The organism is Nonomuraea sp. NPDC005692 (assembly GCF_040631115.1).
Classification (GTDB): domain Bacteria; phylum Actinomycetota; class Actinomycetes; order Streptosporangiales; family Streptosporangiaceae; genus Nonomuraea.
In genome coordinates this window covers 390,459-446,381 of sequence record NZ_JBEXYU010000005.1, presented here as the reverse complement: position 1 = coordinate 446,381, position 55,923 = coordinate 390,459, and the positions used below count along the sequence as shown (strand labels likewise).

The window sequence follows — 55,923 nt, the reverse complement described above, 5'->3', positions numbered from 1 at the left end:
CCGCCGCTCTCCTTGATCAGGCGGCTGGCGAACGGCTCGGGCACCCAGGCGCCGTCGATGTCGCCGGTGGCGAAGGTCTGGATGGTCTGGGAGTTCTCCTGGGGCACGATCGAGACCTCGCCGCCGCCCTTGGTGTCGGTCTTGATGCCCTTCTCGGTCAGCCAGTAGCGCAGCGCGACGTCCTGGGTGTTGCCGAGCTGCGGGGTGGCGATCTTCTTGCCCTTGAGGTCCTCCACCGTGTTGATCCCGGGCTTGACCACGAGGAACACGCCGCCGGACGCCGCGCCGGCGACGATCTTGATGGCCTGGCCCTTCGACTTCGACCAGGCGTTGATGGCCGGGTTGGGGCCGACGTAGGTGGCGTCGATGGCGCCGGAGAACACGGCCTCGATCGCCGCCGGGCCGGCGTTGAACGTGCTGGTCTTCGGCGCGGTGCCGAGGTGCTTGGCGTAGATGCCCTTCTCCACGCCGACCAGGGCGGTGGCGTGGGTGATGTTGGGGAAGAAGCCCAGACGCACCTGCGTGGCGCCGGCTCCCCCGCTCTTCGCGCCGCTGTCCGCAGGGCTGCCGCTGCCCCCACAGGCGGCCGCCATGGTCGTGAGCGCCAGGGCGGCCAGGGTGGCCACCGTTACGCGAACCCTGCGAGCGTTCATCTCTTCTCCCTATTTCCCACTTATTTAGTGGCTTTAGAGTGTTTATAGGAGGAAGGGAGGGCGCTCGTCAATCCCACGCTGGGTCACAGACTCTTCACGAAAGGCAGCGGGCCGCGTGCCGGGCGGTCGTCCGGGTCGAAGCGCGGGGTGTAGCCGCCGGCCAGGTACAGGGCGACGGCCTCGGGCTGGCGGGGGCCGGTGGTCAGGTGGATGCGCAGGTAGCCGCGGCGGGCGGCCTCGCGTTCCAGCTCCCGTACGACCACCGCGCCCAGGCCGCGCCTGCGGTGGCCGGGATGCGTCCACACCCGCTTCAGCTCGGCCGTGTCGGCGTCGTAGCGGCGGAACGCCCCGCCCGCCACGGTCTCGCCGCCCACCACCAGGACGAGGAAGGCCCCGTCCGGCGGCGTGAACTCCTCGGCCGGGTACCGGTTCAGCTCGTCGTTGGCGCCGTACCGGCTGGTGTACTCCAGCGCGAGGTCCGCCAGCAGCGGCCGGACGGCGGGATCGTCCGGCGCGACCAGGCGGACCTCGAAGGCGGGCGCGCTCAACCGCTCTGCCTCGGCAGGCCCGGCGGGTTGACCCTGGACTCGGGGACCGCCTCGTTGCCCAGCCCCCACCGGTCGAGCACCTGCCGGTACGTCCCGTTCCCGATCACCGTGGCCAGCGCGTCGTGCACCGGCCCCACCAGGCCGTTGCCCTTCTTCGTCATCGCCGCGATGAGGCCCTGCAGGCCCGGCCCGGCGCCCGAGGCGGTGCCCACGATCCTGGAGCCGCCGCTGACCGCGACGTTGTAGGCGATGGTCGGGTTCGGGCCGAAGTACGCCTGCACACGCCCCGACTTCAGGGCGAGCAGCACGTCGCCGTACTTCTGGTAGTAGAGGATCTCGACCGGTTTCAGGCCGGCCCTGCGGTTCCGGGCGTCCCAGTCGAGCAGGATCTTCTCCTGGTTGGTGCCCGAGCCGACCGAGACCCGCAGCCCGGCCACGTCGGCCGGCCCGGAGATCCTCCTGATCGGGCTGGAGCCGGGAACCTGCCAGCCGAGCTGGTCGATCCGGTACGTCGCGAAGTCGTAGACGTCCTTGCGCTCCTCGGTGACGGTGACGTTGTTGAACACGGCCTCGTACTTGCCGGACCTGGCCCCCAGGAACAGGTTCTCCCAGGAGGAGCTCTCCGGCTCCAGCTCCAGGCCGAGCACGTCCGCCACGAGCTGGGCGAGGTCGGTCTCCACGCCGATCAGCGTGACGTCGTCACTGGCCGGGAAGACCAGCGGCGGCGAGCTCTGGACGCTGAAGCCGACGGTGAGCCGGCCGTCCCGCGCGATCTCGGCGGGCACCCGGGCGGCGATGCTCGCCACCTTGCCGGTGCGCACCCGCTTCTGGTCGGGGCCGGTGTCGATGGCGCGGCCGGCGACCGCGCCGTCGGCACCGGCCCCCTCGCCGGCTCTATGGACGAGCGCGGGTTCTGCCGCGCAGGCGGTGACGGTGGCGGACAGGATCAGCAGGAGTGCGGGCACGGCGGTGAGACGCATGGGGGTTCCTTGTGATCAGAGGACCTTGCCGAGGAAAGCGCGGGTGCGCTCGTGGCGCGGGGCGTCGAGGACCTGCGCGGCCGGGCCGCGCTCGACGATGCGGCCCTCGTCCATGAACACGACGGTGTCGGCCACCTCCCGGGCGAAGCCGATCTCGTGCGTGACGACGATCATGGTCGTGCCGCTGCGGGCCAGGTCCTTCATGACCTCCAAGACCTCGCCGACGAGCTCCGGGTCGAGGGCGGAGGTGGGCTCGTCGAACAGCACCACCTTGGGCTCCAGGGCCAGCGCCCTGGCGATGGCGACGCGCTGCTGCTGGCCGCCGGAGAGCGTGCGCGGGTAGGCCGCGGCCTTGCCGGCCAGCCCGACCCGGTCGAGCAGGCGGGCGGTCAGCGCGGCCACCTCGGCGGGCGGCCGGCGCTGGGCCGACAGCGGGGCCTCGGCGATGTTCTGGCTGACGGTGAGGTGCGGGAAGAGGTTGAAGTTCTGGAAGACGAAGCCGATGCTGGTGCGCTGGCGGAGGATCTCGCGCTCGGGCAGCTCGTACAGGTGGTCGCCGGCGCGCCGGTAGCCCAGCAGCTCGCCGTCGACCGTGACCGTCCCGCGTTCCACCTTCTCCAGGTGGTTGATCACGCGGAGCAGGGTGGACTTGCCCGAGCCGGACGGCCCGAGCACCACCGCCACCTCGCCCTGACGTACGCGCAGGTCGATGCCCTTGAGCACGTGCAGCGCGCCGAAGCTCTTGTGCACGCCGGCCAGTTCCACCATCATGAGCGGCCCCTGCCGTAGTGGCGCTCCAGGAAGTGCTGGCCGACCGAGAGCGTGGTCGTCAGGACGAGGTACCAGACGGTCGCGACCAGCAGCAGCGCCATCACCCTGCCGTTACGGTTGTAGATCACCTGCACCTGGTAGAACAGCTCGGGCAGGGCCATGATGTAGACCACCGAGGTGCCCTTGACCAGGCTGACGATCTCGTTGCCGGCGTTCGGCACGATCGTCCGCATGGCCTGCGGCAGGATGATCCGGAAGAACCGGCGGGCCCTCGGCACGCCCAGCGCCGCCGCGGCCAGGCGCTGCCCCGGATCGACCGACAGCAGGCCGCCGCGGACGATCTCGGCGGCGTAGGCCGCCTGGTGCAGCGCGAGCCCGAGCGCGGCGGCGGTGACCGGCCCGATCAGGTCCATCGTGCCGACGTCGAAGAAGTCGGGCCCGAACGGCACCCCGAACGACAACCTCGGGTACAGCAGCGCCAGGTTGTACCAGAACAGCAGTTGCAGGATCAGCGGCACCGAGCGGAACAGCCACACGTACCCCCAGGCCACCGAGGCCAGCAGCCGGTTGGCCGACAGGCGCATGAGGGCGAGCAGGGTGCCGAGCGCGAACCCGAGCCCGATGCCCAGCCCGGTCAGCTCCAGCGTGAGCAGCACCGAGCGCAGGACCGAGGGCGCGAACAGGTACGTGCCGACGACGTCCCACTCCCAGGCGGGGTTGGTGACCAGGGCGTTGGCCGCCATCGCCAGCAGCACCAGCACGGCGAGCGCGGCCACCGTCCGGGACGGGCGGCGGGCGGTCACGACCTTCGGCGCGGGCTCCTCCCGCCCGGCGGCGGGCACGGCCTCGGCCGTGTCATGCAACGCCATGGCCCGCACGCACGTCGTCGTCACGGCCCTGACGCGCGGCCCCCTCGCGGGCGGCGTCGGCGCGGGCGGCGTCGCGCCGGGCCACTTCCGCGCGGACGAGCGGGATGACGTGCCGGCCGAAGTCGACGGCGTCGTCCAGGATCGCGTAGCCGCGCGCCGAGAGGATCTCCACGCCCAGGTCGTAGTAGTCGAGCAGGGCCCGCGCCACCGTCTCCGGGGTGCCGACCAGGGCGGTGGAGTTGCCGGCGGCGCCGGTGGCCGCCGCGGTGGGCGTCCACAGGGCGCGGTCGTGCCGCTCTCCCCTGGCGGCCACCTCCAGCAGCCGCAGCGACCCGGCGTTCTGCGGCGGGCCCCCGGGACGCCGCCGCGGGTTCGCCCCGGCCTGCCGCAGCTCGCCCAGGATCCGGTGCGCCTTCTCCCAGGCCAGCTCCTCGGTGGGCGCGATGATCGGCCGGAAGGCCACCTGGATGCGCGGCACGTCGGCCCGTCCGGCCGCGCGGGCCGCCTCCCTGACCGAGGCGATCTGCTGCGCGGTCTCGGCCAGCGGCTCGCCCCACAGGCAGTAGACGTCGGCCTCGGCCCCGCCGGCCGCGTACGCCGCGGGCGACGAGCCGCCGAAGGAGACCTGGGGCCGCGGCCGCTGGACCGGGAAGACGTCGGAGACGAAGTCCCGGAAGGAGTAGTGGGCGCCCTCGTGGTCGAACGGCTCCCTGGAGGTCCACCCCTTCTTGACGATCCGGATGTACTCCCTGGTCCTGGCGTACCGCTCGTCCTTGGTCAGGACGTCGCCCTCCCTGCCCTGCTCGTGGTCGTTGCCGCCGGTGATGAAGTGCACGGTCAGGCGGCCGTCGCTGATCTGGTCGAGCGTGGCGAAGGTCTTGAGCGCGTACGTCGGGTACGACACGTTCGGCCGGTGGGCCAGCAGGATCCCCAGGCCCTCGACCCGGCCGGCGACGTACGCGGCCACCTGGGCCGGGTCGGGCGAGCCGGAGCCGTAGGCGAACAGCACCCGGTCCCAGCCGTGCTCCTGGTGGGCCCGCGCGAGCCGGAGCGTGTACTGCTTGTCGAAGGAGGGGCCCGAGCGGGGCGAGGTCTCCGAGCCGTCGTTGGTGCCACCGATACCGAGGAACTCCACAGGCATGTCGCGGCCTTTCTGGCGTCGTGAACGCCTTTCACCCCAGCACGGCGATCTTATTCCGTCAAGCCCTACCAATTTAGTTGGTTTTTATTTACGGTGGAGGCGTACGGAAGGAAGGACACCATGCCATCCCTGACCATCACCCCCGTCGCCGGCCGTATAGGAGCCGAGATCACCGGTGTGCGGCTCGCGCCCGACCTGCACCCCGACGTCGTGGCCGAGCTCCGCCAGGCCCTTCTCACCCACAAAGTGATCTTCCTGCGCGGTCAGGAGCACCTCGACGAGCAGAGCCAGGTCGGCTTCGCCCGGCTGCTCGGCGAGCCGACCGCCGCCCACCCCACCGTGCCCGCGCTGCACGGCAACGCCCACATCCTGGACCTCGACTACAGCAACGGCCACAAGGTCGACCGCTGGCACACCGACGTGACCTTCGTGGACCGGCCGCCGCTGGCCTCGGTGCTGCGCGCGGTCATCGTGCCGGAGGCGGGCGGCGACACGTTGTGGGCCAACACCGTCAGCGCGTACGAGAACCTGCCCGCCGAGCTGCGCGACCTGCTCGACCGGCTGCGGGCCGTGCACACCAACCAGTACGACTACGTCCGCACGGCCACGATCGACGAGCGCGCCCGCGAGCACGCCGAGGTGTTCGCCTCCACCCTGTTCGAGACCGAGCACCCGGTCGTGCGCGTGCACCCGGAGACCGGCGAGCGCTCGATCCTGCTCGGCGACTTCGCCAAGCGGCTGAGCGGCCTGTCGGGACACACCTCCGGCTCGATCATCCGGCTGGTCCAGGAGCACGTCACCGAGGTGGAGAACACCGTCCGCTGGCGCTGGTCGCCCGGTGACGTGGCGATCTGGGACAACCGGGCCACCCAGCACCGCGTGGTGCACGACTTCGGCGACCGCCCCCGCCGCCTGCACCGGGTCACGATCGCCGGGGACGTGCCGGTCGGCGTGGACGGCCGGCCCAGCACCGCGCTGAGCGGTGACGCCGCGACCTACTCACCGATCGCCGCCTGACCCTCCCCGGGGCTGCCCCGGCCACGAACGTCGCCGTGGCCGGGGCCTCGCGGATCGGCCGAAGCCAGTGCGGGCGGGGTTGGCTGGGCCCCGCCCGCACCTCCCATCCCCCACCTGAAAGGCACGCCCATGAGCACCGGCGAATCCCCCACCGGACGCGAGAGCCGCGTCGCGATCAACGAGGACTGGGCCGCCACGGCCGTCGGCCTGGTCCTGCTCGTCCTCGTCCTCACCGGCGTCATCCCCGTCGGGCTGGTGCCCTGATGAGCGCCGCGACCGTCACCGCCGACCGCGCGACCTGGCGAGGGGCGGCGCTCGGCGTCCTGGTCGTCCTCGTGCTGGCCGCCGCGACCCGGTTCCTGGAGAAGGGCGTGCCCGGCTGGTTCCCTGACTCCGGGCTCGCCAAGGCCGTCGAGTTCCCGGTCTACGCGATCGCCCTCGGGCTGCTCGGCAACGCGCTGCTCACCGCGACCGGGCTGCGGGAGCGGCTGGCCGGCGGGTTCCGCACCGAGTTCTTCATCAAGACCGGGCTGGTGCTGCTCGGCGCCTCCATCAACCTCAAGGTGATCGTGACCGCCGCCGGGCCGGCCGTGCTCCAGGCGATCGTGCTGATCAGCACGGTGTTCCTGTTCACGTGGTGGCTCGGCGGGCGGCTCGGGCTCGACGACCGGCTGCGCGCGCTGCTGTCGTCGGCCGTGTCGATCTGCGGGGTCAGCGCGGCCATCGCGGCGGCGGGGGCCGTCCAGGCCAGGAAGGAGCAGCTCGCCTACAGCGCGAGCCTGGTGATCGCGTTCGCGCTGCCGTCGATCTTCGTCCTGCCCGCCCTGGCCTCGGCGTTCGGGCTCCCGCCCGAGGTCGCGGGGGCCTGGATCGGCGGCAACATCGACACCACCGCCGCCGTCACCGCCGCCGGCACGATCGCGGGCGAGGACGCCCTGGCCATCGCCACGATCGTCAAGGTCACTCAGAACGCGCTCATCGGTGTCGTCGTGGTCGCGCTGACCGCCTGGTTCGCCTTCCGGGTCGAGCGGCGGCCGGACGCGGAGCGGCCGGGGGCGGCGGAGCTCTGGCGGCGCTTCCCGAAGTTCGTGCTCGGGTTCGTCGCCGCGTCGGTGATCGCCACCTGGTGGCTCACGACGGTCCCCGCGGGCCAGGGCAAGGCGGTCGTCGGGGTCGCCAACGACCTGCGGACCTGGTTCCTGATCCTGGCGTTCGTCAGCATCGGGCTGGAGTTCCGGGTGGCGGCGCTGCGTGCGGCCGGGTGGCGGCCGGTCGCCGTGTTCGCCGCCGCGACGGTGGTGAACGTGGTCGTCGCCCTGGCCCTGGCCCTGGCCCTGTTCTCCGGCTTCACGACCGGCTGAGTGCCCCGCCCTCGGGGGGCGGGGCCGGAGCTCCGCTGGTACCAGGGCGGAGTTCCCCTGCGGACAGGGCCGGTCGGGCGGTGTGGTCACCGCCGGGACAGGGCCTTGCCCGCGTGGGCGCGCACGTCGGCGTCGGTGTCGGCGAGCGCGTCCCGCAGGGCGGCGGCCACGTCCGGCGAAGCCGCCCACGGGGCCAGCGCGAGCACGGCGGCCTTGCGCACGTCGAGGTTGCCGTCCGACAGCGCCGCCACCAGCGGCGGCGCCGCCGTCCGCGGGCCGGCGGCGGCCAGGCAGCGTGCCGCCCCCACCCGCACCTCCCACGCCGGGTCCCGCAGCCCTCGTACGGCCTCCCGCTCCAGCGGCTCCCCCACCGCGCCGGACGCCTCCAGCGCGGCGGCCCGCACCAGCGGGTCGCCGTCCCCGGCCAGCACCGCCAGCGCCGCGGACGGCTTCCCGACCGCCCCGATGCCCTTGGCCACCCACACGCGCACCTCCCGGGAGGCATCGCCCGCCGCCCCGGCCAGCGGGCCGGACTCGTCCAGCGAGACCAGCCCGCGGACGGCCGCGATCCGCACCCGGTGGTCGCCGTCCGCGAGTGCGTCCGCGAACACCGGCGTGCCGCCGAGCCGCAACGCGCGCAGCACGTCCAGGACCGCGGCCCGGACCAGGGCGTCGCCGCCGGTCAGCGCGCCGGTCAGCGCGCGGCCCAGCTCCGGGGTGGCCGGCAGCACCTCGACCAGCTCCACCAGGCCGGTCGCGGCGGCCCTGCGCACGGTGCCGTGCGGGTCGGCGAGCGCGGCGGCCAGGGCGGCGCCCGTCCCGTCCGGCACGGTCTCGGTGAGGGTGGCGATGGCGGCCCTGCGCACCTTGGGGTCGGGGTCGGCCAGGTAGGGGGCGAGGTCTTCGGCGGACGGCTGCTCCTCGGCCAGCCGGTTCAGCTCCAGGATGCGCGGCGAACGGCCGACGGCGGCGCGTCCGCGACGTGCCCGCGGCGCCCGTCGCACGGCGGCGGTGGCCGCGACCTCCAGCGTCACCGGCTCGGCGGCGACGGGCGCGAACTCCTCGACGGGCACCAGGTAGGGCTCGACGGGCCGCTTGACGAACTCCGTCGCGCCGTCCGCGCGTCTGCGCGGGTTGAGGTGGAACAGCCAGCCCGCGTCGTCGCGACCGGGCAGGTCGGCGCGCTCGTGGTAGAGCCCCCACCGGCTCTCGGTACGGGTCAGCGAGGCGCGCGTGGCCAGCTCCGCGCAGTCGCGGATGAAGTCCACCTCGACGCAGCGCATCAGCTCGTGCGGCGTCCGCCCGCCCATGGAGGCGATCTCCGCCCGCATCCGCTCGAACGACTCCAGCGCGATCTCCAGCTTCGCCGCCGTCTTGGGCGGGGCCACGTAGTCGTTGACGAAACGGCGCAGCTTGTACTCCACCTGCTGCTGCGGCGGCCCGTCCGGGTTGCGCAGGGGCCGGTAGACCAGCTCATGGGCGGCGGCCACCTGGTCCTCCGGCAGGGGCGCCCCGGGGGCTCCGTGATGGGCGGCGGCGTGCTCCCCGGCCAGGTCGCCGAAGACGAACGCGCCGATCATGTAATTGTGCGGCACGCAGGCCAGGTCGCCCGCCGCGTACAGGCCGGGGACGGTGGTCGCGCCGTGCTCGTCCACCCACACGCCCGACGCCGAGTGGCCGCCGCACAGACCGATCTCCGAGATGTGCATCTCCACGTCGTGGGTGCGGTAGTCGTGGCCGCGCCCGGCGTGGAAGGTGCCGCGGGTGGGGCGCTCGGTCGAGTGCAGGATGCCCTCGATGGCGCTGACGGTCTCGTCGGGGAGATGGGAGAGCTTGAGGTAGATGGGCCCCCTGGCCGAGGCGATCTCGGCGGAGACCTCGGCCATCATCTGGCCCGACCAGTAGTCGGAGTCGACGAACCGCTCCCCCCGGTTGTTGACCTGGTACCCGCCGAACGGGTTGGCCACGTACGCGCAGGCCGGGCCGTTGTAGTCCTTGATCAGCGGATTGATCTGGAAACATTCGAGGCCGCTCAGCTCGGCCCCGGCGTGGTAGGCCATGGCGTAGCCGTCCCCGGCGTTGGCCGGGTTCTCGTAGGTGCCGTAGAGGTAGCCGCTGGCGGGCAGGCCGAGCCGGCCGCAGGCGCCGGTGGCCAGGATCACCGCTCCCGCGCTCACGGTGACGAACCGCCCGGAACGGGTGTCGAACCCGGCCACGCCGACCGCCCGTCCCTGCGAGGTGAGCACCCTGACCGGCATGACCCGGTTCTCGATGCGCACCTTGTCGCGGATGTGCCGCTGCCGCAGCACCCGGTAGAGCACCTTCTTGACGTCCTTGCCCTCGGGCATCGGCAGGACGTAGCTGCCCGAGCGGTGGACCCGGCGGACGGCGTACTCGCCGTGCTCGTCCTTCTCGAACTTCACGCCGTAGCGTTCCAGGCGGCGGACCATGGCGTGACCCCTGGTCGCGGTCTGGTAGACGGTCTTCTGGTTGACGACGCCGTCGTTCGCCCTGGTGATCTCGGCGACGTAGTCCTCGGGGGTGGCCTTGCCGGGGATGACCGCGTTGTTGACGCCGTCCATGCCCATGGCCAGGGCGCCGCTGTGCCGTACGTGGGCCTTCTCCAGCAGCAGCACCCGCGCGCCGCGCTCGGCGGCGGTGATCGCGGCCATGGTGCCCGCGGTGCCGCCGCCGACGACGAGCACCTCGCACTCCAGGTGCAGGCGGTCCTCGATCGGGGGGATCTCCATTCACAACTCCTTGAGGATCAGGTCACGCAGGGCCGCCCGGTCCGCGCCGGGCTCGCGGGGGCCGGGCACGTCGATCACCGCGCGGACGCCGCCGTGGCCGAGCACCACGACCCGGTCGGCGAGCAGGAGCGCCTCTTCCACGTCGTGGGTGACGAAGACGACCGTGGCGCGGGTGTCGCGCAGCACGTCGAGCAGGAGCGCCTGCATGCCGGCGCGGGTCTGGGCGTCGAGGGCGCCGAACGGCTCGTCCATCAGGACCGCGCGCGGCGTCCCGGCCAGCGCGCGGGCGAGCTGCACGCGCTGGCGCATGCCGCCGGACAGCTCGCGGGGCAGCCGGTCGCCGTGCCCGGCCAGGCCGACGCGGGCCAGCCACTCCTCCGCCGCCGCCCGCCGCTCGCGCCTGGGCAGCCCGCGGATGCGCAGCGGCAGCTCCACGTTGCGCCGGACGGTACGCCAGGGCAGCAGGGCGTCGTCCTGGAAGACCATCGATCGGTCGGGCGAGGTGGCGGCGATCTCCGTCCCGCCGGCCACGATCCGGCCGGCGTACGGGCGCAGCAGCCCGGCCAGCGCCCGCAGCAACGTGGACTTGCCCGACCCGGACGCGCCGACCACGACCAGCACCTCGCCGGGGCGCACGGCCAGGTCGACCTGGCGCAGGACCGGTTCGCGGGCGTACCCGAGCGACAGGGACTCCAGCGTGATGCCGAGCGTCATGACCGGCCTCCTCCGGCGCGCGGCAGCCACCGCGTCGCCCTGCGCCCGGCCAGCTCGACGGCGGCCGAGGTGAGCCAGCCGAGCAGGCCGATGGTGACCATTCCGACGATGACCGCCGGGTAGTCGACGATCGTGTACGACATCCAGGTGCGGTAGCCGACGCCGAACTCGCCGGAGATCATCTCGGCCGAGATCACGCAGATCCACGCGACGCCCATGCCGACGGACAGCCCGCCGAAGACACCGGGGAGCACCCCGGGCAGCACGACGTTCACCAGCACGTGACGGCGCCGGCCGCCGAGCGTCCTGACCGCGTCCTCCCACAGGGTGGGCAGTGCCCGCACGGCGTGGCGGGTGCTCACCATGACCGGGAAGAAGGCGGCGGTGAACGTGATGAACACGATGCCCTGCTCGTCGGCCGGGAACAGCAGGATCGCCATGGGGACCAGCGCGATGGCCGGTATGGGGCGGACGGCTTCGAGCAGCGGGCCGAGCACGTCGCCCGTCCTCGGCGACCTGGCCACCAGCACGCCGACGGCGATCCCGGCCACGGCGGCCAGGCCGAAGCCGGTGAGGATCCTGCTCAGGCTCTGCAGGAGGTCCAGGTAGTAGGTGCGGGTGGCGAGCTGGCGGGCGGCCTGGGCGGCGATCTCGTCCAGGCTGGGGAGCCGGTCGAAGCGCAGCCACAGGCGGGCGTCGGTGACGGTGAGCAGTTGCCACGCCCCCGCGGCCACCGCCACCGAGGCGGCCCTGACCGCCCACCGCGCCCCTCTCCCGCCCCGCGGGCCGGGCCCCTTCCGGGGAACGACGGCGCCCGCTTCAGCAGGCGCGCCCACGGCGGCCGGCAGGGCGGCGGGCGGGGTGGCCGGCGGTGTTTCTGTGCTGGTCATCGGGGGTCGCCGGCCTTTCTGGCGGCCTTCAGGGCGGCCTCGTAGGTGACGGGCCGGGTCCTGGGGTGGGCCTCGCGGTAGGCGTCGGCGCCGTCCTGGGTGGTGAACGGGAGCAGGCGGCCGGTGGGGGCGGCGGCCGGGTCCTCCAGCCACACCGAGCGGTCGGCGAACCACCGGGTGCCGGTCGCCGCGTCCGGGACGTACGCCGCGCGCACCTTCCCCCCGGCCCCGGCGACCTGCCGGAGCAGGCACGTCGGCGTGGCCGCGGGACGGGTGTCCCGCTCGCCGGTCAGCCAGAGCTCGGAGGCCGTCCGCGGATCGCCGGCCGGGATGCCGCAGGCGGCGTCGTTCCCGGTGACGGCGGCCGGGTTGGCGGTCGAGGCCCGGTCGGCGTCGTAGGCCGGCCCGTACGCCCTGCGCAGGTAGGTGTCGTCGACGAAGGAGGCGACGTCCACGCCGGAGAAGTCAGGGCTGATCCGCTTGAGGTAGGTCACGTCGTGCTCGTGCGCCGCCTGGAGCCGCTGCTTCAGCGTGACGTCGAAGGTGGCGATGCCGCCCCGCCCGTTGTAGAGGTAGACCACCTCGGGCGGGAGCCCGGTCGCGGCGGCCACCGACTCGGCCGCCGCCAGCGGGTGTTCGTGCAGGTAGCGGGTGGCGTCGATCTGGGCCTTGAGAAAGGCGTCCACGACCTGCGGATACTTCTTCGCGTACGCCTGCCGCACCACCACGCCGTGGAAGGTCGGCACGTCCAGCGCGGAGCCGTCGTACAGCAGGCGGCCCTTGCCCTGGAAGGCGAGCAGGCCGGGCCAGGCCACGAACTGGGCGTACCCCTGCACGCCGCCCGACTCCAGTTGCGCGGCCCCGACCGCGGGCTGGTGGTTGACCGTCTCCACGTCCGTGACGCCCGCCTTCTCCAGGGCCTGGACCAGCGTCCCGTGCCCGGCGGAGCCGACGCTGGCCGAGACCTTGGCTCCGGCGAGGTCGGCCAGGGTCCTGGCCTTGGACGCGGGCGGCACGAGCACCATGTTCAGCCCGCCGCGCAGGTTGTAGCCGGTGATGGAGACCAGCTCGGTGCGCGCCTCCGGGTCGGCCTGCGTGCGGGCGGCGTTGATGAGCAGCGGATAGTCGCCCATCGAGCCGATGTCGATCTTCCCGGCGACCATCTTGGCGGTGATGGGCGCGCCTGTGTCGTAGTCCTGCCATTCGACCGCGTACCTTGGGCCGAGCCTGTTCTCCAGGTAGCCGAGCGAGCGCAGCAGGGTGCCCGCGGTCACGGTGTTGATGGTCTTGGACTGGTAGCCGACGACGATCCTGATCCGGTCCTCGCCGCCGGTCGCGCCGGAGACCGAGCAGCCGGCCGCCGTCAGCGCGACGGCCGTCAGCGCGGCCGTCGTCAGAGCCTTACGCAGCATCGCGCTTCCTTCATCGCAGCAGGTAGGGGATGTCGATGGTGACCGCGTCCACCGGGCACCTGGCCGCGCACGGCCCGCAGTACCAGCACTCGTCCACGTGCATGTACGCCTTGCCGGTCACCTCGCTGATCGCCAGGGAGTCCAGCGGGCACGCCTCGACGCAGAGGGTGCAGCCGTCGATGCACAGCGCCTCGTCGATCGTCACGGGGACCTCGACGCGCTGGTTGACCAGGGTCATGACCGTTCCTCCTCCGGGGTTCTGCGCAGGTGCCCGCGCATCGTGAGCCGGTCGCCGCGGAAGCGCACGAACTCCAGGTCCACGGGCCTGCCGTCGGCCAGGTGCGTGAGCCGTTCGACCATGAGCAGGGCGGCGCCGCGGGGCGTGCCGAGCGCGGCGGCGGTGTGGGGGTCGGCGTTGACCGCTTCGAGGGTGAGCTCGGCCATGCCGAGGGGCTGCCCGGCGATCCGCTCCAGCAGCACGAAGATGTCGTTGTTGACCAGGTCCGCGGCGAACAGCGGCTCGCCGGCGTCGCGGACGAGGTAGGTGAGGTCGAGCGAGAGCGGCAGGCCGTTCAGGCTGCGCAGCCGTTCGAGGTAGACGACCTGCTCGCCGGGGGCGAGGCCGAGCCGCCGGCTCACCGGGGCGGGCGGCTCGATGAGGGTCATCGTGCGGACCTGGTTGACGACCCGGCCGTGCTCGTGGAGGGTCTCGGCCAGGCCCAGCAGGCGGTGCAGGCCGTGCGGGTACTTCTCGGCCGCGACGGTCGTGCCGACGCCGGGACAGCGCTCGACCAGCCCTTCCGCGCGGAGCAGGTCGAGCGCCTGGCGCACGGTGTTGCGCGAGGCGCCGAACTCGCGGGCGAGCGCCGCCTCCAGCGGGAGCTGTCCCTGGGGGAAGCTGCCCTGGATGATCTGTCTTCTCAGCAGGTCGGCGACCTGGCGGGCACGATCCGCCCGAGGCCGCCGATCGTCGAGCGCCACCGGTTCCATGCCTTCAACCTAGTTCGCAGGTAGGAAAAAGGGGATAACGGTGAGGTTGCGCCACTCACGCCGGGCCGGAACCCGGCGCTGACCTGCTACGCGACGGGCAGCTGCGCGGGATCCGCCACCCGGACGATCGAGCCGCTGATCTGCTGCGGGTTGCGGATCAGGTTGAGGATCGGGCACACCCGCTCGACCTCGGCGTGCAGCCCGGCCAGCTGCTCGTCGGAGGCGGGCGAGCCGATCAGCACCTCGTAGCGGAAGTTGTGCGGGTACACCGGGACGCCCTGGTCGCCCGGGAGCTGGGCCCTCGGGTCGTACTCGGCGCGGACGTCCACCTCCAGGGAGTCGATCGGCACCTCCAGCTCGGCCGCCTTGATCAGAAAGATGTGCGTCACGCAGCTCCCCAGGACGCCGGCCTGCAGCTCGGGCGAGCCGGGGCCGAGGTCGTAGCCGGCGAAGTCGGGGCCGCTGTCGCTGATGATCTGGAAGTCCCTGATCCTGATGCGCCGGATCCCGCTGCGGCCCTCGGCCGTGACGTGGGCGTGCAGCGGCACCGGACCGGCCGCCGGGGCCTCCCGGCGGGCCAGCAGGGCGGCGCGCTTGTGCGACAGGTACTCGCGAAGGGTGCTCATGGGTCTTTCTCTCTCGAACGGGGTTCAGCTCAGGGTCACGTGGCCGAGCGGGGTGTCGATGACGGCCCGCAGGGCGGGCTCGGGCCCCTCGGTGACGTCGAGCGTCACGTCGAGGGCGGCCAGGTCACGGCGGAGCGCGGCGGGGGCGGGATGGACGGCGGCGAAGGAGACCAGGCCGAGCAGCGGCAGGTCCGTGGCGGCCGGGTGGGTGGTCGTCCCCCAGTCGATGAGGAAGGGCACCGGCCGGATCGCCGCCGGGTCCTCGCGCCGGGTGAGCCGCCACTCCAGCAGCTCGCCGGACGGGGTGCGCCGGGACAGCGGTTGCACGTCGCCGGGGTCGTAGCCGCGCTCGCGGGCCAGCTCCACGGTCTTGTCCAGGTCCTGCGGATGCACGGCCCAGGCGGCCAGGCGCGGCTCGGTCAGCGTCGCCAGCCCGAACGCCCTCGGCCGCACCTCCGACTCCGGGTCCGGCCCGATGATCTCCAGGTACGCGGTCGGCCCGAAGCGCACCAGGTAGTTCGCGGTGCCCCCGGGATGGCTGCCGCCCCGGACGGGCCGCACGCCGGTGCGCGCGGCGAAGTCCTCGACCCCCGCGAGCAGGTCGGGAACGGCATAGACAAGGTGGTCGAGGTGACGGTCGGTCATCGGTGGTCCTCCGGTTCGCCGAGTGAGAGCATGAGCCGGTTCGCCCAGTTGAAGAAGGCGGCGGCGTGGATGGTGTCGCTGATCGCCAGGTCGTCCAGCCCGGCCGCGCGCAGCGCCGCGATGTGCTCGGGCCCGAACTCCACTGGCGTGGCGGCCAGCGCGACCGAGGCGTCGACGACCGCCCGCCAGGTGCCGTCCTGCGGCGCGTCCACCCCCTCGTCGAGCAGGCGCTGCACGTCCTGCGGGCGCTTGGAGTGGTGGGCGGCGAAGCGGGCGTGCACCGACGCGCAGAACACGCAGCCGTTGCGCCGCGAGGTCGCGGTCGCGGCCAGCTCGCGCTCGGCGCGCGGCAGCCCGCCGTCGGCGTTGTAGAAGATGTCGTTGTCGGTCTTGGTGCGCGCGTGCAGGATCTCGGGGTCGCGGGCCAGCAACAGGAAGTACGGCGACGACGCCCGCGCCCGGTCCACCAGCGCCTCGTGGTGGGCCTCGGTCAGCTCCTCCGGCGCGAGCGGCGGCAGCCAGGGCCGCCAGCCGAGCTGCTCCTGGGTGAAGCCGGTGCTCACGCCGCCACCTCCGCGTTGAGCAGCCGCAACCCGCCGACCACCCGGACCTGGAAGGCGAGGAAGGCGACGAGCTGCGACAACGTCACCACGCCCGTCGGGCTCCAGCCCGCCGCGGCCAGCGCCTCCAGGGCCTGCCCGCTCGCCTCGCGGGGCCGGAACACCAGCAGGTGCGCGTGCTCGAACGCGGCGGTGAGCCGGACGCCCAGCTGGTCCGGATTGCGTACCCGGTAGCGCAGGCCCTCGTCGCTCTCGGCGGCCAGCGGCGCGGGGTAGACCCCGTACGGGCCGGTGGTGGCGCCCGCCTCGACCTCGGTCTCGACGGCCTTCAGCAGGCCGGGGGCCAGCTCGGCGAGCCGGTCGGCGTAGAAGCCGGCGACGACGGCGTCGCGGTGCAGCCCGGCCACGAAGGCCGCGACGGTGTCGCGTTCGACGAGCGTGACCTCGCCCTCCTCGTCGGGGGTGAAGAGCGCGTCGAAGCCGCGCTGGGCGTGCTCGCGGGCGGCCGGCCGCAGGTCGCGCAGCTTGTCGAGGCGGGAGCCCGGTCTTATCCCGGCCAGGTGGTCGATGACGTCGTTGATCATGTGGAGCTCATTTCGGTGGAGGGGAGCCAGCCGAGCGCGGGTGCGACCTCGGTCGCCAGCAACTCGGTCGAACGCAGGATCAGCGGGTGCGGCGGGTCCACCGAGTGCACCTGGAAGACCAGGTCGGTGACCCGTTCGAGGGTCGGATCGGCGCGCAGGCTGTCGATGACGTCCTGCGGGGTGCCCACGTGCACGTCGAAGGCGGCGATGCGGCTGTCGAGGTCGCCGCCGGGCAGCTCCCACGGCAGCCGGCCGCGCCCGAGCCCCCGCTCGGCCCAGCGCAGCGCCTCGGCGCGGCTGTCGGCCACGAACGCGGTCCGCGAGGCCACGATGCGCGGGACGACGCCCGCGGGCAGGTTCTCGTAGTAGGCGTCCACGATCGGCCGTTGCAGGTCGGCCAGCGTCGCCTGCGGGTCGTCGGCGGGTCGGGGCTGCGTGCGCGAGAGCATGAGCCCGTTGCCCGCCCGTCCGGCGCGCGCTCCTCCGGAGGCCGAGAACGTCGCCTCCCAGATCGCGCCGGGCAGCCGGGGCGCGGGCGGGTAGAGCCGGTTGCCGCCGCCCAGGTCCTCCCCCGACCAGGCCCTGAGCAGGATCGACAGGTGCTCGGCGTACAGGGCGGCGCGGTCGCCGCTGTCGTGCCCGAACGGCCCGAACGACGACGGCGTCCCGCCGCTGCCGACCCCGATCTCCAGCCGCCCGCCGGTGAGCAGGTCGAGCACGGCGGCGTCCTCGGCCACCCGCACCGGGTGCTCCAGCGGCAGCGTGATGATGCCGGTGCCGAGCCGGATGCGGCTGGTACGGGCCGCCACATGGGCGAGGAACACCAGCGGCGCGGGCAGCCCGCCCTCCTCGCCGTCGAAGTGGTGCTGGGCCACCCAGGCGGTGTCGAACCCGAGCGACTCGGCGTGCGCGATCTGCTCGGCGGCCAGCCGGTAGCGCTCCGCCGGGGGCGCCTCGTCCAGGACCCGGGTGAAGAAGCCGAGCCTCATCGCACCGGCTCCGGGATGGCGGCGAGCAGCTCGCGGGTGTAGTCGTCGGCCGGGTCGGTGAAGACCCGCCGGGTGGATCCTGATTCCACGATGCGTCCTTTGTTCATGACCGAGACGGTGTGCGAGATCTGCCGCACCACCGCCAGGTCGTGCGAGATGAAGAGGTAGGTCAGGCCGAGGTCGCGCTGGAGCTGTCCCAGCAGGTCGAGGATCTGCGCCTGGACCGTGACGTCGAGCGCCGAGACGGCCTCGTCGAGCACCAGCACCTCCGGGCCGGCGGCCAGCGCGCGGGCGATGGCCACCCGCTGCCGCTGCCCGCCCGACAGCTCGCGCGGCCTGCGCGACGACACGTCCGCGGGCAGCGCCACCCGGTCGAGGAGCTCCGCGACGCGGGCCCGGCGGGCGGCCCGGTCACCGAGCCGGAAGTTGCGCAACGGCTCCTCCACGATGTCGGCGACCGCCTGCCGGGGGTCCAGCGACCCGTACGGGTTCTGGTGGACGAGCTGGACGTGACGGCGGAAGCCGCGGCCGTCGGGGGCCCCGGCGACGGTGACCGTGCCCGACGTGGGCTCGGCGAAGCGCACCACCATGCGCGCGGTGGTGGTCTTGCCGGACCCCGACTCCCCGACGAGCGCGTGCGTGGTGCCGCGCGGCACCTCGAACGAGACGCCGTCCACGGCCCGGAACGCCCGCCGCCCCGACCGGAACTCCTTGACCAGGTCGCGCACCACGATCGCGGGCTCGGCCGCCACCGGCTCGCGAAAGGGGCGGGCCGACAGCGCGGGGGCGTGGTGCAGCAGCCTGCGGGTGTAGTCCGCGCCGGGCGCCGCCAGGACGCCCCTGGTCGGGCCCTGTTCCTCGACGCGGCCGTCCTTCATGACGACCAGCCGGTCCGAGCGGCTCGCGGCCACGCCGAGGTCGTGGGTGACCAGCAGCACGGCGGTGCCGAACTCGGCGCGCAGGTCGTCGATGAGGTCCAGGATGCGCCGCTGCACGGTGACGTCCAGGGCGCTGGTGGGCTCGTCGGCGATGATCAGCCGGGGTTCGAGCGCGACGGCGATGGCGATCAGCACACGCTGGCGCATGCCGCCGGACAGCTCGTGCGGGTACTGGCGGGCCCGCGTCTCGGGGTCGGGCAGGCCGACGCGGGTGAGCAGTTCGACGACCCGGCGCCGGACGGCGGCCCGGTCGCCGCGCTTGTGGATGCGCAGCACCTCGGCGATCTGCGCCCCGACCGTCTTGACCGGGTCGAGCGAGTTGGACGGGTCCTGCGGGACCAGCCCGATCTGGGCCCCGCGCACGGACTCCATCCGCCGCGGCGACCACGTCGCCAGGTCGTTCTCCCCCAGCAGGACGCTGCCGCGGTCGAGCGAGGCGTTGCGCGGCAGCAGGCCGATGATCGAGTGCGCGGTCGTGGTCTTGCCGGACCCCGACTCGCCGACGACCGCGACCACCTCGCCCGGCTCGACGGTGAAGGAGACGCCGTGGACCGCCGGACGGCCGTCGTAGGAGACCGCGAGGTCGCGGACGTCGAGCAGGCTCACGAGGACTCCTTGGCGATGGACCGGCTGATCCGGCCGGCGGCGAGCACGACCGCGACCACCACGGCCCCGGGCAGCGTGGTCAGCCACCAGGACGTGGCCAGGTAGTTGCGGCCCTCGGCGATGAGCAGGCCCCACTCGGGGGTCGGCGGCTCGGCGCCGTAGCCGAGGAAGCCGAGCGTCGAGATCGCCAGGATGGCCACGCCGAACTGCAGGGCGGCCAGCGCGACGACGGGGCCGAGGGAGTTGGGCAGCACGTGCCGCCACAACACGGCGGTGAACCGGCCGCCGCTGCCGAACGCGGCCTCGACGTAGTCGGTGCGGCGCACCCGGACGACCTCGGAGCGCGACAGCCGGGCGAACGCGGCGACCGAGCCGACGCCGACCGCGACGGCCACGTTCACCGTCCCCGGGCCGAGCAGGATGATCACGACCAGGGCCAGGAGCAGGCCGGGGACCGACAGCAGCACGTCGACGACCCGCATGACGGCGGCGTCGGGCACCCCGCCGAGCGAGCCGGCCAGCAGCCCGAGCAGCGTGCCGAGCAGCAGGCCGACCGCGACGGCGACGAACGCCCCCGACAACGAGTGCACGGACCCGTGCACCACCCGCGCGAACACGTCACGGCCGACGGCGTCGGTGCCGAACAGGTGCTGCCCGCTCGGCGACTGGAGCTTCTCGACCGGCACGCCGGCGATCGGGTCGTACCCGGTGAACAGCCCCGGGACGACCGCCCACAGCAGCGCCACGGCGATCACCGTCCAGGACAGGATCAGGCCCGCCCTCACGACGCCGCCTTCAGCCGCGGGTCGAGCACCGGGAACAACACGTCCACCACCAAGTTGACCAGGACGAACACCGCCGCGGCGAGCACCACGACGGCCAGCATCACCGGCGTGTCCTGGGCGGTCACGGCCTGCTCGGTGAGCCGGCCGATGCCGTTGCGGCCGAAGACAGTCTCCGTCACGACCGAGCCGGCGATCAGTTCGCCGAACGTCAGGCCCGCCACGGTCAGCGTCGGCAGGACGGCGTTGCGCGCCACGTGCCGCCACAGGATCCACCAGCGGGTGGCGCCCTTGGCCGCGATCACCGGCACGAACGGCTGCGCGTACACCTGGTCGATGCCGCGCGCCAGCACCTGCGCGATGGGCGCCGAGATCGGCACGGCCAGCGTCAGCACCGGCAGGACGAGTTGCTGCAGCTCGCCGCCCCCGATGACCGGCACCAGCCGCAGCCGGAAGGAGAAGACCTGGATCAGCAGGATCCCCAGCCAGAACGCCGGGACCGAGATGAACAGCGACGGCACCGACAGCAGCGCCCCGCGCAGCCACGACGTCCTGCTGTAGCTCGCCACGAACGCGATCACCACGGCGAGCAGCACCGCCAGCGCGAACGCCGCCGAGGCCAGCCGGGCCGTCTCGGGCAACGCCTCGCCCAGGCGCTCGACCACCGGGGTGCCGGTGTCGATCGAGTAGCCGAAGCCGCCGGTCAGGAAGCCGGTCAGGGTGCGCAGGTACTCGCCGATCGGCGAGCCGCCGCTGTAGTACGCCCGGATGTCGGCGATCTGCTGCGGCGACAGGCCGAGCTCGGGGTTCTGGAACTTGATCAGGATCGAGTCGCCGGGCAGCAGTTGCAGCAGCACGTAGCTCGCGGTGAAGGCGGCCCAGAGCACGAGCACCGCCTGCCCGGCCCGCGTCAGGAGATACCTGGTCATTGCTGGGACTTCCAGGCCGAGTAGAACCACGGCCGGGCGACCGCCTCGAAGGCCACGCCCTTGACGTACGGCGCGCCGCCGTACACCTGGGGCTCCTCGAAGAGGGGGATGGCGTAGCCCTGCTCGATCACGTACCGCTGGATCTCGGCGACCTTGGCGTTGCGCTTGGCGTTGTCGGGCTCGGCGGACTCCTCCTCCAGCAGGGTGTCGAGCTTCTTGTCCTTGGACAGGATGACGTCGCGGTTCTGGCTGTGGAAGTGGCTCTTGATGACGTCCTGGTCGGCGCGGCCGACCATGCTGTGCGCGACGGCGGTCTTCTCGGCGTCCTTGATGTCCACGGCCTGGGTGCCGGCGTCGGCGGGGCGGATCTCCAGCTGCACGCCGAGCTTGGCCCACTGCTGGCCGACGAGTTCGAGCGTCTGCTTGGACAGCGGCTGCGGGCCGGCGACGAAGACGCCCAGCCGCAGCTTGACGCCGTCCTTCTCGCGCACGCCGTCGGCGCCCTTGGTCCAGCCGGCCTTGTCGAGCAGCTGGTTCGCCCTGGCGGGGTCGTAGGCCAGGTCCTTGGACAGGTCGAGGTAGCCCTGGGCGAGGTGGCTGAGCACGGAGGTCGCCCGCGGGTAGCTCGCGGTGAACAGGGTGTCGACGACCTCCTTGACGTCGGTGCCCGCCTGCAGCGCCTTGCGCACGTCGAGGTCCTTCAGGATGCTGTTGGACGGCCGCAGGTACAGGCCGTTGTTCACGCCCCTGGTCGGCTCGGCGTAGATCTGGAAGCCGGCGTCCTTGACGGTCTTCTCGTCGTACGCCTGGACGTAGCGCACGAAGTCGGCCTGGCCGGAGGTCAGCGCGCCGACCCGGACGTTGTCCTCGGGCGTCACGATGATCTTGATCTCGTCCAGGTACGCCCGCCCCTGGTGCTTCGACGACGGCGGCGCCCAGTCGTAGTCCTTGCGCGCGGCCAGGTCCACCTCCTTGTCGACGATCTGCTTCTTCAGCGTGAAGGGGCCCGAGCCGACGATGTTCTTCAGCTGGCACTGCTGCTCGTACGGCAGCGCGATGGTCTTCTTCGACACCAGCCCGGCCCCGATGACCGAGGTGCCCTGGAGGAAGCCGGGAGAGGGCTTCTTGAAGTGGAACTTCACGGTCAGCGGGTCGACGACCTCGCTGCGCTCGTAGTTGTTGACGAACTCGGCGACCGGCAGCTTGAGCTCGGTGTTCCCGAGGCCGTACACGTCGAAGTTGGCGGCGACGGCGGCGGCGTCGAGCGGGCTGCCGTCGCTGAAGGTCACGCCCTGGCGCAGGTGGAAGGTGTATTCGGTGGCGTCGTCGTTCACCTCCCACTTGGTGGCGATCCAGGGCTCGATCTCCAGGGTCTGCGGGTTCTGCCAGGTCAGCTTGTCGGTGATCTGGTGGAGGATGCCGCCGTTGGGATAGAAGCCGGCGGCCGGCAGGTAGAGGCAGGTGGGCGGCTGGTGCTCCAGATAGGTCAGCGTGCCGCCGTAGACCGGCTGACCGCTGGACGGCGCCGCGCCGGCAGCACCCCCTTGACCACCACAGGCGCCGAGGAGCCCAACGACGGCGAGCATGACGGCTGCGGTGCGCAGGCTGGATGAGGACATGGGGGTACTGCCTTTCAGACAAAACATACCTAAAAAGTAGGAAAAGGCTACAGCATGCGCGCGACCGAAACCACCAGGGGTTTCGGTCCGAGCGTCAGAGGCGTTTCCGGGTCACGGGCGTGCCCAGGCTTCGGCGAGCAGTTCGTAGGAGCGCACACGGTCGGCGGGGTCGTGGGTGATGGTGGTGACCAGCAGCTCGTCGGCCCCGGTGACCCGGCGCAGCACGCGCAGCCGCTCGGCCACGGCCTGCGGCGTGCCGACGAACCGGGTGTCGATCCTGTCCTTGACCAGCTCGCGGTCGGCCTCGGACCAGACGTGCCGGGCCGCCTCCCGCGGCGTCGGGTACGGCATCGCGCCCGCCCCCGTCCTGATGCTGCGCACCCACAACCCGTACGGCGAGGCCAGCTCGCGCGCCCTGGCCTCGTCCTCGGCCACCACCGCGTCGGCCGACACGATCACGTACGGCTCGGCCAGCTCGTCCGACGGCTTGAACGCCTCGCGGTACGCCTCCACGGCCTCCAGCACACTGGAGGGGCTGACGTGGTAGTTCGCCGCGAACGGCAACCCGCGCTCCCCCGCGACCCGGGCGCTCTGCCCGCCGCTGCTGCCCAGGATCCACACCTGCACGTCGGCCCCCTCGCCGGGCGTCACGTGCGCCTCGTGGGTCCCGTCGAGCAGGGCCAGCACCTCGTCGATCTGGTCGGCGAAGTCGGGCGTCACCGCTCCGGGCTGCTGGAGCAGGCCGGCCTGGAAGGCCAGGCGGGGGATCCTGGCCAGCCGCGACCAGTCGAAGGGCGGCGGAATGAGCAGCCCGTCCACCACCCTGGCCTCCTTGCTCGCGGGACGTGCGGGAGCCGGCTCGGCCCCGCGCCGCCCCGAGCGCCCGATCCCCAGATCGAGCCGGCCCGGATGCAGCGCATCGATGATCCCGAACTCCTCGACCACGGACACCGGCGTCCGGTGGCCGAGCTGCACGGCTCCCGAGCCGACCCTGATCGTCGAGGTGGCCGCCGCCACCAGGCCGATCAGCACGGCGGGGGCCGAGCCGGCCACGCCCGGGGCGAAGTGGTGCTCGGCCAGCCAGTAGCGGGCGTAGCCGAGCTGCTCCGCGCGGCGGGCGAGCTCGATCGTGTCGCGTAACGCCTGGCCCGCGGTGCCGCCCGAGCTGATGGGGGCCAGGTCGAGGATGGACAGGCTCATGACGCGCTCCTCGGGAACGGGCGGCTGGGGATCTCCGCGCGCAGCGCCGGCGCGATCTCGGCCTGGAACAGCTCCAGCGTCTCCCGGTGCTGCCCCGGCGTCAGGCCGTCGGCGTCGGCGGGCAGGTGCATGACCTCGTGCCCGAACCGCTTGTGGTAGCGCAGCACCTTGTCGATGATCTGCTGCGGGCTGCCGACCAGGATCGAGCCGCGCTCGATGGCGTCCTCCAGGGTGGGGAAGACCGGCTGCACGCCGGCCCGCCGGAACGTCTCCAGGCGGGCCTGGAAGATCGGCCGGTATTCGGCGAGGGCCCGCTGCGAGGTGCGGGCCGCGTAGTAGCCCGCGCTGCCCGCCCCGACCAGGGCGTCGGCGGGGTCGTGGCCGTGGTGCGCCCAGCGTTCGCGGTAGTGGTCGATCAGCTCGGCGTAGGGCTCGATGGGGTTGGTGACGTTGGCCGAGAACAGCGGGTCGCCGTGCCGGGCGGCCAGCTCGACCGACTCCTTGCTGGTCGCGCTGCCGTGCCAGACCCTGATCGGCCGTTGCAGCGGGCGCGGCCAGGTCTCGGCGCCGGTCAGCGCGGGGCGGAAGCGGCCCTGCCAGGTGACCCGGTCCTCCCGCCACAGGCGGCGGAACAGCTCGTACGACTCGCGGTTGCGCTCCCACTGGTCCGCGGCGGTGACGTGGAAGAGCCTGGCCTGCGCCGCGCCGTTGCCCTTGCCGACGATCAGTTCGAGCCGGCCGCCGGACAGGTGGTCGAGCGTGGCGTAGTCCTCGTAGGCGCGGACCGGGTCGAGCAGGCTCAGCGTGGTGACCGCGGTGAACAGCCTGATCCTGGACGTCCTGGCGGCGATGTGGCTGAGCACGACCGGGGGCGAGGAGGAGATGAAGGGCCGCTCGTGCCGCTCACCCACGCCGTAGCCGTCGAAGCCCAGTTCCTCGAAGAGCACGGCGTTCTCGACGACCTCGCGGAATCGTTCCGTGGGTGACCGGCCGTCGCTGTGGACGATCAATGTGATGCCCAGAAATTTCATGACACCTCCGCGTACCTGCTCGCCGGGCGCGGCAGGCCGAGCAGCCCGCGTAACGTCCGGGCCTCGTACCCGCTCCTGAAGCCCCCGCGCCCGCGCAGCTCGGCCGTCAGCTCCCGGCTGATCCGCTCCAGGTCGTACGGCACCGCCCCCGGCCGCAGCCGGAAGCCCTCGATCCCGGCCCGCCGCCACTCCAGCAGCAGGCCGGCCAGCTCCCCCACGCCGCCGGCGAAGATCGCCGCGTCGGAGGTCAGTTCGGCACCGTCCAGCTCGTCGAGCCGCGCCTTGCGCCGGGCCGCGTCCGGGCCCAGGAAGACGAGCAGGTCGGCGAAGATCCGCAGGTGGCCGGAGAGCCCCCGGAGCTCCTCGACGATCTCCCGCGCGTGCTCGGCCGAGTGCGGCGTGACGAAGACGACGTCGGCGCCGCCCGCCGCGAACTCGTACGGCAGCCGCGCGTGGGCCAGCGCGGCCACCACCGGCTGCCCCTGCGGCGACCTGGGCGTGATGGACGGCCCCCGCACCGAGAAGAAGCCGCCCTCGAAGTCGATGTGGTGGAGTTTGCCGCGGTCGACGAACCGGCCGGTGGCCACGTCCCTGATCTCGGCGTCGTCCTCCCAGCTGTCCCAGAGCCGCCGGGCCACCTCCACGGCGTCGGCGGCCTCGGCGAACAGGGCGCGGACGTGCGGGTCTGCCGACAGGTCCACCCCGCCGGGCCGGTTCAGCACCACGTCGAGCGGGGCGAACCGGCGGCGGCCGAAGTGGGCCGCCTCGCTCGCCCGCGCCGAGACCTGCGGCCGCCAGCCGGCCCGGCCGCCGCTGACGTGGTCGAGGGTGGCGATGCCGATGGCCACGTGGAACGGCTCGGTGTGCGTGGTGGCGGCCGTCGGCACCAGGCCGATCCGGGTGGTCAGCGGCGCCAGCCGGGCCGCCAGCAGCACCGCGTCGAACCGGCCGCGTACCTGGTCGGTGCGGTCGTCGGGGCCGTCGGGCCGGGTGGACTGCAGGCCCAGGGCGTCCTCGATGGTGACGAAGTCGAGCAGCCCGCGCTCGGCCTCGGCGACCAGCCCCGCCCAGTGACCGGCCGAGAAGAGCCGCGGGGCGGGGGCCGCGCGCCAGGCGGCGGGGTGCCAGCCGGCGCCGTCCAGCGCCACGGCCAGGTGCAGCGTCATGACAGCTCCAGGTGCTCGCGCAAGGTGGTCCCGGTGTACTCGGCGCGGAAGACGCCGCGTTCGCGCAGCGCCGGCACCACCCGGTCGACGAACTCGTCCAGCCCGCCGGGGGTCAGGTGCGGGACGAGGATGAAGCCGTCGGCCGCGCCGGCCTGCACGTGCTCGTCCATCTGCCGGGCCACGCCCTCGGGGGTGCCGACGAACGTCTGCCGCCCGGTGACCTCGATCACCAGCTCGCGGATGCTCAGCCCCTTCTCCGCGGCCAGCGCCCGCCATTTGGCCGCCACCTCGGCGCGGTCCTTGATCGGCACCCGTCCCTGGGAGACGCCTCGCGACAGGTCCGGCTCGACGTCGGGGAACGGTCCATCGGGGTCGTGGGCCGACATGTCCCGCCCCCATACCTGCTCCAGGAACGCGATCGCGGTCTGCGGCCCGACCTGCTGCCGCCGGATCCTGGCCGCGTTCTCGGCGGCCTCCTCGTCGGTGTCGCCCAGCGCGAACGTCACGCCGGGCATGATCTTGAGCTGGTGGGGCTCGCGGCCGTACCGGGCCAGGCGCGACTTGACGTCGGCGTAGAAGCGTCTGCCGTCCTCCAGCCCGCCGTGCGGGGTGAAGACCACGTCGGCGTGGGCGGCGGCGAACTCGCGGCCGTCGTCGGAGTCGCCGGCCTGGATGATCACCGGGTGTCCCTGTGGGGAGCGCGGCAGCGTGAACCGGCCCTCGACGGTGAAGTGCCTGCCCCGGTGGCTGACCGTGCCGATCGCGTCCTCCCGCAGGAAGCGGCCCGTGCCCTGGTCGGCGAGCACGGCGTCCGGCTGCCAGGAGTTCCACAACTCGCGCGACAACCGGACGAACTCCTCGGCCCGCCGGTACCGGTCGGCGGGGTCGAGGAAGCCGCCGCGGCGGAAGTTCTCGCCGGTGAAGGCGTCGGAGGTGGTCACCACGTTCCAGGCGGCCCGGCCCTCGCTCAGGTGGTCGAGCGTGGACAGCCGCCTGGCCAGCTCGTACGGCTCGTTGAAGGTGGCGTTGACCGTGCCCGCGAGCCCGAGCCGCGAGGTCACGGCGGCCAGGGCGCTGAGCACGGTCAGCGCCTCGGGCCTGCCGGCCACGTCCAGGTCGTGGATGCGGCCCTTGAGCTCGCGCAGCCGCAACCCCTCGGCCAGGAAGAAGAAGTCGAACGTGCCGCGCTCGGCCGTCCTGGCGAGGTGGACGAACGAGGCGAAGTCGATCTGGCTGCCCGACCGGGGGTCGGACCACACGGTGGTGTTGTTCACGCCGGGGAAGTGCGCGGCGAGGTGCACCTGCCTCCTGCGCGTCACCGGCCCCGCCCGTGCGGCGTGTCCCAGGCGGCGGGCAGGCCCTCGATGGTCTCGCCGAACGCCGGGCGCTGGTAGAGGTCGCGGGCGTAGCCCCAGAGGTGCTCGAAGTCGGGCAGCTCGCGCTCGCTGATGAGGTGCTCGCGGTTGTGCAGCGCGTCGAACCTGGCCAGCGTCACCCACAGCCGCACGTCGGCCTCGGTGATCGTGTCGCCGGTCAGGAAACGGCGCTCGGCCAGGCGTTCGTCCAGGCGTTCCAGGGCCGCGACGACGCGGTGGCACTCGTCCTCGCGGGCGGCCTCGGTGCCGGCGGGGGCCACCCGGGTGACGCCGGTGTTGACGTCGTGGTAGATCCACGCGTTCAGCTTGTCGATCTCGGCGCGCAGGTGCTCGGGGTAGAGGTCGACCGAGGTGTCGGCCCACTTCTCGAACTGGGTGGCCAGGTCGATCGTGATGTCGGGGAAGTTGTTGCTGACGATCCTGCGCCGCGCCCTGTCCCAGAGCACGGGCACCGAGATGTGGCCCGGGTAGCCCTTCTCGGTGGCGTCGTAGGCCTGCTCCAGGAAGGCGAACCCGTTGACCGGGTCGGGGCCCCTGCGCTCCCTGAAGGCCCAGCCCCGGCCGTCGCGCTCGTCGTCCACGTACGACAGCGAGACGACGTCCTCCAGGCGCTTGAGCTTGCGGACGATCGCGACGCGCTGGGCGTAGGGGCAGGTCCAGGCGGCGTAGAGGTGGTAGCGGCCGGGCTCGGCGCGGTAGCCGCTGGTCCCGTCGGCGGTGACGCGGTCCTGGAAGGGGTAGACCGGGCGGTCCCAGCCGGCCGACAGGTGCAGGCGGCCGGGGCCGTAGCGGCCGTAGGCGATCCGGTCGAGCGGGCCGGCGTAGACCGGTGTGCCGGTGGTGGCGGTCACAGGTTCTCCTGGTGGGGTAGGAAGCGGCCGAACCGGCCCTGGTGGTAGAGCAGCGGGCGGCCGGCGCTGTGCGTGGCCGCCTCGGCCACCAGGCCGACGACCAGCACGTGGTCGCCGACCTCGACGGTCTCGTACGGCAGGCAGATCAGGTGGGCGGAGACGTCCTGGAGCAGCGGCGCGCCCAGCGGCCCCGCCCGCCACCGCGTGGGCGCGGCGAACCTGTCCACCCCCTTGCGCGCGAACCGCGCCGCCAGCTCGGCCTGGTCGCTGGCCAGGATGTTGACCGCGAAGTGGTCGGCCCCCTGCAACCACGGCCAGGTGGTGGAGGACTGGTCCACGTAGAAGGAGACGAGCGGCGGGTCGAGGCTGACCGAGGAGAACGAGGTGGCGGTGAGCCCCACGGGGATGCCCTCGCTCTGCGCGGTGATCACCACCACTCCGCTGGCGTGCACGGCGAGCGCCTGGCGGAACACGTCGGCGCCGACGGCCTGCTGGTCGGGCAGGGTGTCGGTCATGCGCCGGCCTCCGCTCGGTACGGGCGGACGGGTCTGATTGCGATCACGGAAAGGCTCCTCACGGGAGAGAGGGCGTGCTCACGCCGCTCCCGGCGGCCGGGCCGGGAGCGCCGGGAGGGGGCACGGAGGGGTTCGTCAGCGGAGGCGTGGACGGCGTCGGCCACGCTGGAGCGCTCAGGGGAAGGCGGGCGGCTGCTGGTCCGTGATCAACGACACTGGGCGCTGGCGACGTGGCCGAAGTCCACGTGCGGGCGCCTGGTCAGGAGAGTGCCCTGGCTCATGCCAACGACGCTAGGCCGCCGCGAGCCTCAAGTCAATATTCCCTACTGGTTTTAAAGGGAATACCTTATTGGGATGAATCGCGAAGTTTGGCGGGCGGCACCGGGATCGCCGGGAAGGGGTTGTCCGGCAGCAGGATGACCCGGCGCGCCTGCCGGGGCTGCATGGCGGCGTCGAGATGGAGCAGGGCGGCCCCGATGCCGGCCGCGCCGACCATGTATCCGGTGTCCGCGCTCACCTCGCCCGGCCGCAGCCGCCGGTACGCCTGGTACCAGCGGAACCCCTGGCCGTCGTGGTTGTCGCCACGCCCGATGAGATGCCCGGCGAGCACCTGGGCCTGCGCGAGGCGGGCTTCGTCGCCGGTCGCCGCCCACAGGCCGACGAACAGTTCGAGCAGCCCGGCCGCGCCGCAACACTGGCAGGCCACGTTCCAGAAGCCGTCGGTCTGCCGGAGGGGGGCGCCGCTCTCGACGACGCCGTGCGCGAGCCGTTCGACCCAGTCGAGGTGGCCGGGGTCGCCGGTGACCCGGTACAGCTCGTAGAACATCCGCGCGACGCCCGCCGAGCCCGAGCAGAAGCCCAGGTAGTGCAGCTCGCGCCCCTGCGGCACGTGGTGCGGGACGACGGCGCACCTGCCCGCCACCGCGCTCACCTCGCGCACGAAGCCCGCGCCGCGGGCGGCCGCCTCCAGGAAACGCCGCTCGCCCGTGACGCCGTAGAGCCTGGCCAGCAGGAAGGCGGTGCCCGCCGTGCCGGACAGGAAGCCCGGGGTGACGGCGTCGAGCGGCAGGTCGGCGCAGTCGCCGAAACGATGACCGGGCACGGCGAGCCCGGCGATGCGCTCGCCCGCCGCCACCGCCGTCTCCTCGTAGCCGCGCACGCCGAGCGCGGCGGCGGCCTGGAGCAGCCCGAGCACGATCCCGCCGTCGCCGCGCTGGGCGGGCTCGCGCGTCCAGCCGGGGCCGCCGTCCAGCGGGCGGGCGGCGCGGACGATCGTGTCGGCCACCGCGACGGCCTCCTCCTCGAAGACGCCGTCGCCGAAGGCCCAGCCGGCCTCGACGAGCGCGACGAGCGTGCCGGTCAGGCCGTGGTAGAGGGTCAGGTCGGCGCGTTCGCGCCAGGTGGTGGCCAGGTAGCGGGCGCCTCTGCGGGCGTCGTCCAGGTACGCCTCGTGGCCGGTGGCGGCGGCCAGTTCCAGGAAGAACAGCACGATGCCGGCCGCGCCCGCGTACAGGGAGGCGGAGTCGCCGGCGGCGGCCGACCTGCCGCGGGGGTCGGGGTTGGCGCGCCAGTGGCGGCCTCTGCCGTCGTCGACGGCGGCGGTGCGGATCCAGCGGCCCGCCATGATCGCGGCGGTCAGCGGAGTCTCGGCGCGCTCACTCGGCGAGCGGGTCCGGTCCAAGCCCATACTCCATTCTCCCACACTTCCGGTAGGAAAATCGGCATTTTCCCAAGGGGTTCGCCTCCATCATCGCGGGTAACGGAACGGTGACGTCGAGTATCGAACGGGGAGGGCGTCGTGAAGCGTCCCATCATCTGTGCCGCGATCCTGGCCCTGGGCGTCACGGGCTGCACGAACGCCGGATACGACACGGGCCAGCACCTGCCGCAGAACGACGGCGGGAACGCCGACGCCAAGGGCGTCCTGCACGTGCGCAACGCCCACCTCCGGGCCGCTGCCGGCCAGGCGGCCACCCCGTCGTCGCCCGCCGCCGAGCAGGCACTCTACGCCGTGCTGATCAACGACGGCCACAAGCCCGACCAGCTCCAGCAGGTCACCGTCGACGGCGGCGGCTCGGTGCAGCTCTCCGGCGCCGCCGCCGACATCCGGCCCGGCCAGCCCGTGGGCGTCAACGACCAGCCGCTCGGCACGGTCACCGGCGTACGCGGCACCTCGGTGCCCATGACCTTCACCTTCCGCGACGCCGGGCCCGTGCGCGTGTTCGTGCCCGTGAAGCAGAACGCGAGCCAGGCCCCCGCCGGTTCGGTCGGCCCCGCGACCACCCCGGCGGCGCCGGGCCACGCGCCGCCCCACGCCCCCCGCCACTCAACCCGCCACTGACGGCCGCAGCGCCGACAGCAGCCGGTCCAGCTCGGCGGCGATCAGCGGCAGGTCGGCGTCCGGGTCGGCGGAGCGGGCCAGCAGCATGCCGCCCTCGCAGACCGCGCCGAACACGAGCTGCGCGCGGGCGGGCACGTTCCCGCCCTCGATCCGCCCGCTCTCGGCGGCCCTGCGCAGGCCGCCGAGCAGGACGCGCAGCAGGTGGTCGTACTCGATCTCGCGGGCGGCCTCCCAGCCCAGCACCGAGGGCGCGTCGAGCAGCACGATCCGCCGGAAGCCCGGGTCGAGGCAGTGCTCCAGGAAGGTGCGCAGGCCCCGGCGCAGCGCCGCCAGCGGGTCGTCCTCCTGGGCGCCGGCGCGCTCCAGGGCCGCCGCGACCTCGGCCAGCTCGCCGGTGAACGCCGCCCGGAACAGCGCCGGCTTGCCCCCGAAGTGGTGGTACGCGGCCCCCTTGGTCACCCCCGCGCGGGCGGCGACGGCGTCGATCGAGGTGTCGGCGTAGCCGTTCTCGCCGAAGAGCCGGCGCGCGGCGCCCACCAGCCGCGCCGTCGTCTCGTCCGTGCGTTCTGCCTGGGTACGGCGGCTCATTGACTTCCATACTCCTAGTACATATGTTCGAATCACGTACCAGAAGTATGGAACATGGAGGCCGATCGTGTCCTCAGAACCCATCGCCGTCTACGGAGCGAGTGGTCATACCGGACGCCTGGTGGCGGCGGAATTACGCGCCCGCGGCCTGGAGGTGATCCTGGCCGGCCGCGACGCCGCCAGGCTCAAGGCCGTCTCCGACGAGCTCGGCGGAGCCCGCGTGCACGAGGCCCCGCTCGACGACACCCACGCCCTGCGGGCCCTCACCGCCGAGGCCGGCGTGCTGGTCCACTGCGCCGGGCCCTTCACCGACACCGGTCAGCCCGTGGCCCGCGCCGCGGCGGCGTCCGGCTGCCATTACGTCGACCACGCCCTTGAGCAGCACCACACCAAATGGATGTTCGACACCATGTCCGCGCCCGCCGCGGCCGCGGGCATCACGATGATCACGGCCATGAGCTTCTACGGCGGCATGGGCGACCTGCTGGCCGCGGCCGTGTCCGCCGGACTGACCGGCATCGACCGGGTGACCAGCGCGTACGCCGTGTCCGGCTGGCGGCTGACCACCGGCGCACGGCAGACCGCCGAGCTGCTGTTCGCCGACACCCGCCGCATCACCTTCAGCGACGGCGCCCAGCACGTCGGGTACGTCGAGCCGCGCAACGCCGTCTTCCCCTTCCCACCGCCGCTCGGCCCGCGCACGATGATCGCGCCGATCCCGTCGTCGGAGGTCGTCACCGTGCCCAGGCACGTGCCGGCCCGCTGGGTCGAGGCGCAGCTCACCGCGCACACCTTCGAGGAGGAGGGCGCGTTCACCGGCGAGGCCGTCGACCCGGAGACCAGGGCGGGCTCGGAGTTCACCGTGGCCGTCCAGGTCGTCACCGCGGACGGCGGCGCGGCCGGCCGGATCACCGGCCGCGACCTGTGGCGGCTCAGCGCGCTGGCCTCGGTCGAGGCCGCCGTGCGGCTGGCCGGCGGGCAGGGGCCGGGGGCCGGCGTCTTCGCCCCGGCCGAGGCATTCCCCGCCGAGCCGTTCCTGCGCGATCTCGAAGCGCTCGGGCTGCTCAGGCTCACCCTGCCGGGAAGGAGCGGACGATGATCCTGGTCACGGGCGCGGCCGGCGGCCCCCAGGGCGGCACCGGCAGGCAGGTCGCCGAGCAGCTTCTCCAGCGCGACCAGGCCGTGCGCGCCTTCGTGCACTCCGACGACGAGCGCGCCGGCGAGCTGCGCAAGCTCGGCGCGGACGTCGTCGTCGGCGACCTGCGCGAGATCAGGGACATGCGGTCCGCGATGCGCGGGGTGCGGCGGGCGTACTTCACGTATCCGGTGACGGCCGGGCTGCTCGACGCGACGAGCGCGTTCGCGGCGGCGGCCAGGGAGGAGGGCGTCGAGCGGGTGGTCGAGGTCTCCCAGCTCGACGCCCAGCCCGAGGCCGGGACGCCGCGCATGCGCCGCCACTGGCTGGCGGAGCAGGTCTTCGACTGGGCGGGGGTGGGCGCGGTGCACCTGCGCGCGGCGGTCTTCTTCGAGAACCTGGCCGTCGTGGCGGACGCCTACGGCGAGCTGGCCCTCCCGCTGGGCCCGCCGGACACGCTGATCCCGCTCGTCGCCGCCTCCGACGTGGCGCGGGTGGGCGCGGGCCTCCTGCTGGACCCCGCGCCGGCCGACCCGGTGTGCCTGGTGACCGGCCAGATGGCGACGGCCGCCGAGGCCGCCGACGCCCTCGGCGTGCGCTACGCGGACCTGCCGCCCGAGGAGTGGGAGCGGCGGGCGCACGACGTGTACCGCGACCCGTACGCCGTCGAGCACCTGACCCACCTGTGGGCGATCTTCCGCTTCATCGGCTCGGGCGACCACCCGCTCTACCGGGTCACCGAGAGCATCGAGCGCGTCGGCGGGCGCCGTCCGGTGACCATCGGGGAGTTCGCGGCCGGCCGGCGCTGATCCCGTCCTCGCGGGCCCGCCTCCACCAGGTCGGTCAGCGCAGGCCCGCGAGCACGCCGCGCGCGACGGCCTCCCGCCCGGCCTCCTCCTCGGCCGCCGCCGCCTGCTCGGCCGCCACCCGTACGTCGTAGGCGGCGCGGGCCGTGGCGATCTCGCCCTGGTGCTCCTCGGTCCAGGTGACCAGGGCGCGGATGGTGGCGTGCAGCGTGCCGCCGAGTGGCGTCAGCGCGTAGTCCACGCGGGGCGGCACGGTCGGGTGGACCGTACGGCTCACCAGGCCGTCGCGCTCCAGGTGACGCAGGGTCCTGGTCAGCATGCGCTGGCTCACGCCCTCGATCATGCGGCGCAGCTCGGTGAAGCGCAGGCTGCGCCGGTCGAGCAGCGCGATCACCTGGAGCGACCACTTGTCGGCGATCCGGTCGAGGATCTGCCTGACCTCGCAGTCCTCCCGCTGGTCCCATTGCAGCACGTCGTAGTCGGTATCCCCGCAGTGACCGAGGGACATCGAAGTTCCGTCTTCCATGGCTCCTCATGGTGACCAAAAATGCTGCTGGTTACAAGAAGGAACCGACCATTATGGAAGGAATGCACCATGTCTCCCTCGTCTCCCTCGAACGACCGCATGGGGGCACGCGCGTGGAGCGCGCTGTTCGTCCTGGCGGGGGCCGTCTTCCTGGAAGGCATCGACGTGGCCATGCTCAACGTGGCGCTGCCGTCGATCCGCGCCGACCTCGGCCTGTCCACCGGCACGCTCAGCGGCGTGGTCAGCGCGTACGTGCTGGGCTACGGCGGGTTCATGCTGCTGGGCGGCCGGGCCGCCGACCTGCTCGGCCACCGCCGCATGTTCCTGACCTGGCTGACGGTGTTCCTGCTCTTCTCCGGCCTGGGCGGGTTCGCGACCGAAGGGTGGATGTTGCTGGTCGCCCGCTTCGTCACCGGGGTCGCCGCCGCGTTCATGGCGCCCGCCGGGCTGGCGCTGGTCACCGGCAACTTCCCCGAGGGCCCGCAGCGCACCAAGGCACTCGGCGTGTACGCCGGGACCGCGGCGGGCGGCTTCTCGCTCGGCCTGGTCGCCGGCGGCCTGCTGGCCTCGATCGGCTGGCGCTGGGTGTTCTTCGCCCCCGTGGTGCTGTCGGCGGTGATCCTGCTGGCCGCCGTCCCGCTGGTCAAGGACTCCGGCGAACGGGCGCGGGGCTCGTTCGACCTGGCCGGGGCGCTGACCATCACCGGCTCGATGTTGCTGCTCGTCTACGGCGTGGTCCGCCTGGAGGCGCCCGCGGACGGCTCCGGCACCACCATCGCTGTGTTCGCCGCCGGGCTGCTGCTGCTCGCCCTGTTCGTGCTGATCGAACGCCGCTCGTCCAACCCGCTGGTCCGGCTGGACATCCTGCGCTCGGGGCCGCTCGTCCGGGCCAACCTGGGCGCGCTGCTGTTCCTGGCCTCGTTCGCCGGGTTCCAGTTCCTGGCCACGCTCTACCTCCAGGAGGTGCGCGGCTGGAGCACCCTGCAGACCGGCCTGGCCATGCTGGTGATCGGCATCGACACCGTCCTGGCCCCCACGCTCACGCCGCGCCTGGTGAACAGGTTCGGCAACGCCCGCGTGCTGTTCGGCGGGATCGTGCTGTCGGCGCTGGCGTACGCGCTGTTCCTGCCGGTCGGCCCCGACTGGACGTACGCCGCCATGCTGCCCACCATGCTCCTGCTCGGCCTGGCCTTCTCGCTGACCTACGGTCCGCTGACCATGGCCGCGACCGAGGGCGTGGAGGAGGACCGGCAGGGCCTGGCCGGCGGCCTGCTCTACACGGCGATGCAGTTCGGCACCGCGCTCGGCCTGTCGGCGGTGACCGCCGTGAACGTGGCCGCGCTCGGCGGGGGCGCCGCGCCGACCCTGGACTCGCTGCGGACCGCCCTGGCCGTCCCGGTGGCCGCCGCGGTGGCGGCCGTGCTGGTGACCGCGTTCGGCCTGCGTGCCCGCGCCGCCGCCGCGCCCGTCGAGAGCCCGGTGCCCGAGGCCGTCGGCTAGGACGGGTCCGGTCCCGGTTCCTTCCGAACCCGGGAGAGCTTGTCGGGGTTCGCGACCGTGTAGATGTCGCGAACCTGCGACCCGTCGGAGGTCAGATCGACGACCATGACGGCGAACGGCGCGTTCTCCACGAACACCACCGCCGAGGGATCCCCGTTGGTCTCCCGGTACTGGATGTCCAGCCCTTCCATCGGCTGCGCGGTGCGCGCGACGAGCAGCCGGGCCACCTTGTCGCGGCCCCGGACCGGACGCGGCCCGCCCACCACGGACTTGCCGCCGCCGTCGGCCCACAGGGTCACCTCCGGCGCCAGCAGCTCCATCAGCGCGTCGAGGTCGCCGCCGAACGCCGCGGCCACGAACCGCTCGGTCACCTCCTGCTGGACGTGCGCGTCCACCCGGTTGCGCGGGCGCCGGGCCTGGACGTGCTCGCGGGCCCGGTGCGCAAGCTGGCGTACGGCGGCGGGGCTGCGGCCGAGCATGCCGGCGATCTCGGTGTGCTGGAAGGCGAACACCTCGTGCAGGATGAACACGGCCCGCTCCAGCGGGGTCAGCGTCTCCAGCACCACCAGCAGGGCCAGCGACACCGACTCGCCCCGTACCACGTCCTCCGCCCCGTCGGCATCGGTGACCAGCGGTTCGGGCAGCCACGGCCCGACGTAGGTCTCGCGGCGGCGGCGCAGCGCGGACTGGTGCGCGAGCGCCTGGTTCACGGCGATGCGCACCAGGTAGGCGCGGGGGTTGCCGATCTCGTCCGGGTTCCTCGACGACCAGGCCAGCCAGGTGTCCTGGAGCACGTCCTCGGTGTCGGAGACGCTGCCGAGCATGTTGTAGACGATGGAGAACAGCAGCTCCCTGTGGCCGCCGAAAACGTCCGTCATTCCAGGCATCATGTCCTTTGAGAGCCTTCGCGGCCCCCGGGTGTGACATGACCTGCGTCACACCAGGTAACGCAGCCACAGGTACGGCGTCGCCAGCGCGACCGTCGTCACCGTGACGATCAGGCCGTACTTCGTGAACTGCCAGAAGCTGATCGGGGTGCCGTTGCGGGCGGCGATGCCGAGGATGACCACGTTCGCCGCCGCGCCCACGGCGGTGGCGTTGCCGCCGAGGTCGGCGCCGAGCGCCAGGGCCCACCACAACACCTGCGCCGGCCCCTCGCCGCCGTTGGCCTGGACGAGGTCGGCGACGATCGGGCTCATGGTGGCCACGTACGGGATGTTGTCCACGATGGCGGAAAGGCCCGCCGAGGCCCAGAGCAGGACCATCGTCGTCAGCCCGAGCTGACCGTGCGTGGCCTGCGCGGCGGCCTGGGAGACCTGGGCGATGACCCCGGTCTCCACCAGCGCCCCGACCATGACGAACAGCCCCGCGAAGAACACCAGCGTGGGCCACTCGACCTCGGCGATCGCCTCCTCGGTGGTCACCTTGGTGAGCGCCACCAGCACGCCCGCGCCGAGCAGCGCCACCACCGACGGCTCGTAGTGCAGCACGGGATGCAGCACGAACGCCGCCATCACCACCGCGAGCACGGTCAGCGACTGCCACAGCAGCCTGCGGTCGGCGATGGCCTCGCGCTCGTCGAGCGTCATGATCTCGGCCGCCAGCTCGGGGTCGTAAATGAACGACCGGCGGAACATCACCCGGCACAGCCCGATGAAGACCACGATCAGCACCACGATCAGCGGGGCCAGGTGCGCGAGGAAGTCGTTGAAGGTCAGCCCGCCGCGGCTGGCGATGATGATGTTGGGCGGGTCGCCGACCAGGGTGGCGGTGCCGCCGATGTTGGACGCCATCGCCTCGGCGATGAGGAACGGCGCCACCGGCAGCGCCAGCCGCTCGCAGACCAGGAACGTCACCGGCGCGATCAGCAGCACGGTGGTCACGTTGTCCAGCAGCGCCGACGCGCCCGCGGTGATCAGGATCAGTAGCACCATGAGCCGGAACGGTCGCCCTCTTGCCCGTTTGGCGGCCCAGATGGCCAGGAACTCGAAGACGCCCGTCTGTTTCAGCACGCCGACGATGACCATCATGCCGAGCAGCAGGAAGATGACGTTCCAGTCGATGCCGGTGTGCTCGTCGAAGAAGGCCGCGCCGCCGTCGGTGGCGTGCAGCACCAGCATGATCCCCGCGCCGCCGAGCGCCGCGGCGACCCGGTGCACCTTCTCGGTGGCGATCAGCGTGTACGAGACGAGGAAGACGGCGACCGCCAGCCACGCGGTGACGGTCACGGCGGGCCACCCGGGAAAGCCTTCAAGGAGAACTCCACGATCGACGACGGAATCGCCGACCAGACTTCCCGGCACACCTCAGGACAACTTACCAAGAGGCGCGGCCGGACGGGACCGGCGCACTGGCCGCCCGTACGGGGCCAGGCACCGGTCGCGCCCGGTGAGGCGGCTGGGTCAGCCGACGTTGAACTGCCCCTTGAAGCCCGCGTGCAGCACGCTGCCGGACGAGCCCGAGGCGCACGTGCCCGAACCGCCGACCAGGCTGGTGTCGAACCGGCCGGTGAACGTCTTGCCCCTGAACGGCCCGGACTGGATCGTCCCCGACACCTTGGCCGTGTCGTGCACGATCTCGACGATACGCGCGGCGGCCTTGCTGGTCTGCCTGGTGCCCCTGATGGTCCAGTCGATGGTGACCGTGCCGGTGCCCGTGGGCGCGGCGGTCCCGGCGGCGGCGGCGCGGTCGCGGATGACGCCGTCGGACTGCCCCCAGCGCTCGCGGTCGTAGACGATGCGGTCGGCCAGGTTGCGCTCGTCCTGGTCGTGGATGATGCGGTCGGCCAGGCTGTGGCCCTCGCGGTTGTAGACGATGCGGTTGGACAGGCTGCGGTTCTCGGCGTCGCGGTTGCCGAACACGCGGTCGAAGGCGTTGCCCTCGCCGGACGGGCGCCCCCTCGTGATGGTGCGTCCGCCGCAGCTCGGGTTCACGCCGTTGAAGCTGGCTCTGAGCCGGGCCGCGGTGACGCCCGTGCCGCTGCGGTCGACGCAGTTCCACGGCTCCCGGCGGCTGACGGAACGGTCAGGGTGCAGCAGCCGCTGCGCCCCGGGAATGTACTGTGCCTGGCCGGACACGGTGCAGGAGATCACGGCCGCGGCGTGCGCGGCCCCCGGGACGACGGCCGGAGCCAGTACGGTCAGCCCGGCGGCGGCCAGGGCGGGCAGTGACGTGGCGAGAATGGGCATGACTGCTCCTTTTCGAGGCAGGACGGGTCGGCGCATCGGGCCGACCTGTCATGACAGGACGGGTCGACGCGAGCCGCCGGCCGGGCCCGCCATCGCTCTCCGGTGAGAGGTCCCGATCTCGGACGCTACGAGGCGAACCGCAAACATCGCCCCAAATGGCCGCACGTGGCGTCCCAGATGTACGGACTCACCCCTGCCTGTCCCGCCATCGGCCGTCCGGCAGCGCGGGCGAGGAAGCCCGGCAGCCTGAGCCGGGGATCAGAGGAGGTCGTGCGCGCGGGCGGCGGCGGCCGCCTGGGTACGGGTGGAGACCTCCAGCTTGCCCAGGATGTTGGAGACGTGCACGCTCACCGTCTTCTGCGCGATGAACAGCCGCCCGGCGATCTCCTTGTTGGTCAGCCCCTCGGCGACCAGCCGCAACACCTCGACCTCGCGCGCGGTGAGCCCGCCCTCGGCCTGCCCGCCGCCGAACCGGGCCCGCCTGCCGAACTCCAGCAGCGCGGCCTCCAGCGGCGCGGCCCGCAGCCGGCCGGCCGCCTCCTTGGCCAGGGCCCACTCCTCCTGCGCCGTCTCCCGCTCACCGGCCGCGAGCAGCGCCTCGGCCAGCCGCCAGCGCGCCCTGGCCACCTCGTAGACGAAGCCGAAGTCGAACGCCGCGACCACCTCACGCCACAGCGCGACGTCGAGCCGCCCGTGGAGGCGATGCCAGTCGGCCTCCACCCGCAGCGCCCACGCCTGCCCCTCGGGGCCGAGGTGGCCGCCGTCGCCGGTCGGCCCCTTCGTCGCGGCGAACCGGGCGCGGGCCAGCAGGTCGTCGGCCCCCTCCGTGGTGCCCAGCTCGGCCATCGCCCACAGGCTGACGGCGGCCAGCCGCAGCGTGCCGGACTCGCCCTCGTCGAGCGTGGCCATGGCCGCGTGGGCGTGGTCGAGCGCGGCGGCCGGGTCGCCGTTCCACAGGGCGTGCTCGGCGGCCATGCCGCGCGACATGTACGTCGCCAGCGGGTCGTGCCAGAACGGGCGCAACCACCCCAGCCGCGCCTCGACCGCGGGCAACCCCCGCCCCACCTCGATGAACAGGGCGAACGACGACAGGATGGCCTCCGACAACGTGCCCACCCGCGCGCCGAACCCGGCCGCCACCGCCTCCGCGGCGTCCCACTCGCCCGCGACGTAGTGGATGAGCAGGCGCAGGAAGCGCAGGTCGGTGCCGTAGGTGCTCCAGTTGAGGCCGGTGTGGACGGCCAGCTTGATGCCGTCGTCGGCGACCTCGGCGGCCTGGGCCAGCAGGCCCTGCTCGTAGTGGATGCGGGCGTGGTGGAAGCGGGCCCGCAGGTCCATCGCCAGATCGCCGGTCTCCCGGGCGGAGGCGCTCTCGACCAGCGAATGGGCGCGGGCGACGTCGCCCCGCTGCTCGACGTAGCTGGCCAGCGTGAGCAGCGCGCCCACCTCGGCGTCGACGGCGCCGCAGGCGCGGGCCGTGTCCAGGGCGCGCGCGGTCAGCGGCTCGACCTCGTGGTGACGCGGCGTCCACAGCAGCGTACGGGCCTGCGTGGCGAGGGCACGGGCGAGGCTCGGCTCGTCTTCGGCGCTCTCGACCGCGCGCTCGGCCGCCGCGATGGCGCCGGGCGGGTCGTTGGTCTCGAAGAGGTAGTACGCCAGCCGCTCCTCGACCTCGGAGGTCGAGGGCAGCGCGCGCAGCCGGTGGACCGCCCGGTGGTTGTCGCCGCTGTCGGCCGCCGCGACGGCGCTGCGGAAGGCCAGCACGACCCGGCTCTCCCCGGCCAGCCCGGCGGCGCCCTCGACGCGGTCCCACAGGCCGAGCGCCTGGTCGTAGTGGTTGTGGGCCTCGGCGGGCGCGCCCAGCCGCTCGGCCTCGCGGCCCGCCTGCGCCGAGGCCGCGAGCGCCCCGGCCAGGTCGTGGCTGGCGAGGTGGTGGTGGGCCAGCTCGGCGGGCGAGGTGAGCAGGCGGGCGAAGTCGGCGTGGAGCCTCGTGCGCTCGCCGGGCAGCAGGTCGGTGTAGACGGCCTCCTGCAGCAGGGCGTGGCGGAAGGCGTAGCCGTGGCCCTGCACCTTGAGCAGGCCGCGCGAGACGATCTCCCTGACCGCCTCCTCGAACTCGGCCAGCGGCAGCCCCGCCACCTCGCGCAGCAGATCGTCCTCCACCCGGCGGCCGGCCACCGCGGCGGCGCGCAGCACCCGCTGCCCCGCCTCGGACAGCACCTCGACCCGCGACAGCAGCAGGCTGGCCAGCCCGTCGGGCAGGCTGTCGCCCTCGGACATGGCCGCGAACAGCTCTTCGGCGTAGAACGGGTTGCCTTCGGCGCGCGAGACGATGAGCCCGAGCTCCTGCGCGTCGACCCGCCCCAAAGTGGTGACATAGTCCGACATTTCGCCGGATTCCAGCGGGCCGAGTTCCACGTTCGTCACCGACGGCAGCCGCTTCAGCTCGGCCAGCACCGCGCGCAGCGGATGGCGGCGGTGGAGGTCGTCGGTGCGGTAGGTGCCGGCCACGCAGACGCGCTCGCTCTGGAGCATGCGGCTGAGGAAGACCAGCAGGTCACGGGTGGAACGGTCGGCCCAGTGGAGGTCTTCGATCACGAACAGCACCGGCTGGACGTCGGCCAGCAGCCCGAGCAGCGACCCGAACAGCCGCTGCTGGGTGAGCCCGGCCGACGGCGCCCCGCTCTCCCGGCCGGGCAGGAGCTGGCCCAGCATGGGATGGGCGGCGACGGCCTCGCGTACGCCGGGCTCTGCCCCGCGCAGCGCGTCGGCCAGCGGCAGGTAGGGCAGCGCGTCGCCCAGCTCGGCGCACTGGCCGACCATGACGTGGAAGCCGCGCTCGCGCGCCTCGGCGACCAGCTCACCGACCAGGCGTGTCTTGCCGATCCCCGCGTCGCCGCCGACGAGCGCGACCCCGGCCGTGCCGTCGGCCGCGGACTCCAGCACACGCACGAGCTTGGACAGCTCGGCCGAGCGCCCGACGAGAAGACCGTTCACGCCAGCAAGTGTGCCACGCGCCTGTGACATTCCATTGGTCCGCCCGACCGCCGCGGAATTGGCCCTCATCGTCATACCGGCCCCACTCTACGCTGCTCTTTCGTGATCTCCTTGACGACTTTCGTGCTCTTCACGGCGGCCTCGCTCACCCTGGTGGTCGTCCCCGGCCCCAACCACCTCTACATCGCCGCGAGGGGCCTGGCCCAGGGCAGGGCCGCCGGGCTGGCCAGCGCGCTCGGCGTGGAGACCGGGACGCTGGTGCACATCGCCGCCGCCGCGGCCGGGCTCTCGTACGTGATCTCGCGGTCGGCCACGCTGTTCGCGGTCGTCAAGTGGGTCGGCGTGGCCTACCTCGTCTACCTGGGCGTGCGCGCCTTCACCGCCAAGGACGCGCAGGCCGGGACGCCGCCCGTGCAGCCGCTGTCCAAGGTGTTCCTCGAAGGGGTCCTGGTCAACGTGCTCAACCCCAAGGTGGCGCTGTTCTTCGTGGCCTTCCTCCCGCAGTTCGTTGACCCCGGCGCCGGCTCGCCGGCGCTGCAGATCGTCGTGTTCGGCCTGACGCTGCTGCTCCTGGGGTTCGTCTCCGACGTCGTGTACGCCCTCACCGCCGGCACCCTCGGCGCCCGCCTGACCAGGGGCGCCAAGGCTCTGCGGTACGTCAGCGGCGTCGTCTACCTGGGGCTCGGCGTGGCCATGGCGTTCGCCGGGAGAAAATGACCTATGGCGCCGAGGAAGCAGCAGGAGATCTTCGACGCGACGCTGTGGATGGTCGCGGAGAAGGGCTACGACGGGCTGACCGTCGAGGGGGTCGCCGAGCGCTCGGGGGTCAACAAGACGACGATCTACCGGTGGTGGCCGTCCAAGGCCGCGCTGCTGGGCGCCGCGCTGGTCGAGTCGGACGTGCTGGCGATCGAGCCGCCGGACACCGGGTCGTTCCGGGGTGACCTGGTGGCGCTGGTCGAGCAGGTCGGGCGGCTGCTCACCGAGCCGCCCGGCAGCGACATCGCGGTCGCGGCACTGGCCGCCGCCGTGCGCCATCCCGAGCTCGACGCCCGCCGGTTCTTCGCCGACCGGTTCGCGCGGGAAGGCGTGGTGTTCGAGCGCGCGGTGCGGCGGGGTGAGCTGAGCGCGTCGGCCGACCCGTTGCTGATCATGGATCTGCTGGCCGGGGCCGTGTGGATGCGCACGGTCTTCCGCGGCCTGCCCCTGCCCGGCGGCTACGCCGAGAAGGCCGTCTCGGCCCTGCTCGACGCCTTCTGAGCGGCTGCGCGTGATGTGGGGCCTGGTGGATCAGCCGGCGGCGGCCAGGGCGGCCGGGATGCGGTCGAGCACCGGGTGCGGCACCAGACCGTAGGCGTAGAAGTCGACCGCCAGCGCGCCCGCCGCCTTCGCGCCCCTGGCCTTGGCCACCAGGCGGTCGGTCGAGTCGCTGTCGGGGTAGCCGGGCCGCAGCACCGCGCGCACCTCGCGGTCCTTGCCCACCGACCGCAGGTACGCGCCCACGTCGTCGGCCACCCGCGCCGCGTCCCGCGCGTACGCCAGCACGCCGAAGGCGGGCACCAGGTCGCCCAGCGCCACCAGGTCCACGCCGAGCTGCCAGGCGTCGTGGGCGGCCAGGCCCGGCGTCGGCAGGCCGTCCCGGTAGCCCTTCACCGCCCCCGTCGAGTCGATGAAGACCAGCTTGGAGCCCTCCTCGGCGACCGCCGAGGACACCTCGGAGACCAGCGTGGTGACGGTCTCGGAGCGCGCCCGCGCGTACGCCACCACCTCGGGCCCGGCGTAGGCGGTGAGCGCCGCCCTGGTCACCTCGCCCTGCGCGGCCGGGTCGCCGTCGAAGACGCCGCCCACGATCCGCGCGCACTCCTCGCGCGCCACCTCGGCGTTCACGCCCAGGTCGGTGGCCCGGCGCATGCAGTAGTCGCAGAAGCAGAGCCCGAACAGGAACGAGTCCATGGGGCCGAGCTGCACGAAGGAGCGCTGCGGCTCGACCGGCGTGAAGTGCAGCGCCTCGGCGACCACGCTCTCGACGCCCAGCCGGGCCACCGCCCTGGCCAGCGCGACGGAGTATTCGCGCACGTCGGGATGGGCCGGGCACAGGTCGATGAGCGAGCCGCGGTCGCCGAAGCAGTCGCGCACGGTCACGTCGGGGTGCTCGTTGCCGAGCGTGGCGTTGCGCAGGAAGACCGTCCAGCCGTGGAGCTTCAGGCCGCGCCCGGCGCACGCCTCGCGCAGCCCGTCGAGGGCGTGGACGTGGCCGGGCACGGGAGCGAGCCGGAGCCCGTCGAACAGCTCGGCCGGCGGGGTGAAGTGCACGCCGTCGTGCCTGACGGTCAGCCGGGACAGTCCGTGCGGGGTGACGTCGCGCGCGGCGTGGTGGACGGCGCCGACCGTGACCCCGCCCACGCCGTACGCGCTGATCCTGTCGAGCACCCGCTCGACGCCCTCACCGTGCAGGTCCTCGGCGAAGACGTATACCGAACTGTCCACGTGCAGACCTTACGCGCTCTTGTGCGCGACGAAGTCGATCTCCACCAGGATGTTCATGAGCTGCGAGCCCACCGTCGTCCGCACCGGGTACGGCTGGGTGAAGTACGACTTGTACACCTCGTTGTACGCGGCGAAGTCCTCCTTCACGTTCTGGAGGTGGACCGTCGACTTCACGACGTCGTCGAAGCCCAGGCCGTGGGCGGCGAGGATGGCCCCGAGGTTCTTCATGACCTGGTGGGTCTGGGCGGCCACGTCGTCGCCGACGATCTCGCCGGTGTGCGGGTCGAGCGGGCCCATGCCGGAGGTGAACACGAAGTCGCCCACCACGAGCCCCTGGGAGTACGCCCCGACCGGCGCGGCGCCCTCGGTGGTCTTGAGCTCTTTCTTCACGGAATCTCCCTAGAAATCGGTGTGAATCGTGCCGACGACACGGTAATCCCGGTCCACCAACGGCAGCACGCGCCACTTGTCGAACGCGGTGCACGGGTGTGAGATCCCGAAGGCCAGCAGGTCGCCCGGTTTGAGCCCGTCGGCCCGGACGACGGTGTGCTGGTCCTGCATCTTCGTGATCGTGACGCCGCTCCGGCGCGGCACCGGCAGGCCCTCGTCGTAGGGCGCGTCGCGCTTGCCCATGCCCACGATCGCGAGGCCCGGCTCGGGCGTGGACAACACGTGCGCCCACACCTCGAGAGCCGGCCGCAGCTCGCCCTCGATCCGGTTGAACGGCGTGCGCTCCCGGTAGTAGCCGTCGTCGTGGGTGACGTACGCGCCGCTGCGCAGCAGGATCCTGGCGTGCGTGGTGACCAGCTCGCGCCCGATCACGTCGAACCACTGGCTGCCGCCGATCGTCAGGATCGGGTTGCGCACGCGGACGTGCTCGACGGCCTCCTGCAGCCCGCCCAGGTAGCGCCGGACCTCGTCGGCGCTCTTCAGCGCCCCTTCGTACCCGGCGACGCCGGCCAGCTCGACGCCGGGCGTCTCCTGCGCGTACGCGGCCACCTTCAGCAGCTCGTCGAGGGTGCGGCAGCCGGCTCGTCCGCCTTCGTGCCCGAGCTCCACCAGCACCCGGAACGGCCGGGTCGAGGCGTGCCGGGCGAGGATGTCCACTCCGGCCTCGGAGTCGACGAAGCTGAGGAAGTCGAAGGCGGGGTCGCGGTCGAGCTCTCCGGCGGCCCAGGTCAGCCCGGCGGTGTCGACGACCTGGTTGGCCACCATGATCCGGTCGCCGCCGTAGCCGCGGGCGATCCTGGCCTGCCGGGTCGTGGCGACCGTCAGCCCCCAGGCGCCCGCTTCGAGCTGCATCGCGGAGATCTCTGGCGACATGTGCGTCTTGACGTGCGGAGCCAGCTCCATGCCGTGGTCGCGGGCGAAGGCCGCCATCGTGGCCACGTTGTGCTCCAGCGCGTCGCGGTGCACGATCATCAGTGGAAAGCCGAGCTCGCCGTCGAGGACGGACTGCCCAAGGATCACCTGCACGACATCCCCCTTTTATCCGCGTCTGACCTTATCCCAGGCGGGATCAGCGTGATCGAAGCGCCCGTCCGGGACGGGCCCCGGTCAGCTCGCCGCCGGTCAGCACCCGTACGCCGGACACGAGCACGTCGTCCACGCCGTGCGCGGGGGTGCGCGGATCGGCGTACGTCGACCGGTCCGACACCGTGAGCGGGTCGAACACCACCAGGTCGGCGACGTACCCGCCGCGTACCAGCCCGCGCCGGTCGAGCCCGAACCGCCGGGCCGGGTGGGAGGCCAGGTGCACGGCCGCCTGCTCCCACGTCCAGTCGCCCAGCTCGCGGACGTGCCGGCCGAGGAACCTGGCGAAGGCCCCGAACCCGCGCGGATGCGGATGACCGCCCACGTAGATGCCGTCGGAGCCGCCGGTGTGGGAGGGATGACGCAGGATCCGGCGTACGGACTCCTCCCCCGCCGGGCCCTCGTCGGGACGGGCCGAGACGCACCCGGCCTCCAGCCGCGTCTCCACCAGCAGGTGGCGGCAGAACGCGGCGGGCGTCATGCCGGCCTGCTCCGCGGCGTCCGGCAGGGCGAGCCCTTCGGCCCACTCCAAGCCGGGCGCGTGGGAGACGGTCAGCCGGGGGTAGACCTCGCCGAGCCCCGCCCACCAGTCGTCCAGCTCGGGCGAGGCGATCATCTCCAGCGCCGCGTCGGTGTCGGCGCCCGGCACGGACGGCGGCAGCACCACCATGGCCAGGATCGTGCTGCCGCGCAGGTAGGGATAGGTGTCGAAGGTGAGGTCGACGCCCTCGTCATGCGCCTTGCCGACCAGCGGCAGCAGCACGTCGGCCGGCCCGTGCAGGTGGGAGACGTGCACGGCCGCGCCCGACCGACCGGCGATGTCCACGACCTCCGCCATGCCGACCCCGGCGTTCGCGCCGTAGGCCCGCATGTGGGTGACGTACGGCAGGCCGCCGAGCGGCGCGCACAGAGCGGCCAGCTCGGCGGCGTCGGCGTAGCGGCCCGGCAGGTACTCCAGCCCGCTGGACAGCCCGACCGCGCCCTCGGACAGGCCGCGCTCGACCCGCTGGACCATCGCGCCCAGCTCCGCCCGCGAGGCCGCCTCCGGCGAGGGCCCGAGGACGTCGTAGCGGATCGTGCCGTGCGGCAGCAGGTAGGCCGTGTTCACCGCCACCGCGCGGTCGTAGCCGTCGAGCAGCTCGGCCACGCTCAGCGGGCCCTCGTGCAGGGCGCCGTTGACGGCGGCGAAGTAGCGGGAGGCGTAGGCGACGGTCTCGGCCGACCCAGGCGCGAAGGACAGACCATCCTGCCCCAGGACGAACGTGGTCACCCCCTGCCGCAACGCCGCGAGCTGCACGGCGGGGTCGAACACGGCGGCGTCGCCGTGGGCGTGGCAGTCGACGAAGCCCGGCGCGACGAACCGGCCGGTCGCGTCGATCACCGTCGCCGCCTGCGCGCCGCCCAGCCTGCCGACCGCCGCGACCTCGTCGCCCGCGATCCCCACATCCGCCCGGTACGGCGGCGCGCCCGTGCCGTCGAGCACCCGGCCGCCGCTGATGACTACGTCGAACCTCACACCAAGATTCAATCAGAGCCGCGTGAGGACGCCGATGGGCACGTGATCGGGCGGGCGACGGGCCGCTCGGCCAGCAGGTCCCTGGCACGGGCGCGGGCGAGGTTCCAGCCGTTCCACGGGTCGGGGCGGTCGAGCCCGTTGGCGCGGACGACGTCGGCCAGCACGCAACTGCGCTGCGGCTCGGGCAGCCGGTCGATCGCGGGCACGGCCTCCGCGCCGAGGTCGCCCAGGTAGTCGGAGTCCATGTTGGTCACGCCGCGCACCTCGACCTGGGTCTGCGCGACCTGGAGATCGGGGTTCACCATCGCGAACGCCCCCAGGCCGAGCCCGGTGACCAGGACGACCGTGCGCGGCAGCCAGCCGGAGCCGCGGCCCGCCAGGCGTACCGCCCCGGCCAGCAGCACCAGCGCGAACAGCGCGCCCAGCCACCACACCGTGGCCTGCACCGAGATCCGCAGCCGCGACAGGCCGTAGGCGTCGGTGTAGAGGCTCATCCGGTGCAGGGCCGAGGCCAGCACCACCATGGTCAGCCCGCACAACACGCCCAGCATGACGGCCAGCAGCCAGCGCTCGCCGCGCTCGGTCCGCAGCAGCCCCCCGGCCACCGCGACGATGCCCAGCACGAACACGCTGACCACCACGAGCTGGAAGAACCCCTGCCTGGCGTACTCGGCGTAGGTCAGGCCCGCCGTCCTCAGCACCCAGCCGTCGCCGCCGAACAGCACCCTGATCTGGACCGCCACGAACGCCGAGAACAGCAGGTTCACCCCGACCAGCGGCACCAGCCACACGCTCCTGCTCACGCCGAACTTGTGCTCCGGGCCGACCGGGTCGATCACCGGCCGCAGCGCGACCAGCACCGTGGCGGCCAGCAGCACGGCGACGAACCCGAAGACGAAGATCCGCGAAGGCACCGAGTCGGCCCAGGCCGGGGTGCTGGTCAGGCGCTCGACGTACGAGGCGAACACCGCGTCGGCCGAGGCGAACAGCAGCCCGAACACCAGCACCAGCACGACCGTGATGCCGAGCCCCGCGAGCACCGGCAGGATCCGCCGCCTGGCGGTCAGCTTCCGCAACGGCCCGGCGAGGAACCACGGCACCGGACCGAGCGCGAGCACCACGGACATGCCGCCCCTGATCACGCCCAGCCATCCCGCCCCCGCCCCGGACACCGCCAGCGCGCCCAGCCCGGCCCCCGCCATGAGCAGGATCGCGACCAGCCAGTCCGCGTCGCGCACGGCCGCCATGGAGATCAGCCAGTACGCCGTCATCCCGAACGCCAGCGTCCAGGGGGTCATCCTGCGCAGCGCGGCCGGCAGCGCCGCCGCGCCGAGCACCATGGCGACGAGCACGATCCCCAGCCCGACCTGCGCGTCGGGCAGCGCCACGGCGGCGAACACGCCCGCGCCGGCGGCGGCGGGCAGCAGCCAGCGCGGCGCGGCGGGCAGCTCGGGCCTGGGGAAGAGCGGCGGCGGCACGTACACCTGGCCACCCCCGGCCCCGCCCCCTGCCTGGGGCCCAGCCGGACCCCCGCCACCGGCCGGGCCCCGGCCCGCCCCCTGGTAGGCACCTTGGTAGGCCGCCGTCCTGCGCGCCGAGCCCGCGCCCAGCGCGATGCCGAGCGCGCCGCCCAGGGCGGTCACCATGACGAGGGTGACGAGCGCGAGGCCGTCGCCGAGGGTCATCGAGACCAGCACGGCCGCGAACAGGCCGCCCAGGAAGCCGACGATCACCCCGAGGATCCCGCCGCCGACCATCCTGGCAAGCCCTCCACTCCCCACCGCCGCCGGAGCCGCACCCGCCGGCGCGGAGTGCACCGGACCGGCCGCCGCCGACCCTCCGGCCCCCACCGGCACCCCGGGCCGCGTCGACGCCCCCGACCCCGCGGGCACCCCGGCCCCTGCGGTGACGCCGGCCCCTACGGGGATGCCGCTGCTTGTGGGCGCCCCAGCCGCTGCAGGGGTGCCAGCCCTTACGGGCACCCCGGGCCCTGCGGCGGCCCCTACGGGCACGCCGGCCCCTACGGGCTCGCCGGACGCTGCGGGGATGGGGGACCCGGTGGGGATGCCGCCTGTGGGGATGCCCACTCCTGAGGAGATGCCACCTGTGAGGGCGCCGGCCCCTGCGGGAGCGCCATCCCCCGCGGGAATGTCGGCCCCTGTGGCTGCTCCAGACCCTGTGGGCGAGCCGGGCCCTGTGGGAGAGCCGGACCCTGTGGGAGAGCCGGACCCTGTGGGCGAGCCGCTCCCTCGCGGTGTGCCGGACGCCGCGAGCGGGCCGGAGCCCGTCGTTGCCGGGGCGGGCTGCGGCGCATCCTCGGCCGTGGCCGGCCGGACCGGTGTTCCCGACGTGGCCACGCCCAGACCCGCCATCGCGGCCTGACCGGCCGTCGTTCCGGGGCCCGCCGTCATGCCGTGGCCCGCCGTCGTTCCGGGGCCCGCCGTCATGCCGGGGCCCGCCGTCGTTCCGGGGCCTGCCGTGATGCCGTTGCCTGCTGTCGTGTCTGGATCCGCCGTCGTGTCCGGGGCCGCCGGGGTGCCGGGGGCCGTCGTGGTGGGCGGGGGCGCCGGGGTTGGGACGGCGGGTGGGGGGTGGCCGTCGCCGGTTGCCAGGGGTGCGTCGGCCGGGGGAAGCGCGTCCCCCAGGCGGTCGTCGCGCCCCCGGTCCGCCCCCATGTGGAACGGTGTGTCCGTCATCGTCGTCCTTCCTGGTAGATCGACGACCATGCGGCACCCCGCGCAGTCCTCGATGCGGATCGACCCCCCGTGCAGCTCCACGACCTCCTTGACGATCGCCAGGCCCAGCCCCGCGCCCCCGGAGTCGGCCGCACGTCCGGCGTCCAGCCGGGAGAACCGTTCGAACACCCGCCCCCTGGCCGTCTCCGGGATGCCCGGCCCCTGGTCGGCCACCACCACCCGGGCCCCGTCCCGCTCCGCGCCGCACGCCACCGTCACCACGCCCCCGGGAGGGCTGTGCCGTACGGCGTTGTCCAGCAGGTTCGCCAGCACCTGCGCCAGCAGGTCGGGATCGGCTCGCACCCCGAGCCCGCCGGGCACCGACGCCTCGATCGTGACGTCCTCGCGGGCCAGCGACGCCTCCCGCACGGCCTGCTCGACCAGCGGCGCCAGCGCGACGGCCTCGGGCTCGATCAGCCGGGTGCCGGAGTCGAGCCTGGACAGGTCGAGCAGCTGGGCGACCAGGCGGCCGAGCCGTTCGGTCTGGGCGAGCGCGGTCCTCATGGTGACCGGGTCGGGCGCGGAGACGCCGTCCACGACGTTCTCCAGCACCGCGCGCAGGCCGGTGATGGGGGTGCGCAGCTCGTGGCTGACGTTCGCGACGAGCTCGCGCCGCTGCCGGTCCACCTCGCCGAGGTCGGCGGCCATCGCGTTGAACGCCCTGGCCAGCTCGCCCACCTCGTCCCGCGAGGTGGCGCTGACCCGCAGGCCGTAGCTGCCCTTGGCGATCGTCTGGGCGGCCCTGGCCATCTGACGAAGCGGCTTGGTCATGCCCATGGCCAGCACCTGGACCATGATCAACGCGAGGATGACCGCGACCACGATCCGGACGTCCCGGGTGAACCCGGCGTTGAGCCCCACCTCGTTCACCACGAACGCGGTGCCCACCGCCAGCACGATGACGATGCCCAGCTTGACCTTGATGCGGCCGAGGAAGTCGAGCGGCCTCATTGCCGGACCAGGGCGTAACCCACGCCGTGGACGGTGCGCACCACGTCGGAGCCGAGCTTGCGGCGCAGCGCGCGGACGTGGCTGTCCACGGTCCTGGTCGCGGCGGCCTCGGAGAAGCCCCACACGTCCGACAGCAGCCGGTCGCGCTCGAAGACCTGCCCGGGCCGCTCGGCCAGCCGCCGGAGAAGGTCGAACTCGGTCCTGGTGAGCTGGGCCTCGATCCCGCCCACGAACACCCGGCGCGCGGCCGTGTCGATCTCCACCTCGCCCACCCTGATCACGGTGTCCTCGACGGCGAGCTGGGCGGCCCGCTCGACCCGGCGCAGCAGCGCGTGGATCCTGGCCACCAGCTCGCGCATGCTGAACGGCTTGGCCAGGTAGTCGTCGGCCCCCACCCCCAGCCCGACCAGCACGTCGGTCTCCTCGCCGAGCGCGGTCAGCATGAGGACGGGCACCGGGCGCAACGCCTGCATCCTGCGGCACACCTCCAGCCCGTCCAGACCGGGCAACAGCCGGTCGAGGATCACCAGGTCGGGCTCCGCCTTCCCGTACTGGACCAGGGCGTCCTGCCCGTCGCCCGCCACCCGGACGTCGAAACCCTCGGCGGCCAGCCTGTTCCGTACGGCCAGGGCGATCGTCACATCGTCCTCGACCACGAGGACGCACCGCTGCTCTGCCACGTACGAAAGCCTAGAAGTGCGCCGTGCAGACGACACTCCATAATTTGTGCACATCTGGTGCAGACTTGCCGCGTGAACACCGCTGGCTACCTCAGCCGTCTGGGCCTGTCCCACCTGATAGGCGCCCCCGCGAGCGCCGAAAGCCTGCGCGCGCTGCACGTCGCGCACGTCGAGAAGGTCGCCTACGAGGCGCTGGAGATCTGGCTCGGCCGCCCCACCTCCCTCGATCCCGTCGAGTCCGCCGAGCGCATCATCAGGGGCCGCGGCGGCTACTGCTACCACCTGAACGGCGCCTTCTCCGAGCTGATCAGGAGCCTCGGCTACGACGTGACCAGGCACGTCGGCGGCGTGCAGAACCCCGGCAGCGAGCCCGGCGTCACCGGCAACCACCTCGTGCTGACCGTGCGCGGCCTGCCGAGCCAGGACAACCCGGGCGGCGAGTGGCTGGCCGACCTCGGCCTCGGGGACGGCGTGCACGAGCCGCTGCCGCTGGTCGCGGGCGCGTACCGGCAGGGGCCGTTCACGTACGTCCTGCGGCCGTCGCAGGTCGCGCCCGGCGGGTGGCGGTTCGACCATGACCCGAGCGGTTCGTTCGTAGGGATGGATTTCGAGCGGACCCCAACGGAGATGTCCGCCTTCGTTGATATGCACAACCATTTGTCGACGTCGCCATCGTCGGGGTTCGTGCGCACCGCCGTCGTGCAGAGGCGGGACGCGTCGGGCGTGGACACGCTGCGCGGGCTCGTCCTGACCCGCGTCGGCGCCGGCAGCCACTCGATCACCCTGGAGACGGCGCGCGACTACTTCGCGGCGCTCGCCGACGTGTTCTCGCTGACCTTCGACGACCTGACCGAGCAGGACGAGGAGCGGCTCTGGAGCAGGCTGCACGACGCCCACGAGGCGTGGCTGACCGGCCGGACCGCGTGATGGCCGGGCGGGCCGGGCGAGCGCTATCGTGCACTCGACATGGCTGAGACCAGGAAGCTGGCCGGGCGCTACCGGCTGCTCAACCCCCTGGGCGCGGGGTCCGTACGGCTGGCCTTCGACGAGACGGAACACCGCGACGTCGCGGTCAGAGAGCTGCGCGTCCCGCCCGAGCTGCGCGAGTCCGCGCTGCACGAGGCGCGCAGGGCCGCCGGGCTGCGGCACGCCTCGATCGCCCGGGTGCTCGGCGTGCTGGTCGAGGACCGGACGCCCTGGCTGGTCATGGAGTTCGTCTCGGGAGTGTCGCTGGAGCAGGCCGTGCGCGCGCGGCAGCCGCTGCCCGTCGTCCAGGTGGCCAGGATGGGCGTCTGCGTGTTGTCGGCGCTGTCGGTGGCGCACGCGGCCGGGATCGTCCACGGGCAGGTCAGCCCCGGGAACGTGCTGCTGACCGGCACCGGGAGGGCGGTGCTCACCGGGTTCGGGGTGCCGAGCCTCAGCATGCGGCCCTCGGCCGACCTGTGGTCGCTGGCCGCCACGCTGCACTTCGCCGTCGAGGGCCGCCCGCCCGGCCAGGTGCCCGCCGAGGGCGCCGACCCGCTGCGGTCGCTGATCCGCGCCATGCTGCACCCCGCCGGGTCGCCGCCGGTGGAAGTGGTCCGCGAGACGCTGGAGAGGCTGGCCCTCGACCAGCCGCTCGACCAGGTCGTCCGCGCCCTTGGACCGCTCCCGCCGGCCGAGGTGGCCGAGATCGGGCTCGCCCTGCTCGACCAGCTCCAGGCCAGGGGTGGCCATCACGGAGCGGTGCAGCCGAGCGGCGTGCTCATCTCCGACCAGGGGAGAGCCACGCTGGTCGCCCCGCTGCGGTCGGGGACCGTCCCGGCGTACACGGCTCCGGAGGGGGTGGCGAGCCCGGCCGCCGACCTGTGGTCCCTGGGCGCCACCCTCTTCATGGCCGTGGAGGGGGTGCCGCCCGCGCCGGGGGCGTCGCTGGCGCGGGCCGGGGCGCTGGCTCCCGTCCTGGTGCGCCTTCTGTCCGGCAACCCGGCCGACCGTCCCGCCCCCGAAGCCCTGCGGCACGAGTTCCGGGCGGTCATGGGCCCGCGCCGATGACCCGCGCGCCCGTCCTGCCGCGCCCCGCCGGCGCCGGTGTCGCCACGCGGGACGCCGGCCGGTGGTGGCCGGTCGTGCCCGCGGCCGTCGCCGCGGCGACCGGGTTCTGGGGGCTCTGCGGGCCGTCGTTGTGGCGGGACGAGTCGGTCAGCGCGCTGGTCGCGCGCATGCCGTTCGGCGAGCTGCGCCGCTTCCTCGCCGACCTCGACGCCGTCCACGCCCTCTACTACCTGCTCCTGCGGCCCTTCGCCGCCCTTCCCTGGCCGCCGGAGATCGCCGTCCGCCTGCCCTCGGTGCTCGCCTTCACGGCCGCCGCCCTCGGGGTCGCGGCCCTGGGCCGCCGCCTGGCCGGCACCCCCGCCGGCCTGTACGCGGGCCTCCTGTACGCCCTCACCCCCATCGCCGCCCGGTACGCCCAGGAGGCCCGCTCCTACGCCCTGGTGAGCGCGGTCGCCGTGCTGGCCACGTGGCTCCTGGTCAAGCTGCTCGACCGTCCAGGCGCGGCGGTCTGCGCGGCCTACGGCGCGAGCGTGGCCCTGCTCGGCTGGCTGCACCTGTACGCCCTGCTGCTCGTCCCCGCCCACCTGCTCACCGCCTGGCTGCCCGCCCTCCGCCGCCGGCTCACCGCGAACCGGCCGCCGGTCGCCGTGCGGTCATCGGTCGCGGTCGGCGCGGCGGGAGCGGCGCTCGTGCCGCTGCTCCTCCTGGCCGCCGGTCAGCGGGACGCCCAGGTGTTCTGGCTCAGGACCCCCGGCTGGACCGAGCTGGCCGCCTTCCCCGGCGAGGTCGCGGGGGCGGGGGCGGTCGTGCTGTTCGCCGCCGCCCTGTGGGGAGCCGTACGCGTCCCGGCCGTGGCGGTGTGGGCGATCTTGCCGGTGGCGCTCTCGTTCGCGATCTCCCAGGTCCAGCCCGTCTACCATCCGCGTTACGTGCTCTTCGCGGTCCCGCTGCTCGCCTTGCTCGCCGGGATCGGCCTGGCGGGGGTGCGGTGGCGGGCCGTGCCGGTCGCCGTCCTGGTCCTGTTCGCCGTGCTGGTGTTCCCCGCGCAGGCGGCGATGAGGCAGCCCGCCGCCCGTCCCGACGACCTGCGTACGCTGGCCGCCACGCTGGCCGCGGAGGAGCGTCCGGGCGACCGGGTGCTGTTCGTGCCGCAGCGTTTCCGGCTGTTCGTGGCCGTGTACGGCGCCCCGTACGACCGCCTGACGGACCTGACCCGCGCGCCCGGCGCGCCCGGCCCGCGCACGGCCGCCGAACTGGACGCGGCCCTGAAGGGCGTGGACCGGGTGTGGGTCATCTCCCCCAGGATCGGGACGAAGTACGCCGACGACGAGCGCTACCGCACCCTCAAAAGAACGCTCGTCCCAGGACAGACCCGCACATACGGCTCGATCCACCTCACCCTCTGGTCCCGCAACAATTGAGATACATCGCGTCATGGAACCTCAGGCACGGGTCCACTCGTTGGACGGGCGACGCAGAATGTGGGAGAGGCGGGGCGCGGGCTCCGCGTTCGGAGGAAGCCAGGGATGTCGCCCATTCAGAAGTACGTCATCGGCGCAGGCGCCGCGGTTCTGCTCTCGCTGATCTTCTTGCCGGGCTGGATCACCCTGCTGGTGGTGCTCGGCGCGGTCGCGGCGCCGGTGGTCGGCTACCTCATGCTCGACCCGTCGCAGCGCGAGCGGCTCAAGCGGGCCCGCAGGCGCGGGATCGGCGGCTGAGGCCCGCGAGCCGCGGCGGGGGCCGTCAGGCCCTCGCCGCGCTCAGCTCGGTGCGCACCCGGTTGTGCACCCTGCGCTCCACGTAGAACGACAGGAACGGCACCGTGCCGCCGAGCATGACCCCGAGCATGTACGGCCAGCTCCAGCGCGCCTTCATGCCCAGGTTCATGACGGTGATGAGGTAGATCATGTACAGGCCGCCGTGGATGGGCGCGACGATCTTCGACAGCTCCGCGGCGCCGAAGCCGTAGCGCAGCACCATGGCGACGCACAGGATGAGCAGCATGACGCCGACCACGTAGGCGAGCACCCGGAAGGGCTTGAGAGCCGATTCCACCGTTAACCTTCCAGAACCATCTCGGGGGACTTGTCGCGGTCCCGATCCGCCCGTACGGCGTCGCGGACGAAGTGGAACCACATGAAGACGGCGAATCCAGCGAAGATCCACCAGTTTGCGGCATAAGCCAGGTTACGCCAGGTCAGCGTGCCACCGACCTCCGGCGGCCGGATCTTCACCTGCGTGAGCGAGCCGGACGGCGGCTGCGCCACCATGAAGCCGGTCCGCAGCTTCTGGCCGGTCCACAGGTTGATCAGCTCTCCGGTGGACACGGTCTGCACCTGCCCCGGAGGCAGCCCCTCGGCCCGCCGCTGCACGCTGTCGGTGCCCTGCTGGCC

At 73.2% G+C, this 55,923-nt stretch carries 55 protein-coding genes (2 of these 55 running past the window's edge); 13 read left to right on the top strand and 42 right to left on the bottom strand.

Annotation, left to right across the window (positions count from 1 at the left end; all coding sequences use genetic code 11):
• The 6 genes from ABZ459_RS15100 to ABZ459_RS15075 all read right to left on the bottom strand — a co-directional run.
• Positions 1-653 carry the 5' portion of an ABC transporter substrate-binding protein gene (locus ABZ459_RS15100; protein ID WP_357970613.1) on the bottom strand. It extends 412 nt beyond the left edge of the window, so 653 of the gene's 1,065 nt are visible here — the first part of the coding sequence; it begins with the start codon at positions 651-653; its stop codon lies beyond the left edge, outside the window.
• An 83-nt stretch (positions 654-736) separates the two neighbouring features.
• The gene (locus tag ABZ459_RS15095; protein WP_357970610.1) at positions 737-1,201 is read right to left on the bottom strand and encodes a GNAT family N-acetyltransferase; all 465 of its coding nucleotides are present in this window, start codon (positions 1,199-1,201) and stop codon (positions 737-739) included.
• The gene (locus ABZ459_RS15090) at positions 1,198-2,181 is read right to left on the bottom strand and encodes an ABC transporter substrate-binding protein (RefSeq protein ID WP_357970607.1); all 984 of its coding nucleotides are present in this window, start codon (positions 2,179-2,181) and stop codon (positions 1,198-1,200) included. Before ABZ459_RS15090 ends, ABZ459_RS15095 begins: the two co-directional genes overlap by 4 nt.
• A 15-nt stretch (positions 2,182-2,196) precedes the next feature.
• A complete protein-coding gene (locus tag ABZ459_RS15085; RefSeq protein WP_357970605.1) occupies positions 2,197-2,952 on the bottom strand; it encodes an amino acid ABC transporter ATP-binding protein in 756 nt (251 codons plus the stop codon).
• The gene (locus ABZ459_RS15080) at positions 2,949-3,821 is read right to left on the bottom strand and encodes an amino acid ABC transporter permease (RefSeq protein ID WP_357970603.1); all 873 of its coding nucleotides are present in this window, start codon (positions 3,819-3,821) and stop codon (positions 2,949-2,951) included. The genes ABZ459_RS15085 and ABZ459_RS15080 overlap by 4 nt, the downstream gene beginning before the upstream one ends.
• Complete coding sequence (locus tag ABZ459_RS15075) at positions 3,808-4,962, bottom strand: LLM class flavin-dependent oxidoreductase (protein ID WP_357970600.1); 1,155 nt, start codon at positions 4,960-4,962, stop codon at positions 3,808-3,810. Before ABZ459_RS15075 ends, ABZ459_RS15080 begins: the two co-directional genes overlap by 14 nt.
• Before the next feature lie 120 nt (positions 4,963-5,082).
• Between ABZ459_RS15075 and ABZ459_RS15070 the strand changes: the two genes are divergently transcribed.
• The 3 genes from ABZ459_RS15070 (at position 5,083) to ABZ459_RS15060 (ending at position 7,340) form a co-directional block, all read left to right on the top strand.
• Positions 5,083-5,979: a TauD/TfdA family dioxygenase gene (locus ABZ459_RS15070; RefSeq protein ID WP_357970597.1), complete on the top strand. Its 897-nt coding sequence runs from the start codon at positions 5,083-5,085 to the stop codon at positions 5,977-5,979.
• Positions 5,980-6,108: 129 nt separating this feature from the next.
• Complete coding sequence (locus tag ABZ459_RS15065; RefSeq protein WP_352330037.1) at positions 6,109-6,243, top strand: hypothetical protein; 135 nt, start codon at positions 6,109-6,111, stop codon at positions 6,241-6,243.
• Positions 6,243-7,340, top strand: coding sequence for a putative sulfate exporter family transporter (locus ABZ459_RS15060; RefSeq protein WP_357970594.1), 1,098 nt, complete (start codon positions 6,243-6,245; stop codon positions 7,338-7,340). The genes ABZ459_RS15065 and ABZ459_RS15060 overlap by 1 nt, the downstream gene beginning before the upstream one ends.
• Positions 7,341-7,426: 86 nt before the next feature.
• Here ABZ459_RS15060 and ABZ459_RS15055 read toward each other — a convergent pair whose 3' ends face one another.
• The 22 genes from ABZ459_RS15055 to ABZ459_RS14950 form a co-directional block, all read right to left on the bottom strand.
• Positions 7,427-10,090 (bottom strand): fumarate reductase/succinate dehydrogenase flavoprotein subunit, encoded by a 2,664-nt coding sequence (locus tag ABZ459_RS15055; protein ID WP_357970591.1) that lies wholly within the window; start codon positions 10,088-10,090, stop codon positions 7,427-7,429.
• Positions 10,091-10,804, bottom strand: a complete 714-nt coding sequence (locus tag ABZ459_RS15050; RefSeq protein ID WP_357970589.1) for an ABC transporter ATP-binding protein — start codon at positions 10,802-10,804, stop codon at positions 10,091-10,093.
• Positions 10,801-11,694, bottom strand: a complete 894-nt coding sequence (locus ABZ459_RS15045; RefSeq protein WP_357970586.1) for an ABC transporter permease — start codon at positions 11,692-11,694, stop codon at positions 10,801-10,803. Before ABZ459_RS15045 ends, ABZ459_RS15050 begins: the two co-directional genes overlap by 4 nt.
• Positions 11,691-13,106, bottom strand: coding sequence for an ABC transporter substrate-binding protein (locus ABZ459_RS15040; protein ID WP_357970584.1), 1,416 nt, complete (start codon positions 13,104-13,106; stop codon positions 11,691-11,693). The genes ABZ459_RS15045 and ABZ459_RS15040 overlap by 4 nt, the downstream gene beginning before the upstream one ends.
• Positions 13,107-13,116: 10 nt before the next feature.
• The gene (locus tag ABZ459_RS15035; protein WP_357970582.1) at positions 13,117-13,344 is read right to left on the bottom strand and encodes a 4Fe-4S dicluster domain-containing protein; all 228 of its coding nucleotides are present in this window, start codon (positions 13,342-13,344) and stop codon (positions 13,117-13,119) included.
• Entirely contained in the window at positions 13,341-14,096 is a 756-nt protein-coding gene (locus ABZ459_RS15030; RefSeq protein WP_357970581.1) for a GntR family transcriptional regulator, read from the bottom strand. The genes ABZ459_RS15035 and ABZ459_RS15030 overlap by 4 nt, the downstream gene beginning before the upstream one ends.
• Positions 14,097-14,182: 86 nt before the next feature.
• Positions 14,183-14,722, bottom strand: a complete 540-nt coding sequence (locus tag ABZ459_RS15025) for an OsmC family protein (protein WP_357970580.1) — start codon at positions 14,720-14,722, stop codon at positions 14,183-14,185.
• A 24-nt stretch (positions 14,723-14,746) separates the two neighbouring features.
• Entirely contained in the window at positions 14,747-15,367 is a 621-nt protein-coding gene (locus ABZ459_RS15020) for a VOC family protein (RefSeq protein WP_357970579.1), read from the bottom strand.
• Complete coding sequence (locus ABZ459_RS15015) at positions 15,364-15,930, bottom strand: alkylhydroperoxidase domain protein (RefSeq protein ID WP_357970576.1); 567 nt, start codon at positions 15,928-15,930, stop codon at positions 15,364-15,366. Before ABZ459_RS15015 ends, ABZ459_RS15020 begins: the two co-directional genes overlap by 4 nt.
• On the bottom strand, positions 15,927-16,511 hold the full coding sequence (locus ABZ459_RS15010) for a CMD domain protein (protein ID WP_357970575.1): 585 nt from the start codon (positions 16,509-16,511) through the stop codon (positions 15,927-15,929). Before ABZ459_RS15010 ends, ABZ459_RS15015 begins: the two co-directional genes overlap by 4 nt.
• Positions 16,508-17,500, bottom strand: a complete 993-nt coding sequence (locus ABZ459_RS15005) for a putative FMN-dependent luciferase-like monooxygenase (protein ID WP_357970573.1) — start codon at positions 17,498-17,500, stop codon at positions 16,508-16,510. The genes ABZ459_RS15010 and ABZ459_RS15005 overlap by 4 nt, the downstream gene beginning before the upstream one ends.
• Entirely contained in the window at positions 17,497-19,044 is a 1,548-nt protein-coding gene (locus ABZ459_RS15000; protein ID WP_357970570.1) for an ABC transporter ATP-binding protein, read from the bottom strand. Before ABZ459_RS15000 ends, ABZ459_RS15005 begins: the two co-directional genes overlap by 4 nt.
• Entirely contained in the window at positions 19,041-19,829 is a 789-nt protein-coding gene (locus ABZ459_RS14995) for an ABC transporter permease (RefSeq protein ID WP_357970568.1), read from the bottom strand. The genes ABZ459_RS15000 and ABZ459_RS14995 overlap by 4 nt, the downstream gene beginning before the upstream one ends.
• On the bottom strand, positions 19,826-20,755 hold the full coding sequence (locus tag ABZ459_RS14990; protein WP_357970566.1) for an ABC transporter permease: 930 nt from the start codon (positions 20,753-20,755) through the stop codon (positions 19,826-19,828). The genes ABZ459_RS14995 and ABZ459_RS14990 overlap by 4 nt, the downstream gene beginning before the upstream one ends.
• Positions 20,752-22,374: a TIGR04028 family ABC transporter substrate-binding protein gene (locus ABZ459_RS14985; RefSeq protein WP_357970563.1), complete on the bottom strand. Its 1,623-nt coding sequence runs from the start codon at positions 22,372-22,374 to the stop codon at positions 20,752-20,754. Before ABZ459_RS14985 ends, ABZ459_RS14990 begins: the two co-directional genes overlap by 4 nt.
• A gap of 111 nt (positions 22,375-22,485) precedes the next feature.
• The gene (locus ABZ459_RS14980; protein WP_357970560.1) at positions 22,486-23,574 is read right to left on the bottom strand and encodes an LLM class flavin-dependent oxidoreductase; all 1,089 of its coding nucleotides are present in this window, start codon (positions 23,572-23,574) and stop codon (positions 22,486-22,488) included.
• On the bottom strand, positions 23,571-24,605 hold the full coding sequence (locus ABZ459_RS14975; RefSeq protein WP_357970557.1) for an LLM class flavin-dependent oxidoreductase: 1,035 nt from the start codon (positions 24,603-24,605) through the stop codon (positions 23,571-23,573). Before ABZ459_RS14975 ends, ABZ459_RS14980 begins: the two co-directional genes overlap by 4 nt.
• Positions 24,602-25,771 carry an LLM class flavin-dependent oxidoreductase gene (locus ABZ459_RS14970; protein ID WP_357970554.1) on the bottom strand — a complete coding sequence of 390 codons (1,170 nt, stop codon included), beginning with the start codon at positions 25,769-25,771 and terminating at the stop codon, positions 24,602-24,604. Before ABZ459_RS14970 ends, ABZ459_RS14975 begins: the two co-directional genes overlap by 4 nt.
• Positions 25,768-27,090 carry an NtaA/DmoA family FMN-dependent monooxygenase gene (locus ABZ459_RS14965; protein WP_357970552.1) on the bottom strand — a complete coding sequence of 441 codons (1,323 nt, stop codon included), beginning with the start codon at positions 27,088-27,090 and terminating at the stop codon, positions 25,768-25,770. Before ABZ459_RS14965 ends, ABZ459_RS14970 begins: the two co-directional genes overlap by 4 nt.
• Complete coding sequence (locus tag ABZ459_RS14960; RefSeq protein ID WP_357970550.1) at positions 27,087-27,998, bottom strand: glutathione S-transferase C-terminal domain-containing protein; 912 nt, start codon at positions 27,996-27,998, stop codon at positions 27,087-27,089. The genes ABZ459_RS14965 and ABZ459_RS14960 overlap by 4 nt, the downstream gene beginning before the upstream one ends.
• The gene (locus tag ABZ459_RS14955) at positions 27,995-28,513 is read right to left on the bottom strand and encodes a flavin reductase family protein (protein WP_357970548.1); all 519 of its coding nucleotides are present in this window, start codon (positions 28,511-28,513) and stop codon (positions 27,995-27,997) included. Before ABZ459_RS14955 ends, ABZ459_RS14960 begins: the two co-directional genes overlap by 4 nt.
• Before the next feature lie 346 nt (positions 28,514-28,859).
• Positions 28,860-30,200 carry a lanthionine synthetase LanC family protein gene (locus ABZ459_RS14950; RefSeq protein WP_357970547.1) on the bottom strand — a complete coding sequence of 447 codons (1,341 nt, stop codon included), beginning with the start codon at positions 30,198-30,200 and terminating at the stop codon, positions 28,860-28,862.
• Between the two features lie 111 nt (positions 30,201-30,311).
• On the opposite strand from ABZ459_RS14950, the gene ABZ459_RS14945 reads away from it, so the two are divergent.
• A complete protein-coding gene (locus tag ABZ459_RS14945; RefSeq protein WP_357970544.1) occupies positions 30,312-30,854 on the top strand; it encodes a hypothetical protein in 543 nt (180 codons plus the stop codon).
• On the opposite strand, the gene ABZ459_RS14940 is transcribed toward ABZ459_RS14945, so the two are convergent.
• The gene (locus ABZ459_RS14940) at positions 30,840-31,442 is read right to left on the bottom strand and encodes a TetR/AcrR family transcriptional regulator (RefSeq protein ID WP_357970541.1); all 603 of its coding nucleotides are present in this window, start codon (positions 31,440-31,442) and stop codon (positions 30,840-30,842) included. The two genes, ABZ459_RS14945 and ABZ459_RS14940, sit on opposite strands and share 15 nt — an antisense overlap.
• Positions 31,443-31,509: 67 nt before the next feature.
• On the opposite strand from ABZ459_RS14940, the gene ABZ459_RS14935 reads away from it, so the two are divergent.
• A complete protein-coding gene (locus ABZ459_RS14935; protein ID WP_357970539.1) occupies positions 31,510-32,541 on the top strand; it encodes a saccharopine dehydrogenase NADP-binding domain-containing protein in 1,032 nt (343 codons plus the stop codon).
• The gene (locus ABZ459_RS14930; RefSeq protein ID WP_357970536.1) at positions 32,538-33,386 is read left to right on the top strand and encodes an NAD(P)H-binding protein; all 849 of its coding nucleotides are present in this window, start codon (positions 32,538-32,540) and stop codon (positions 33,384-33,386) included. Before ABZ459_RS14935 ends, ABZ459_RS14930 begins: the two co-directional genes overlap by 4 nt.
• Before the next feature lie 34 nt (positions 33,387-33,420).
• Here the strand turns inward: ABZ459_RS14930 and ABZ459_RS14925 are convergent, their stop codons facing one another.
• Positions 33,421-33,909, bottom strand: a complete 489-nt coding sequence (locus ABZ459_RS14925; protein WP_357970534.1) for a helix-turn-helix domain-containing protein — start codon at positions 33,907-33,909, stop codon at positions 33,421-33,423.
• 69 nt (positions 33,910-33,978) lie between these two features.
• Here ABZ459_RS14925 and ABZ459_RS14920 point away from each other — a divergent pair, with 69 nt between their 5' ends.
• Positions 33,979-35,409 carry an MFS transporter gene (locus ABZ459_RS14920; RefSeq protein WP_357970530.1) on the top strand — a complete coding sequence of 477 codons (1,431 nt, stop codon included), beginning with the start codon at positions 33,979-33,981 and terminating at the stop codon, positions 35,407-35,409.
• Here the strand turns inward: ABZ459_RS14920 and sigJ are convergent.
• The 4 genes from sigJ to ABZ459_RS14900 form a co-directional block, all read right to left on the bottom strand.
• Positions 35,406-36,287, bottom strand: a complete 882-nt coding sequence (sigJ, locus tag ABZ459_RS14915) for an RNA polymerase sigma factor SigJ (RefSeq protein ID WP_357970527.1) — start codon at positions 36,285-36,287, stop codon at positions 35,406-35,408. The genes ABZ459_RS14920 and sigJ overlap by 4 nt on opposite strands.
• A 57-nt stretch (positions 36,288-36,344) precedes the next feature.
• Positions 36,345-37,637: an ArsB/NhaD family transporter gene (locus ABZ459_RS14910; RefSeq protein ID WP_357970525.1), complete on the bottom strand. Its 1,293-nt coding sequence runs from the start codon at positions 37,635-37,637 to the stop codon at positions 36,345-36,347.
• Positions 37,638-37,811: 174 nt separating this feature from the next.
• A complete protein-coding gene (locus ABZ459_RS14905) occupies positions 37,812-38,597 on the bottom strand; it encodes a hypothetical protein (protein ID WP_357970523.1) in 786 nt (261 codons plus the stop codon).
• Positions 38,598-38,855: 258 nt separating this feature from the next.
• Positions 38,856-41,594 carry an AAA family ATPase gene (locus tag ABZ459_RS14900; RefSeq protein WP_357970520.1) on the bottom strand — a complete coding sequence of 913 codons (2,739 nt, stop codon included), beginning with the start codon at positions 41,592-41,594 and terminating at the stop codon, positions 38,856-38,858.
• A 102-nt stretch (positions 41,595-41,696) separates the two neighbouring features.
• On the opposite strand from ABZ459_RS14900, the gene ABZ459_RS14895 reads away from it, so the two are divergent.
• Positions 41,697-42,311 (top strand): LysE family translocator, encoded by a 615-nt coding sequence (locus ABZ459_RS14895; RefSeq protein WP_357970517.1) that lies wholly within the window; start codon positions 41,697-41,699, stop codon positions 42,309-42,311.
• Between the two features lie 3 nt (positions 42,312-42,314).
• On the top strand, positions 42,315-42,854 hold the full coding sequence (locus ABZ459_RS14890; RefSeq protein WP_357970515.1) for a TetR/AcrR family transcriptional regulator: 540 nt from the start codon (positions 42,315-42,317) through the stop codon (positions 42,852-42,854).
• Positions 42,855-42,884: 30 nt separating this feature from the next.
• Here ABZ459_RS14890 and ABZ459_RS14885 read toward each other — a convergent pair whose 3' ends face one another.
• The 6 genes from ABZ459_RS14885 to ABZ459_RS14860 are packed head-to-tail and all read right to left on the bottom strand — an operon-like array spanning position 42,885 to position 51,472.
• The gene (locus tag ABZ459_RS14885; protein ID WP_357970512.1) at positions 42,885-44,081 is read right to left on the bottom strand and encodes a hypothetical protein; all 1,197 of its coding nucleotides are present in this window, start codon (positions 44,079-44,081) and stop codon (positions 42,885-42,887) included.
• Between the two features lie 9 nt (positions 44,082-44,090).
• Positions 44,091-44,471: a Rid family detoxifying hydrolase gene (locus tag ABZ459_RS14880; protein ID WP_352349473.1), complete on the bottom strand. Its 381-nt coding sequence runs from the start codon at positions 44,469-44,471 to the stop codon at positions 44,091-44,093.
• Positions 44,472-44,480: 9 nt separating this feature from the next.
• Positions 44,481-45,557: an alanine racemase gene (locus tag ABZ459_RS14875; RefSeq protein ID WP_357970509.1), complete on the bottom strand. Its 1,077-nt coding sequence runs from the start codon at positions 45,555-45,557 to the stop codon at positions 44,481-44,483.
• 43 nt (positions 45,558-45,600) lie between these two features.
• Positions 45,601-47,130 (bottom strand): amidohydrolase family protein, encoded by a 1,530-nt coding sequence (locus tag ABZ459_RS14870; protein WP_357970507.1) that lies wholly within the window; start codon positions 47,128-47,130, stop codon positions 45,601-45,603.
• Positions 47,131-47,138: 8 nt separating this feature from the next.
• A complete protein-coding gene (locus ABZ459_RS14865) occupies positions 47,139-50,816 on the bottom strand; it encodes a DUF4153 domain-containing protein (protein ID WP_357970504.1) in 3,678 nt (1,225 codons plus the stop codon).
• On the bottom strand, positions 50,813-51,472 hold the full coding sequence (locus tag ABZ459_RS14860; protein ID WP_357970677.1) for a response regulator transcription factor: 660 nt from the start codon (positions 51,470-51,472) through the stop codon (positions 50,813-50,815). The genes ABZ459_RS14865 and ABZ459_RS14860 overlap by 4 nt, the downstream gene beginning before the upstream one ends.
• A gap of 96 nt (positions 51,473-51,568) precedes the next feature.
• On the opposite strand from ABZ459_RS14860, the gene ABZ459_RS14855 reads away from it, so the two are divergent.
• The 4 genes from ABZ459_RS14855 to ABZ459_RS14840 all read left to right on the top strand — a co-directional run bounded on the left by ABZ459_RS14855 (position 51,569) and on the right by ABZ459_RS14840 (position 55,248).
• Positions 51,569-52,423 carry an arylamine N-acetyltransferase gene (locus ABZ459_RS14855; protein WP_357970501.1) on the top strand — a complete coding sequence of 285 codons (855 nt, stop codon included), beginning with the start codon at positions 51,569-51,571 and terminating at the stop codon, positions 52,421-52,423.
• A 39-nt stretch (positions 52,424-52,462) separates the two neighbouring features.
• Complete coding sequence (locus ABZ459_RS14850) at positions 52,463-53,530, top strand: protein kinase (RefSeq protein ID WP_357970498.1); 1,068 nt, start codon at positions 52,463-52,465, stop codon at positions 53,528-53,530.
• A complete protein-coding gene (locus tag ABZ459_RS14845; protein ID WP_357970496.1) occupies positions 53,527-54,951 on the top strand; it encodes a glycosyltransferase family 39 protein in 1,425 nt (474 codons plus the stop codon). The genes ABZ459_RS14850 and ABZ459_RS14845 overlap by 4 nt, the downstream gene beginning before the upstream one ends.
• Before the next feature lie 105 nt (positions 54,952-55,056).
• Positions 55,057-55,248 (top strand): hypothetical protein, encoded by a 192-nt coding sequence (locus tag ABZ459_RS14840; RefSeq protein ID WP_357970494.1) that lies wholly within the window; start codon positions 55,057-55,059, stop codon positions 55,246-55,248.
• 25 nt (positions 55,249-55,273) lie between these two features.
• On the opposite strand, the gene ABZ459_RS14835 is transcribed toward ABZ459_RS14840, so the two are convergent.
• Positions 55,274-55,585, bottom strand: a complete 312-nt coding sequence (locus ABZ459_RS14835; RefSeq protein WP_357970492.1) for a DUF3817 domain-containing protein — start codon at positions 55,583-55,585, stop codon at positions 55,274-55,276.
• A 2-nt stretch (positions 55,586-55,587) separates the two neighbouring features.
• A protein-coding gene (locus ABZ459_RS14830) for an SURF1 family protein (protein ID WP_357970490.1) crosses the window boundary here: on the bottom strand, positions 55,588-55,923 show its end. It continues 447 nt past the right edge of the window; the window shows 336 of its 783 coding nt (coding positions 448-783); its start codon lies off the right edge, out of view; it ends in the stop codon at positions 55,588-55,590.

Coding starts and splice junctions, on each gene's coding strand:
- ABZ459_RS14865 (WP_357970504.1), bottom strand. CDS start 50,816: ATGAGGCCGCTCGACTTCCTCGGCCGCATCAAGGTCAAGCTGGGCATC.
- ABZ459_RS15050 (WP_357970589.1), bottom strand. CDS start 10,804: ATGACGCTCGGCATCACGCTGGAGTCCCTGTCGCTCGGGTACGCCCGC.
- ABZ459_RS15020 (WP_357970579.1), bottom strand. CDS start 15,367: ATGACCGACCGTCACCTCGACCACCTTGTCTATGCCGTTCCCGACCTG.
- ABZ459_RS14990 (WP_357970566.1), bottom strand. CDS start 20,755: ATGACCAGGTATCTCCTGACGCGGGCCGGGCAGGCGGTGCTCGTGCTC.
- sigJ (WP_357970527.1), bottom strand. CDS start 36,287: ATGACGGACGTTTTCGGCGGCCACAGGGAGCTGCTGTTCTCCATCGTC.
- ABZ459_RS14985 (WP_357970563.1), bottom strand. CDS start 22,374: ATGTCCTCATCCAGCCTGCGCACCGCAGCCGTCATGCTCGCCGTCGTT.
- ABZ459_RS15085 (WP_357970605.1), bottom strand. CDS start 2,952: ATGATGGTGGAACTGGCCGGCGTGCACAAGAGCTTCGGCGCGCTGCAC.
- ABZ459_RS15040 (WP_357970584.1), bottom strand. CDS start 13,106: ATGCTGCGTAAGGCTCTGACGACGGCCGCGCTGACGGCCGTCGCGCTG.
- ABZ459_RS14925 (WP_357970534.1), bottom strand. CDS start 33,909: ATGGAAGACGGAACTTCGATGTCCCTCGGTCACTGCGGGGATACCGAC.
- ABZ459_RS14970 (WP_357970554.1), bottom strand. CDS start 25,771: ATGACGCTGCACCTGGCCGTGGCGCTGGACGGCGCCGGCTGGCACCCC.
- ABZ459_RS15080 (WP_357970603.1), bottom strand. CDS start 3,821: ATGGCGTTGCATGACACGGCCGAGGCCGTGCCCGCCGCCGGGCGGGAG.
- ABZ459_RS14955 (WP_357970548.1), bottom strand. CDS start 28,513: ATGACCGACACCCTGCCCGACCAGCAGGCCGTCGGCGCCGACGTGTTC.
- ABZ459_RS14840 (WP_357970494.1), top strand. CDS start 55,057: ATGTCGCCCATTCAGAAGTACGTCATCGGCGCAGGCGCCGCGGTTCTG.
- ABZ459_RS14975 (WP_357970557.1), bottom strand. CDS start 24,605: ATGAAATTTCTGGGCATCACATTGATCGTCCACAGCGACGGCCGGTCA.
- ABZ459_RS14920 (WP_357970530.1), top strand. CDS start 33,979: ATGTCTCCCTCGTCTCCCTCGAACGACCGCATGGGGGCACGCGCGTGG.
- ABZ459_RS15055 (WP_357970591.1), bottom strand. CDS start 10,090: ATGGAGATCCCCCCGATCGAGGACCGCCTGCACCTGGAGTGCGAGGTG.
- ABZ459_RS15005 (WP_357970573.1), bottom strand. CDS start 17,500: ATGAGGCTCGGCTTCTTCACCCGGGTCCTGGACGAGGCGCCCCCGGCG.
- ABZ459_RS14905 (WP_357970523.1), bottom strand. CDS start 38,597: ATGCCCATTCTCGCCACGTCACTGCCCGCCCTGGCCGCCGCCGGGCTG.
- ABZ459_RS14850 (WP_357970498.1), top strand. CDS start 52,463: ATGGCTGAGACCAGGAAGCTGGCCGGGCGCTACCGGCTGCTCAACCCC.
- ABZ459_RS15065 (WP_352330037.1), top strand. CDS start 6,109: ATGAGCACCGGCGAATCCCCCACCGGACGCGAGAGCCGCGTCGCGATC.
- ABZ459_RS14950 (WP_357970547.1), bottom strand. CDS start 30,200: ATGGGCTTGGACCGGACCCGCTCGCCGAGTGAGCGCGCCGAGACTCCG.
- ABZ459_RS14940 (WP_357970541.1), bottom strand. CDS start 31,442: ATGAGCCGCCGTACCCAGGCAGAACGCACGGACGAGACGACGGCGCGG.
- ABZ459_RS15070 (WP_357970597.1), top strand. CDS start 5,083: ATGCCATCCCTGACCATCACCCCCGTCGCCGGCCGTATAGGAGCCGAG.
- ABZ459_RS14930 (WP_357970536.1), top strand. CDS start 32,538: ATGATCCTGGTCACGGGCGCGGCCGGCGGCCCCCAGGGCGGCACCGGC.
- ABZ459_RS15010 (WP_357970575.1), bottom strand. CDS start 16,511: ATGATCAACGACGTCATCGACCACCTGGCCGGGATAAGACCGGGCTCC.
- ABZ459_RS15025 (WP_357970580.1), bottom strand. CDS start 14,722: ATGAGCACCCTTCGCGAGTACCTGTCGCACAAGCGCGCCGCCCTGCTG.
- ABZ459_RS15060 (WP_357970594.1), top strand. CDS start 6,243: ATGAGCGCCGCGACCGTCACCGCCGACCGCGCGACCTGGCGAGGGGCG.
- ABZ459_RS15045 (WP_357970586.1), bottom strand. CDS start 11,694: ATGACCAGCACAGAAACACCGCCGGCCACCCCGCCCGCCGCCCTGCCG.
- ABZ459_RS14890 (WP_357970515.1), top strand. CDS start 42,315: ATGGCGCCGAGGAAGCAGCAGGAGATCTTCGACGCGACGCTGTGGATG.
- ABZ459_RS14980 (WP_357970560.1), bottom strand. CDS start 23,574: ATGAGCCTGTCCATCCTCGACCTGGCCCCCATCAGCTCGGGCGGCACC.
- ABZ459_RS15035 (WP_357970582.1), bottom strand. CDS start 13,344: ATGACCCTGGTCAACCAGCGCGTCGAGGTCCCCGTGACGATCGACGAG.
- ABZ459_RS15090 (WP_357970607.1), bottom strand. CDS start 2,181: ATGCGTCTCACCGCCGTGCCCGCACTCCTGCTGATCCTGTCCGCCACC.
- ABZ459_RS15030 (WP_357970581.1), bottom strand. CDS start 14,096: ATGGAACCGGTGGCGCTCGACGATCGGCGGCCTCGGGCGGATCGTGCC.
- ABZ459_RS15075 (WP_357970600.1), bottom strand. CDS start 4,962: ATGCCTGTGGAGTTCCTCGGTATCGGTGGCACCAACGACGGCTCGGAG.
- ABZ459_RS14845 (WP_357970496.1), top strand. CDS start 53,527: ATGACCCGCGCGCCCGTCCTGCCGCGCCCCGCCGGCGCCGGTGTCGCC.